We start from the raw sequence: 57,034 nt of genomic DNA on the forward strand, positions 1-57,034 counted from the left end.
CAGCGGTCGTTGCGGGCCACGCACAGGCACGGGGCGAAGTCCCAGTCGATGCCGGTGCCGGAGATCTCCTCGGCGGTCGCACGGCCGATGTCCTCCGTCAGCTGCGGGTCGTTGGCCGCGCCCAGACCGATGTTGTGCGGGAAGATCGTCGCGCCGTGCACGTTGTTGTGCCCGTGCACCGCGTCCACGCCGTAGATCAGCGGGATGCCCAGCGGGGTCGAGGTCGCCGCGCGCTGGTACTCGTCGTACATGTCCGCCCAGGACTCCGCCGTGTTGGGTTCCGGGGCCGAACCGCCGCCGCTGAGCACCGAACCCAGCGACGCGGACGCCGCCGTCCGCGGATCGGCTGCGACCCGCTCGGCCTGGGTCATCTGACCGATCTTGTCCTGCAACGACATCCGCGACAGCAGGTCCTCGACCCGGTCCGGGATCGGTGCCGACGCGTCCTGGTAGGTCGGGGCAGCGGCGGCCACCGTCGGGGTGATCAGCGCCGTGCACGCGAGCGCGGCACCGATCGCCGCCACGCGCATTCGTCTGCTGAAGGTCATGAACGCATCTCCTCCGCGTTGAGAAAACACAAAAGGCATTCGCCGAGACGGCAATCCGAAATGTTTCGGAATTCACCTGCGCGGCGAATGCGACCGAACCGATCCAGTTCGGGGGTGTCGCCGTGAGGTCGGGTTTGTCGCGATTGCCGAACATAGCACCGCGCCAACGAATCCGGCCTCGTTGGCGAGAGTTCGACACCTTTCGTCGGAAAGGCGCACTCGTGTTCACCGAAATGCACGATCGGACGGGAAATGCCACGTGCGCCGGAGTCGAAATCGGCGAACAATTCCGCCGTGACGAACTCGGCCGAGAGGACATCGCGATGAGGCGAACCCGACCCCGGCGCAGCCGCGCCGCACTGCTCGCCGGCGCGCTGCTGCTGGGAACCGCTGCGGGCGTCGCGCCCGGTGGTGCTGCGCCGGTCGTGCAGGTGTGGGAGACCACCGGCGACAAGAGCAAGCTGCTCGAACGCCAGGAGGACGAGGAGTTCGGCTCCGGCGGCACCGCCGAGACGATCATCGACGTCGACCCGGCCACCACCTACCAGACCGTCGACGGGTTCGGGGCCGCCTTCACCGACTCGGCCGCCTCGCTCGTCGCCAACGACCTCGACCAGGGTGCGCGCGACGAGCTGATGAACAACCTTTTCGGCGCCAACGGGATCGGGCTCAGCATGCTCCGGCAACCGCTGGGCGCCAGCGACTTCGCCACCGCCGACTCCGGTGACTACACCTTCGACGACACCTGCTGCGACCTCGGCGACTTCTCGACCGCGCACGACGACGCCTACATCCTGCCGCTGCTGCGGCAGGCCAAGCAGATCAACCCCGATCTGAAGGTGATGGGCACGCCGTGGAGCGCGCCCGCCTGGATGAAGACCAACGACAACGTCGACGGCGGAGAGCTCAAGTCCGAGAACCACGGCGTCTTCGCCGACTACCTCGTGAAGACCGCCCGGGCCTACTCGGACGCGGGCGTGCCGCTGGACTTCCTGAGCGTCCAGAACGAGCCCTACCACCCCGAATCCGGCGACGGTTCCGCCGGATACCCGTCGATGCACATGAGCCCCGAGCAGCAGGCCGCCGTCATCGGCGACGAGATCGGACCGAAGTTCGCCGAATCAGGGCTGGGCACGCAACTGCTGGCGTGGGACCACAACTGGTCGCACCCCGAGTACCCGGGTGCCGTCGTCGACGACCCCGAAGCCGGGCCGCACGTGGCCGGGGCGGCGTTCCACTGCTACGAGGGCGACGTGTCGGGGCAGAGCGAGTTCCAGCAGGCCCACCCCGACAAGGGCGTGTGGCTCACCGAGTGCTCCGGCGGCGACTGGTCGCCCGACTTCGCGCAGAACCTCAAGTGGCAGACGCAGAACCTCGTCATCGGCGGCACCCGCAACGGCGCCAAGGGCGTCGCGCTGTGGAACGTGGCGCTCGACCAGGACCACGGGCCCACCAACGGCGGCTGCTCGGACTGCCGCGGCGTGGTCACCGTCGACACCGGCAGCGGGCAGGTCACCTACAACGAGGAGTACTACGTCCTCGGCCACGTCGCGAAGTTCGTGAAACCCGGTGCGCAGCGGGTGGAGTCGACCAGCAACCCCGGCGGGATCGAGACCGTCGCCTTCCGCAACACGGACGGCTCGATCGCGCTGCTGGCGCTCAACGCCTCGGACTCGGAGCAGACGTTCCAGATCCGCTCCGGAGGGCAGAGCTTCGAGCACTCGCTCCCCGCGGGAGCCGTGACGACCTTCGCGTGGTCCTGACGGGGGCGGGGGAAGTTTTCATGAAAACTTCCCCGTCACGAGAGATCACCGGTCGACGGCGACGACCATGCCTCGGAGCTCGTAGCCGCCGATGGCGTCGTTGAACGACACCCTCGGCGGGGTCTGGAGGCGCACGCCGGGGAGGGCGAACAGGCGGGTCAGGAAGACGTCGGTCTCCTGGATCGCGATGTTGTTGCCGGGGCAGCGGTGCGCGCCGTCGCCGAACGACAGGCCCGGGGCCGTGGCCTCGGTGAGCTCGCGGTGCGGGCAGACCTGCAGCGGCTTGTCGCCGAACGCCGCGGTGTCGGTGTTGGTGCTGGTCACGTCGATGTCGATGACCTCGCCCGTCGGCACCGCGTGCGTCTCGCCGTCCTCACCGGGCAGCTCGATCGGGGCCGTGGCGCGGCGCCGCAGGTTCGACACCACCGGCTCCAGGCGCAGGAACTCGTGCAGGATCGCCAGGCGCTCCGGTTCCTCGGCGTTGACGTAGCGCTCGCGCAGGGCGTCGTCGTCGAACAGGTGCCAGGCCGCCAGGTTCACGAACTCGCGCGTGGTCACCATGCCCGCGGCGGCGACCGTGATGCACTCGCCGAGGATCTCCGCCGACGAGCAGCCGTCGGCCAGGAGGTGCGAGATGAGGTCGTCCTGCGGCTGCTTGCGTCGGGCGCGCACCGCGGGCAGCACGTCCGCGAAGTAGATGCCTCCCCAGTTCACCGCCTGCCGCCACACCCAGTACAGGCCGTGCAGGCTGGTGAAACCGGGCTCGCCGAACTCCTCCGGGAAGAACCTCTCCAGCCGTCCGGCGAGGCCCGGCTTGCTCTCGGTCAGCCCGATCACCGCGCACGCCACGCCGATCGCCAGCTCGAAGCTCAGCTCCGAGAGCACCGCGTTGCCGTGGGTGGTCAGCTTGGCCAGCTGCTCGTCGCTGACCCGCTCCATGATCCCGCGGTAGGACTCGTCGACCTTGCGGGGAGTGAAGTACTTGGCCGTCTGCCTGCGGTGCTCGCGGTGCTCGGGCCCGTCCCGGTAGAGGACGGGGCGGCGGATCTTGGCGGGCATCTTCTCGACGGTCTCCACGCCGAGGCCGGCCTGGACCGTGTCGGTGCTGCGCAGGGCCGCGCGGGCGGCGGCGTGACCGCGAACCCGCCACACGCCGTCGGAGCCCCGGCTCACCGGGCATCCCCCGGTGTCCTGCTCGCGTTCGATCTTGCGCGCGTCGGTGTCGTCGTCGGTCGTCGACATGGTGGGGACCGGTCCTTTCCCGAAGCCGGTGGAGGAACATGATCTTTCCTCACCTTTGGTAGCAGGACCGTGACCGCCCGCGCACCGGGAATCCTGGCTTCGTAGCGGAAACTTCACCGAGCGCAGCAGCCGTTGGGCGGATCGGGCGGTGGGCCGTGCACTGCGCGCTGAGTAACCCAATAGGATGACCGAAACGTCGGACGAGGAGCAGCAACCGTGCAGTCGCAGTTCGGCCCGTACCGGGTGGAGGGCGTCATCGCCCGCGGGGGGATGGGCGAGATCCTGCGCGCCTACGACACCCGCCACGACCGCATCGTCGCGTTGAAGCTGCTCGCCCCGCACCTGGCGGCCGACCGGGAGTTCCGCGAGCGGTTCAAGCGCGAGGCCCACGCCGCAGGCCGCCTCAACGAACCGCACGTCATCCCGATCCACGGCTACGGCGAGATCGACGGCCGCCTCTACCTGGACATGCGGCTGGTCGAGGGCGAGGACCTCGGTGCCCGGCTCAACGCCCACGGCCCGATGCACCCCAACGACGTGGTCCACGTGATCGAGCAGGTCGCCGCGGCGCTGGACGCCGCGCACGCCGCCCGCGTGGTGCACCGCGACGTCAAGCCGTCGAACGTGCTGCTCGGCGCAGGCGGCTTCGCCTACCTCGTGGACTTCGGCATCGCCGCCTCGATCCAGGACGCCACCAGCCGCACCTCCGGCAGCGTCACGATGGGCACCCTGGCCTACATGGCCCCGGAGCGCTTCGGCGACGCGCCCTCCGACCACCGGGTCGACGTCTACTCGCTGGCCTGCGTGCTCTACCAGTGCCTGACCGGCGCCAAGCCCTACGGCGTGACCAGCACCGAAGCGCTGATCTACGCCCACCTCAACCGCGAGCCCCCGAAGCCGTCGGAGTCGATGCCCGGCGTCCCGCCGGAGTTCGACCGCGTCGTGGCCACCGGCATGGCCAAGAACGCCGCCGACCGCTACAACACCGCCGGTGAGCTCGCCGCCGCCGCGCGCCGCGCGCTGCGCACCACCGCGCCCCTGGGCGCCGGGGGAGCCGCTGGATTCGACGACGGGCGGCGCCGATCCCGCTGGCCGATCGCGCTGGCGACCGTGGGCGCGGTGGCCGCGGTCGCCGGAGTCGCCGCCGCCGTGGTGACGCTGCGACCCGAGGCCACCGGCGGCCAGGCCACGCCGCTGCCGGCTCCGGCGCCCACGACGGCCCCGGTGACCAGCGCGCCGCCGACCACCTCGGCCGCGCCGACCACCACACCGGTGGTGATCTCGTCCTCGGTGCAGCCCGCACCTCCGCCGCCCGAGACGTCCCAACCGACGACCTCGCAGGCGCCGTACGAGGCCAGGGTCTGCAAGTCCATCAGCTACAAGGGCGAGAACCGCGGCACCGGCTGCTTCGACGCCGACGGCGACTACATCGCGGCCAAGGACACCAACAAGGACGGGTACTGGATCAAGACCCGCTCCGAGACCGGTTACCACCACACCGCCGAATGCCGCGACACCAGCAGCGAGGGCGACTACGTCAACTGCCGGCTGCAGCTCAAGCCGGACGGCTCGATGCGGATCATGGTGGAGCTCTGGGACGGCAACAAGAAGCTCGCCGACACGCCCTGGACCCGCTTCACCCCCATCAGCAAGTGATTCAGTCCACCAGGCCCGACTGGTAGGCGAAGACCACCAGCTGCGCGCGGTCCCGCGCCGCGAGCTTGACCATCGCGCGGCTGACGTGCGTGCGCGCCGTGGCCGGGCTGACGACCAGGCGCTGCGCGATCTCGTCGTTGCTCAACCCCTCGGCCACCAGCGCCAGCACCTCCCGCTCCCGGTCGGTGAGGGTGTGCAGCTGCGGGTGCGGCTGGTGGGAGCGCGGCGCGAGGGTGACGAACTCGCGCACCAGCTTGCGGGTGGCCGACGGCGCCAGCAGCGCCTCGCCCCCGGCGACCAGCCGGATCGCGCGCAGCAGCTCGACCGGGGTCGTGTCCTTGAGCAGGAAACCGCTGGCACCGGCGCGCAGCGCGCTGAAGACGTACTCGTCGATCTCGAAGGTCGTCAGCACGATCACCTTGGTCCCGGCCAGATCCGGGTCGGCGGTGATCCTGCGCGTCGCCTCCAGGCCGTCCACACCGGACATCCGGATGTCCATCAGCACCACGTCGGGCCGGGTTTCGCGGGCTCTGGCCACGGCTTCGAGCCCGTCGGCGGCCTCGCCGGCGCAGTGCAGGTCGTCCTCGGAGTCCAGCAGCGTGCGCAGACCGATGCGCACCAGGTCCTGGTCGTCGACGATGAGAACGCTGATCACGGCTGCTCTCCGATCGGCAGGCGGGCTCGCACCCGGAAGCGGCCGCCGGACGCGCCGGCGTCGAACTCGCCGCCCAGCGCCTCCACGCGGCGGCGCATCCCCGGGATGCCGAGGCCGTCGCCGCCGGTGGTGGCGGGGGAGGGGTTGGTGACCTCGATGCGGACCTCCTCGGGCGCGTAGTCGACGGTGACCTCCGCTCGTTGCTCGCGGCTGTGCCGCAGCACGTTGGTCAGCGACTCCTGCAGTATCCGGTACCCGGTGAGGTCGACGGCCTTGGGAAGGTCGGGCCGTTCGCCGCGCACGCGCAGCGCGACGTCCACACCGGCCTCCCGGGTGCGGTGGACGAGGTCGTGCACGCGCTCCAGGCCCGGTTCGGGACCTCGGCCGGTGCCGGTGCGGACCATCGCCAACGTCGCGCGCAGCTCGTCGAGGGCGTCGCTGCTGGTGCGGCTGATCGCGTCGAGCGCGATCTCGGCCTGCTCGGGCTTCTTCGGCAGCACGTGCAGCGCCACGTCGGCCTGCATCTTGATCGCCGCGAGCCCGTGCCCGACGACGTCGTGCACCTCCTGGGCGATGCGGAGCCGCTCGTCGTCGACGCGCTGCCGCAGCGCCTCGGCCCGATGACGCGCCACCGCCTCCGACTGCGTGCGCGCCACCAGTCCCGCGGCGAAGGGCACCAGGACCCACGCGGCCGCCGGGACCAGCCCCGTCCAGCCGGGGCCGGTGATCAGCGTGTGCGCCCACATCAGCGCGAGGACGACGCCCGCGGCGATCCCGGCGGTGCGCGGCGGCCGGTGCCGCGCGGCCGAGTACACCGCCACCAGCAGGGCGAGCAGGATCGGCCCGTAGCGGTAGCCGCTGATCAGGTAGCCGGTGACGGCCGCGGCCGCGATCCCGAGCACCACCAGCGGCAGCCGGCGCCGCCAGGCCAGCGCCAGCCCGGCGACCAGCACGAAGGCGATGCCGAGCCCGTCGAGGCCGCGCATCCCGTGCCCGCTCCACCGGCTCGCGGCGACGGTCCCGATCACGCCGACCGCGGTCACCAGCACGGCCAGCCCCACATCACCGACCCGAGGACGCAACGAACCCATGCCCACCAGTCTCGCCCACGCACCCCGCCTTGACGTCGCCTCGACACCGACATCGCGCCTACGCCCTCCGACGTATATGTCAACACGGTTGGTGGCGCCAGTGTTGATTGAAATCAACTCGCCATCACCGAACGGGGGAGTTGCCGGGAGGTTCGGATCGGCATGATCGCGTGGCGTCTTCGGAGCGGCCTCAACGTGGAGGACTCATGTTCGGAAGAGTTGTGAGCGTCGTCGTCGGACTGGCACTGCTGGCCACCGGGTGTTCCGCCGAGCGCGAGTGGGGCGGGGGAGCCTCCCCGGAGGGCGGCGTCGCCAAGATCGGGCTGGTCACCAAGACCGACACCAATCCCTACTTCGTGGACCTGCGAGCGGACGCCGAAGCGGCGGCCTCGGCCCGGGGAGCCGAGTTCATCGCGCTGGCCGGGCAGTTCGACGGGGACAACGACGGCCAGGTCCGCGCGATCGAGAACTTCATCCAGCAGGGCGTGAGCACCATCCTGATCACGCCGAACTCCTCCACCGGCGTCAACGACGCCCTCGCCCGCGCGCGGCAGACCGGCATCCTGGTGATCGCCCTCGACACCGCCACCGAGCCCCCCGACGCGGTCGACGCCACCATCGCCACCGACAACTTCGAAGCCGGACGACTCCAGGGCGCCTACGCCAAGGCCGCCCTCGGCGACCGGCCGCCGAAGGTCCTCATGATCGACGGCACCGCCGGGTCGTCGGTGAGCACGCTGCGGCACCAGGGATTCCTCGCCGGCATGGGCCTCGCCGAGGGCGCCCCGGAGATCCGCGGCACCACCAACGCCAACGGAGACCAGAGCCTCGCCCAGCAGGGCGCCGAGAACCTGCTGGCCCGCAGCAGCGACATCACCGCCGTCCACACCATGAACGAACCGACCGCGCGCGGCGTGCACGCGGCCCTGCAGTCGCGCGGGCTGGCCGGACAGGTCGTGATGGCCTCGATCGACGGCGGCTGCGAAGGCGTCGCCGCCGTCAAGTCCGGTCAGATCCGGGCCACCGTCATGCAGTTCCCCGACAAGATGGCGCAGCTGGGCGTCGACGCCGCCGTCGAGCACGCCCGCACCGGCGCCAAACCCGGTGGGTTCCAGGACACCGGCTCGGTGGTGATCACCGACCAGCCGATGCCCGGCATCCCCAGCCAACCCGTCGCCTGGGGCGAGCAGCACTGCTGGGGCGAGCGGTGACCGCTGCCGTCGAGGAACGCCTCAGCGCCCGCGAGTTCCTGCTGCGGGCACCTGCCGTCGGCCCCGCGCTGGCGCTGCTGCTGGCCGTCGCGGTGTTCTCGCTGACCACCGACACGTTCCTCGATCCCGACAACCTGTCGCTGGTGGTCCAGCAGTCGCTGGTGATCGGCACCCTCGCGCTGGGCCAGACGCTGATCATCCTCACCGGCGGCATCGATCTGGCCAACGCCTCCTCCGCCGTGGTGGCCACGCTGGTGATGGCGCTGCTCGTGCTCGCCGGGACACCTGGCGTGCTCGCCCTGCCTGCCGGCATCGCCACCACCGCTCTGATCGGGCTGGTGATCGGCGCGCTGGTCACCCGGTTCCGGCTGCCGCCGTTCATCGTCACGCTCGGCATGCTCACGATGCTCACCGCCATCGGGAAGCTGCTCGCCGACGGCGAGGCGGTGCCCACCGGCGACGGACTGCTGACCTGGCTGGGCACCCGCCGCTACCTGTTCGGCGGCATCGAGATCACCTACGGCATGACGCTGTGCCTGGTGCTGTACGCGGTGGTCTGGTACGCGCTGACCCGAACCGCTTGGGGCAGGCACGTCTACGCCGTGGGAAACGCGCCGGAAGCGGCGCGGTTGTCGGGCATCAAGGTCGACCGGACGTTGCTGTCGGTCTACCTCACCGCCGGGGTGATCTTCGGGATCGCCGCCTGGCAGGCGCTCGGCCGGGTCCCCAACGCCGATCCGAACGCCTACCAGCTGGGCAACCTCGACTCGATCACCGCGGTCGTGCTCGGCGGCACCAGCCTGTTCGGCGGACGCGGATCGGTGCTGGGCACGTTGATGGGAGCGCTGATCGTGGCGGTGCTGCGCTCCGGGCTCACCCAGCTCGGCGTCGACGCGCTCTACCAGGACGTGGCCACCGGTGCGCTGGTGATCGCCGCGGTGGTCTTCGACCGGCTGGCCAGGAGGCAACGATGAGCACACCGACGCTGTCGGCCACGGGCCTGAGCAAGCACTACGGGCGGGTCACCGCCATCGACGACGCCGAGTTCGAGGTCTTCCCCGGTGAGGTGCTGGCCGTGGTCGGCGACAACGGCGCGGGCAAGACCAGTCTGATCAAAGCGCTGTCCGGGGCGTTGATCCCGGACGCCGGGGAGATCCGGGTCGACGGGGAAGCGGTGCGCTTCCGGAGCCCCCTGGACGCGCGGCGCTGCGGCATCGAGACCGTCCACCAGGACCTGGCGCTGGCCCCGGCGCAGGACATCGCGACCAACATGTTCCTGGGGCGCGAACGCCGCAGGCCCGGGGTGCTGGGCGGGGTGCTGCGCGCGGTCGACCGGGCGCGGATGCGGGACGAGGCGCAGCGGGTGCTCGACGAGCTGGGGATCAAGGTGAAGTCGATCAGCCAGCCGGTGGAGACGCTCTCCGGCGGTCAGCGCCAGGGCGTCGCGGTGGCCCGCGCGGCGGCGTTCGGCAGCAAGGCCGTGATCATGGACGAGCCGACGGCGGCGCTGGGCGTGGCCGAGGCGGGCAAGGTCCTCGAACTCATCGACCGGATCCGCGAGCGAGGGCTTCCGGTCGTGCTGATCAGCCACAACCTGCCGCACGTGTTCGACATCGCCGACCGGATCCACGTGCACCGGCTCGGCAGGCGCGTCGGGCTCGTCTCACCGCGCACCCACGACATGAACCAGGTCGTCGAGCTGATCACCGGAGCGAGGGAGGCAGCGTAGGACGGACTTGCGAGGAGCGAGGTCCCGGGAGCGCGCCGCGGCCTCGACGGCTGAGCTCGTCAACTGTCGACGATGGAGTGGTACTCCGTGAGCTGCGCGACGTAGCCGTCGATCTGCTCGTCGAGCTCGGCGAGCCGGGCGCGCAGCCGTTGCGCTTGCTGCGTCGAGGCGCCGGGGAGCTGCGCCGCGAGGTGCCCGTACTCGGCCAGCACCGCGGGGAGGTTGCTGGTGTCCTGCTGCCTGGGAATTCGCTCCATATGCCGATGGTGCGGCCGAACGCCCGATTCGTCGATTCGATCTACGGCGTGGCTTCGAACCCTGGTCGGGTGATCTCGACGGGATATGCTCAGCCGGAACGACCGACCGGGTGAATCGAACCGGAACGAGGGAGTCCGATGAGCGAAGCGGACGTGGTGGCCCAGGCGCGGAACCTGCTCGAGGTGACGCCGGTGCTCGACGGCCACAACGACCTGCCCTGGGCGTTGCGCCAGCAGGTCCGCTACGACCTCGACCAGCGCGACATCGCCGCCGACCAGACCGGCAGGCTGCACACCGACCTCGCCCGGCTGGACGCCGGCGGCGTCGGCGGCCAGTTCTGGTCGGTCTACGTGCCGACCTCGCTGCAGGGCGACGACGCGGTGAGCGCGACGCTGGAGCAGATCGACTGCGTCAAGGCGCTCGCCGCCCGCTACCCGCACCGGCTGCGCTTGGCCAACACCGCCGACGAGGTCGAGGCCGCCCGCGCCGACGGCAAGATCGCCTCGCTGATGGGCGCCGAGGGCGGGCACTCCATCAACTGCTCGCTGGCGACCCTGCGGGCGTTCTACGACCTGGGCGTGCGCTACCTGACGCTGACCCACAACGACAACACCCCGTGGGCCGACTCGGCCACCGACGAGCCCGCCGCGAACGGCCTGACCCGCTTCGGCGAGGAGGTCGTGCGCGAGATGAACCGGATGGGCATGCTCGTCGACCTCTCGCACGTCGCCGCCGACACCATGCGCGACGCGCTGCGCGTCAGCCGGGCCCCGGTGCTGTTCTCGCACTCCTCCTCGCGCGCGGTGTGCACGCACCCGCGCAACATCCCCGACGACGTGCTCGCCCAGCTGCCCGGCAACGGTGGCGTGGCGATGGCGACGTTCGTGACCAAGTTCGTGCTGCAGGAGTCGGTGGACTGGACCGCCGCCGCGCAGCGCGAGCTGGTCGCCCAGGGCTTCGACGAGCTGGACAGCTCGGAGGCGGCCAAGGAGGTGCTGCGCAAGTTCGAGGAGGCCAACCCGCAGCCGACGGCCACCGCCAAGACCGTGGCCGATCACCTCGACCACATGCGGGAGGTCGCCGGGATCGACCACATCGGCGTCGGCGGCGACTTCGACGGCACGATGTTCCTGCCGGAGGACCTCGACGACGTCTCCGGTTACCCGAACCTCATCGCCGAGCTGTTGGACCGCGGCTGGTCGGAGACCGATCTGGGCAAGCTGACCTGGCACAACGGCGTGCGCGTGCTGCGCGACGCCGAGCGGGTGGCCGCGGAGCTGCAGCGGACCGAGTCGCCGTCGATCGCCACCATCGACGAGCTCGACGCCTGATCCGAGCGGGCTTCGCGCCCGCGGCACCACACCTCCGCTGCGCCGACCCGGTGATCCGGGTCGGCGCAGCGTCGTCTCCTCCGTCGCAGTCGGTAGTCGACTGGTCCAAAGTGGTCAGGTCGTGCCACTCGATCCGGCCACCTGCTGGCGAGTCGGCGCGAGCCCGTTCCCCGGGATGTCCAATATGGAACCGGGGAGAAGGTGCTTGGTCGAACACCGGCGCGAATCACCGTGATTCACGGGTTTGCCAGTGGTTCGCGGGGGTTCCCGGTTCGCCCTGCGCTGCCGCAGGGGCGCTCATACGATGCCGGTTGCGCCTCCTGGCCGGTGGATAGGAGGAGGACCGATGGTCTTGTCGTTGCCGGACGAGACGCTGTCCGGTGAGGATCCCGAACACCCGGAGGGGTCAGGGCGTTCGGGCGAGTTCCCGCGCAGCGCCGCGGTGCTGGCGCGGATGCGTTCCGAGAACTTCCCGGTGGCCTCCCGCGTCCTGCCCCGGGGCGTGCGCAGGCACCTGCACGCGCTCTACGGCTACTTCCGGCTCGTCGACTACGCCGGTGACGAGGCGCCCGGCAACCGCGAGGCGCTGCTGGACTTCCTCGAACACGACCTCGAACGCGCCTACGCGGGTTCCGCGCGGCTGCCGCTCATGCGGGGGCTGCAGGAGACCGTCGCCGAGTGCGCGATCCCGGTGTCCACACTGGCCAAGCTGATCGAGGCCAACCGCCGCGACCAGCACGTCAAGCGCTACGCGGACTTCGCCGAGCTGCTGGACTACTGCGCGCTGTCGGCCAACCCGGTGGGGGAGTCGGTGCTGCACGTGTTCGGCCGCGCCGAGGAGGGGCTGATCGCGCTGTCCGACCGGGTCTGCACCGCCCTGCAGATCCTGGAGCACCTCCAAGATCTCGCCGAGGACCACCGGGCGGGCCGGATCTACGTGCCCGCCGAGGACCTCGCGCGCTACGGCTGCCAGGAGCTCGACCTGGCGGCTCCGCGCGCCTCCACCGCGCTGCGCGGGCTGGTGCGCTTCGAGGTCGAGCGCGCTCGCCGCATGCTGCGGGACGGCAGCGTGCTCGTCGGTGCCCTGTCGGGAACCGCGCGGGTGGCCGTGGCCGGCTACGTCGGTGGAGGGCTGGCCACGGTCGCCGCGTTCGCCGCGGCCGGACACGACCCGCTGGCCGCACCGGTCAGCCCGAGCAGGTCGCGCACCTTCGCCGAGTGGGCGCGACTGCACGCGATGGGAGGGACCCGGTGACGCAACCGACTCGGATCCGCGACGCCTACCTGGAGTGCGAGCGGATCACCCGCGCGCAGGCGCGCAACTTCTCCTACGGCATCCGGCTGCTGCCGGGCCCGAAGCGCCGCGCGCTGTCGGCGGTCTACGCCTTCGCCCGCCGCATCGACGACATCGGTGACGGGGAGCTGCCGCGCGAGGAGAAGCTGCGCGAGCTCAAGCAGTGCCGCGAAGCCGTGCACCAGGCCTCGATCGGCTCGACCGACCCCGTGCTGGCCGCGCTGGGCGACGCCGCGAGCCGGATGCCGCTGCCGCTGGAGGCGTTCGACGAGCTCATCGACGGCTGCGAGGCCGACGTGCGCGGCACGAGCTACGCGACCTTCGACGAGCTGCTGCACTACTGCCGCTGCGTGGCCGGGACGATCGGCAGGTTGTCGCTGGGCGTGTTCGGCACCGACGACCCCAGCACCGCCAGGGAGCGCGCCGACGCGCTCGGGGTGGCGCTGCAGCTGACCAACATCCTGCGCGACGTCCGGGAGGACCAGCTCAACGGGCGGGTCTACCTGCCCGCGGGCGATCTCGCGCACTTCGGCGTCCGGCTGGAGCCGGGTGGCGGTTTCGTCGAGGACACCACCCGCTGGAACCGGCTGGTGCGCTTCCAGGCCGCTCGCGCCGAACGCTGGTACACCGAGGGGTTCCGGCTGCTGCCGATGCTGGACCGGCGCTCGCGCGCCTGCTGCGCGTCGATGGCCGGGATCTACCACGAGCTGCTGGTGCGCATCGCCTCCAACCCGAACGCCGCGATGCGCGAGCGCACGTCGCTGACGGGGTGGCGCAAGGCCGGAGTGGCGGCCCGATCGCTGGCGGGGATGGCACCGTGAGCCGGGGGAGCGTCGTGGTCGTCGGTGGTGGTCTCGCCGGGATCACCGCCGCGCTGGAGTGCCGCGAGCGCGGCTACGCCGTGCAGCTGCTGGAGGCGCGTCCCAGGCTGGGTGGCGCCACCTACTCGTTCGCGCGCGGTGAGCTGCTCGTCGACACCGGCCAGCACGTGCTGCTGCGCTGCTACAGCGCCTACCTCGACCTGCTGCGCAGGATCGGCGCGGCCGACGGGGTGCGGATGCAGCAGCGCTTCGCGGTCCCGGTGCTCAGCCCCGGCGCCGCACCCGCGACGCTGCGGCGCTGGAACCTGCGCGCCCCGGCCCACCTCACCCCGGCGCTGCTGGGCTACCGGAAGCTGACCGTGCTGCAGCGGGCCCGGGTCGCGCGCACCGCGCTCGCGCTGCGCAAGCTCGACCCCGCTGATCCGGAGCTGGACGAGCAGAGCTTCGGGCAGTGGCTGCGGGACCGGGGCGAGACGCCGCGCGCGGTGGACGCGCTGTGGGGCCTGCTGGCGGTGGCCGCGCTCAACGCCGAACCGGAGAACGCCTCGATGGCCTTGGCCGCCAAGGTGTTCCGCACCGGAGTGCTCGACTCGGCGTCCGCCTGCGACATCGGCATCCCGCAGCGCCCGCTGTCGCAGCTGCACGGCGAGGCCGGGCTGCGGGCGCTGACGGCGGCGGGCGCGCAGGTGCGGCTGCGCTGCAAGGTGCGTGCGATCCGGCGCGGCCCCAACGGTTTTCAGATCCCCGTCGACGACCAGGCCGGGCAGGCGGAGCTGTCGGCGGACTCGGTGGTCGTGGCGACGCCGCACCCGGCCGCGGCCGGGCTGCTGGCCGACCTGCCGGTGCGCGGTGCGTGCGACTGGGAGCGGCTGTCGTCGGCACCGATCGTCAACGTCCACGCCCACTTCGACCGCCAGGTCACCGACCTGGAGATGGCCGCCGCGCTGGACTCGCCGGTGCAGTGGGTCTTCGACCGCACCCGCATCTCCGGGGCGCGCACCGGCCAGTACCTGGCGCTGTCGCAGTCGGCGGCCCAGCAGGAGCTCGGGATGCGCACCGAGGACCTGCGCGAGACCTTCCTGCCCGCGCTGCGGGACCTGTTCCCCGCCGCCCGGCAAGCGCAGCTGCTGGACTTCTTCGTCACCCGAGAACCCCACGCCACCTTCCGGCAGGCACCGGGCACCGCGTCGCTGCGGCCAGGGGCCCGCACCAACGTGCCGGGGCTGGTGCTGGCCGGGGCCTGGACCGCGACCGGCTGGCCGGACACCACCGAAGGCGCCGTGCGCAGCGGGATCAGCGCAGCCGAGGTGGTCGAGGACCGGCAGCGATCACCGCAGAGCGTGGAGGTGACGGCATGACCGCAGTCCTGCCCCTGGCGCTGCGCAGCGCCAAGGAATCGGTGGAACCCGCGCTGCGCTCGGCGGTGGCGCGTCTCGACGTCGACACCCGCCGCGTCGCCGAGTACCACTTCGGCTGGAGCGACGCCCAGGGCGCGCCCACCGACGCCGGGGGCAAGGCGCTGCGCCCGGCTCTGGCGCTGGCCGCCAGCGAAATCGCCTGCGGCGACCCGGAATCCGGCGTCGCCGGTGCCGCGGCGGTGGAGCTGGTGCACAACTTCTCGCTGCTGCACGACGACCTGATGGACGGCGACACCTCGCGCAGGCACCGGCCCACCGCCTGGACCGTGTTCGGCTCCTCGCCGGCGATCCTGGCCGGTGACGCGCTGCTGGCGGTCGCACCCGAGGTGCTGCTGGAATCCGCCGCGCCGCACGCCTCGGTGGCGGTGCGGTCGCTGTCGGCGACCACCCGGGTGCTCATCGCCGGGCAGGCCGCCGACCTCGACTTCGAGAGCCGCACCGACGTCGACCTCACCGAGTGCTTGAGCATGGCGCACGACAAGACCGCCGCGCTGCTGGCCTGCGCCTGCTCCATCGGGCCGCTGAGCGCGGGCGCGCCGCGCGGGAAGGTGCGCGCGCTGCACGGCTACGGCACCGAGCTGGGGATGGCGTTCCAGCTCGTCGACGACCTGCTGGGCCTCTGGGGAGACCCGGAGGTCACCGGCAAGCCGGTCCTGTCGGACCTGCGCACCCGCAAGAAGTCGGTCCCGGTGGTGCACGCCCTGACCTCCGGCACCGCAGCGGGCGAGCGGCTATCGGAGCTCTACGAGCAGTCCGAGCCGCTCACCGAGGAGCAGTTGCACGAAGCCGCCGAGATGGTGCGCCGCGCCGGTTCCGAGGACTGGACGCGACGGGAGTGCCGGCGTCGGCTGGAGCGCGCGGAGGCGGCGCTGGAAGCCGGATCGCTGGGCGACACCGCGGCACTGGGAGAGCTCGCCGAATTCATCGTACGGAGGAAGCTTTGACCGATCAGCTGCAACAGTCCGCGCGATCCGCCGCCACGGCGGTGGAGATCCCCAGCCAGGGCGCGGCGCGCGCCGACGCGCGGATGGCCGCGCTGGCCGCCCGGGACCACCTGCTGTCGTTGCAAAGCCCGGAGGGCTGGTGGAAGGGCGAGCTGCAGACCAACGTGACGATGGACGTCGAGGACCTGCTGCTGCGGCAGTTCCTCGGCATCCGGACCGACGCCGAGACCGAGCAGGCGGCCCGCTGGATCCGGTCGCAGCAGCGCGAGGACGGCACCTGGGCGACGTTCCACGGCGGTCCCGGCGACCTGTCGACCACGGTCGAGGCCTACACCGCGCTCAAGCTAGCCGGCGACGACGTCGAGGCCGCGCACATGCGGCTCGCGCGCGAGTGGGTCCTGGCGCACGGCGGGCTGGAGGAGACCCGGGTGTTCACCCGGATCTGGCTGGCGCTGTTCGGCGAGTGGTCCTGGGACGACCTGCCGGCCATGCCGCCCGAGGTGGTGCTGCTGCCGAAGTGGTGCCCGCTCAACGTCTCCGACTGGGCCTGCTGGGCGCGGCAGACCGTGGTGCCGCTGACCGTGGTGTGCACCCTGCGGCCGCGTCGCGACCTGGGCATCACCGTCCGCGAGCTGCGCTCCGGGCGACCGGCCTCGGCGCCGCGCCGCGAGTGGTCCTGGGCCTACGGCTTCCACAGCCTCGACCGCGTCCTGCACCGCTACCACCGGCGGCCGGTGAAGTCGCTGCGGCGGCACGCGATGCTGCGCGCCGCCGAGTGGATCGTGGCCCGCCAGGAGGCCGACGGCTCGTGGGGCGGTATCCAGCCGCCGTGGGTGTACTCGATCCTCGCGCTGCACCTGCTCGGCTACCCGATGAACCACCCGGTGATCGCGAAGGGGCTAGGCGGGCTGGAGCGGTTCCTCATCCGCGAGCAGACCCCGGAGGGCACGGTGCGCAGGCTGGAGGCCTGCCAGTCGCCGGTGTGGGACACGGTGCTGGGCGTGCAGGCGCTGCACGACGCCGGGGTGCCCGGCGATCACCCGTCGCTGCGGCGCGCGGCGGACTTCCTGCTGGCCGAGGAGATCCGGGTCAAGGGCGACTGGGCCGTGCAGCGGCCCGAGCTGCCCGCGGGCGGGGGCTGGGCCTTCGAGTTCGACAACGACGGCTACCCCGACATCGACGACACCGCGGAGGTGCTGCTGGCGCTCAACCGCGTCGACCACCCCGATCCCGACGCGGTGCGCGGTGCGATCGAGCGCGGCTTGCGGTGGCTGCGCGGCATGCGCTCGAAGGACGGCGGCTGGGCCGCCTTCGACGCCGACAACACGCGGCAGCTGGTCCGCAAGCTGCCGTTCTGCGACTTCGGCGAGGTCATCGACCCGCCATCGGCGGACGTCACCGCGCACGTCGTGGAGGCGCTGGCGGTGCTCGGCGAGGACGACGAGGTGCTGCGCGGCGGCGTGAAGTGGTTGCTGGCCAACCAGGAGCGGGACGGGTCGTGGTTCGGGCGGTGGGGCGCCAACCACGTCTACGGCACCGGCGCCGTCGTGCCCGCCCTGGTCGCGGCCGGGGTCGATCACCACCACCGGGCGCTGCGCGACGCCGCGCGGTGGCTGGAGCAGCACCAGAACACCGACGGCGGCTGGGGCGAGGACCTGCGCTCCTACGACGATCCGCAGTGGATCGGGCGCGGCACCTCCACCGCTTCGCAGACCGGCTGGGCGCTGATGGCGCTGCTGGCGATGAACCGGCACGACAGCGACGCCGTGCGCCGCGGCATCGGCTACCTGGCCCGGAGCCAGCGGGCCGACGGCGGCTGGGACGAACCGCAGTTCACCGGGACCGGGTTCCCCGGCGACTTCTACATCAACTACCACCTGTACCGGGTGATCTTCCCGCTGACCGCGCTCGGGCGCTACCTGCGGGACGGGGAGTGAACATGTCGACGAGGATGCTGATCTGCGCCCCGATGCGGCTGGAGGCCAGCGCGCTGCGCTCGGCCGCCGGGAACTCCGCGTCCGGCCAGGAAACCATGCGCACCACCGGGCTCGGGGCCGACTCGGTGACGGTGCGCCGCACCGGCTACGGCCCGAGCCGCAGCGCGCGCAGCGCGGTCCGGCTGCTGGCCGCCGACTTCGACGTCCTGGTGGTGGCCGGGCTCGCCGGTGGGCTGTCGCCCGACGTGCGCAGCGGCGACGTGATCGTCGCCGACGAGCTGCGCGGTCATCGCGAGGTGCTGCGCTGCCAGGCCTCTGATTCGCTGGCCGCCGAACTCGTGCGCAGCGGGTTCCCGGTGCGCTGCGGGCCGATCGTGACCACCGACGCGCTGGTCCACGGCCAGCGCCGCGCGGACCTGGCGGCCACGGGCGCGCTGGCCGTGGACCTGGAGTCGGCGGTGCTGGCGCAGGCCGCCGGGCACCGCCCGCTGGCGGTGGTGCGCGTCGTGGTCGACACCCCGCAGCACCCGCTGCTGCGGCCGGGCACCGTCCGCCGGGCGATGTCCGGGCTGGCGCGGCTGCACGCCGTGGGCTCGTGCCTGCGGCGGTGGGGCCGCCACATCCCGCCGGAAGTGCGCACCACCTGCGAGGAGGCGTTGTAGTCATGGGCATTCCCGTGCGCCAGGCGGTCCGCGTCGGCGCGTACCTGTTGAAGCAGAAGCTGGCGCGGCGCGAGAAGTTCGCGCTCACCCTGGAGCTGGAGCCGCTGTTCGCCTGCAACCTGGCCTGCGCCGGGTGCGGCAAGATCCAGCACCCGGCCAACGTGCTCAAGCAGCGGATGCCGGTCGAGCAGGCGCTGGCCGCGGTCGAGGAGTGCGGCGCCCCGGTGGTCTCGATCGCCGGGGGCGAACCGCTGATGCATCCCGAGATCGACGTGCTGGTGCGGGAGCTGGTCAAGCGCAAGAAGTTCGTCTACCTGTGCACCAACGCGCTGCTGATGCCGCGCAAGATCGACGAGTTCGAGCCCTCGCCGTACTTCTCCTTCGCGGTGCACATCGACGGGTTGGAGGAGCGCCACGACGCCTCGGTGTGCAAGAAGGGCGTGTTCGCGCAGGCCGTGGACAACGTGAAGGACGCGCAGCGGCGCGGTTTCCGGGTGACCACGAACTCCACGTTCTTCACCACCGACACGCCGCAGTCGGTCATCGAGGTGCTGGACTTCCTCAACAACGAGCTCCAGGTCGACAAGATGATGCTCTCGCCGGCCTACGCCTACGACAAGGCGCCGGACCAGGAGCACTTCCTCGGCGTGACCGAGACCCGCGAGCTGTTCAAGAAGGTCTTCGCCGACGGGCGGCGCAAGCGGTGGCGCTTCAACCACTCGCCGCTGTTCCTGGACTTCCTGGAGGGCAAGGTCGACTTCGACTGCACGGCGTGGGCGATCCCGTCGTACTCGCTCTACGGCTGGCAGCGGCCCTGCTACCTGATGGACGACGGCTACGCCCGCACCTACCGCGAGTTGCTGGAGGACACCGACTGGCAGGCGTACGGCCGGGGCAACGATCCGCGCTGCGCCAACTGCATGGCCCACTGCGGCTACGAGCCCACCTCGGTGCTGGCCACCCTCGGCTCGCTGCGAGAGTCGCTGCGCGCCTTGCGGAGCTGACCCGCACAGCGCAGCGTCCTCACCTCCGCTCGAGCACCGTGTGGCCGTGCCGCTGATCGCGGGCAGCGGACAGTTTTAGTCCAAATCACCCATGATCAATATCCGTTTTGCCCGGACAGTTTGGACTAAAACTGTCCACTGAGCGTGCAGGTAACCACCCGCAGCACCGCGGGTTTCATGACCGTTTCGACGACGATCGCGCAACACACACCATAAGGCCTGGCGGCAGGCCGTTGATCAGTACACTCGGGCCCAATGGTCGTGCACCAGGCCGACGTGTGTGCCCGATGCCGACCTTTCGGCGTTGGCTGCGCGCATCAACCATGTACGTCCGCGCGTTCAGCCCGCTGCTCACCCGCTGCGGGCTGAACGCACGGACTCGGGCTACACCGTCTGCGAGGTGTGGGAGCGTTGAGCGGCGTGGGCGGCGATGTCGCGGCCGACCTGGTATCCGAAGACCATCGCGGGGCCGATGTTGGCGCCGTAGCCGGGGTATCCGCCTCCGAAGACGCTGACCGCTGCGGTGCCCACGGCGTAGAGGCCGGGGACCGCATTGCCGGAAGCGGTCCGGACCTCGTTGCGGTCGTTGACGGAGAGCCCGGCGTAGGTGCCCAAATCGCCCATCTGGATCCGCACCGCGTAGTAGGGCGCGGTGTCGATGGGTGCGAGATTCGGGTTGGGTTCGTGCTCCATGTCGCCCTTGAAGTGGTGGAACCAGTTGGAGCCCCGGTCGAACCGGCTGTCGGTGCCCTTGGTCGCGTCGGCGTTGAACTCGGCCAGCGTGCGTTCGAGGTTGTCACCGGGAACGCCGATGCGGTCCGCCAGCTCCTGCACGGAACGGGCTTCGACGAGGTAGCCGACCTTCTTGTAGTACCAGGTGGGCAGCGGCCACGGCTTGGCGTAGCCGATCCCGTACCGGCGCATGGCCTTGCGGTCGCTGATGATCCAGGCGGTCGTGTCCCGTTCGCCGGCGCTGTCGCGGAGCATCTCGACGCCGAAGTCGTGGTAGGAGTACGACTCGTTGGCGAAGCGGTGACCGCGGCGGTTCACCGCGATCAGGCCCGGCAAGCCGAACGCCCTGAGGTGCGGGAAGACGCGTTGCCGGCCGCGCAGGTTCCGCCAGACGGTGACCGGGCCCCACGCAGCGGGTTGGTGGGGTGAGGAGTCGATGACGCCACCGTGGTCCTTGGCGAGGAAGTAACTGTCCCCTTGGTGCCCGACGGTGGGGGTGACGTGGTTGTCGCCGCGAAGATCGTGCCCGAAGTGCCGGCTGCGGAGGGTCTCGCTGCCCGAGAAGCCGCCTGCGGCGATGACCACGCCGCACCGCGCGTGCACGGCGGCGGCGCGGGCGCCGGACAGCACCGCACCGGTGACGGTGCCGTTGTCGTCCTTGAGCACCTCGGTGACGCGCGTGTTCGTCCACATGGGAATGTTCATCTCGCCTGCGCTGGCGATCAGCCGGGTCATCAGCGCGTTGCCGTTGGTGCGCGTGAGCGCCCGCCGCAGCAGGAGGCGTTCCAGCCAGGTCTTGATCAGCCGCCGCTGGACGTAGCCGAATGCGCGCAGGGAGCGGTTGGCCTTGAGGAACGTGGCGATGTCCGGCCCGATCTCGGGCATGTAGCCGAAGACGGTGTAGGTGTAGAGGTACGGCTGCACCCGAAGCCGGTGCTCCTTGAGCATCCGGGCGTCGGCCTTCTTCACCGTCAGCGCGCGACCGGACTTGCGCGCACCCGGCGTGTCCATCTGGTAGTCGGGCGCCATCTCCGGGTAGTGGAACTCGACGCGGGTGTTGTTCTCGAAGAACTCCAGCGCCTCCGGGACGAGGTCCAGGAAGCGGCTCACCGCCGCGGCGTCGTAGGAATCCCCGGCGAGGGCCTTGATGTAGGTCTCGGCCTCCTCGCGGCTGTCGCCTTCGGACAGTCCTTGGCGGTTCCCGGGAACCCACAGCCAACCGCCCGAGATCGCCGTGGTGCCGCCGAGGTGAGGTTCCTTGTCGACGACGAGGACGTCGAGGCCCTGCCTCTTGGCCGCCAGCGCGGCCGAGATCCCGGCGGCCCCGGAACCCACGACCAGGACGTCGCAGTCGATGGTGCTCATGTTCAGCCTTTCGTCGCGCGGTTTTCAGTGGGCGGTGTAGCCGCCGTCGATGACGAGCTCGGTCCCGGTGGTGAACGAGGACTCGTCGGAAGCCAGGTACAGCACGCCGTACGCGATCTCCTCGGGCTCGCCCTGGCGGGCGATGGGATTGCCTGCGACGAGCCGGCGGTAGTACTCCTCGGGGCCGAGCAGGCTCCGCTCGGCGGATGAACTGCTCATCCGGGTGCGCATCGATCCCGGGTGGATGGAGTTCACCCGGATGCCGTGCGGCCCGTAGGTGACGGCGTCGGCCTTGGACAGCAACCGCACGGCCCCTTTGGACGCGTGGTAGAGCGGGACGTTGGAGCCTCCGGTGAGGCCGTGGATCGACGAGAAGTTGATGATGCTGCCGCGTCCGGACCGGATCATGTGCGGCACGACCTGCTTGGTCATCAACCACGTCCCCTTGACGTTGACGCCGAAGACCGCGTCGAACTCGTCCTCCGTGGATTGGTGTGAGGGCGCGGGCCTGCCGAGAATCCCGGCCGCGTTGACCAGGATGTCGGGGCCGCCGAGTGCGGAGACGATCTCGGCCACGACTCGTTCGACCTCGACGGCGTCGGTGAGGTCGAGCTGCCAGTCGCTGACCGAGCCGGATTCCCACGGCTGTGCCGGCGTCGCCCGGTCGAGGTTGGCGACCGTGGCGCCGTGGGCGGCGAGCAGGCGGACGACGGCCGCACCGAGGTCGCCGCTACCGCCGGTCACGATCGCGACCTTGCCCGCGACGCGGCCCACGAGAGGGTCTTTGGTTGGGTTCATGCGCTGATCTCCTGTTGCGTGCTGCGGTGCCGGCTGGTCAAGGTCGACGTCCGGCGGTCAGCCGCAGCGCTTCGCTGACGACGGACCGCGGGTTGGTGTGCGCGATCGGGTGGCCGGTGTAGCCCTCGGCCAGCAGGGCGCGGCCTGCAGCTGAACCGGTGATCTGGTCGAGCTCGGCGAGCTGGCGGTGGCGGTCGAAGTCACCGGTGTCCGGAGCGAGGTGCAGCATCGAGGTCATCCACCAGGAGAAGTGCTGGGCTCGCCAGACCCGCTGCGCGGCGGTGCGGCCGTATCCCTCCAGCAGGTCCGCGTGCCCGGTGCCGAAGAACCTCTCCAGAGCCTGGGCCAGGACCACGGCGTCCGAGATCGCCAGGTTGAGCCCCTTGGCGCCGGTCGGCGGCACCGTGTGCGCGGCGTCACCGGCGAGGAAGAGCCGTCCGTGCTGCATCGGATCGCAGACGTAGCTGCGCATGGGGATGACGCCGCGCTGAAAGATGGTTCCCTCGTTGAGCGGGGAACCGCTTCCCGCCACCCTGGATTGGAGTTCGTCCCAGATCTGGTTGTCGCTCCAGGAATCGGCGTCCTCCGTGGGATCGCACTGGAAGTACATCCGCTGCACGGCGGGGGTGCGCGAACTGATCAGCGCGAACCCGCGAGCGGAGTGGGCGTAGATCAGTTCTTTCGAACTCGGTGGAGCCTCGGCCAGGATCCCGAACCACCCGTGCGGGTAGGCGCGGAAGTGGTCGGTCCGCCGGCTGTCCGGGATGGACCACTTGGCGGTTCCCTGCGCTCCGTCGCAGCCCGCGATGAGATCGCAGTGCAGTTCGGCGGGACGGCCGTCGGCGTCGGTGAAGTGGATGACGGGCTCGGTGCCGGTCACGCCGTGCAGCGACACCTCCGAGGTGCTGAACCGGATGTCGCCGTCGGCGGCGAGCCGGGCGGCGATCAGATCGCGGAGCACCTCGTGCTGCGGGTACAGGTGGACGGACCTGCCCGCCGATGACGCGAGGTCCACGCGGTGCGACTCGCCGCCGAACCGGATCTCGATGCCGTCGTGGCGGGAACCCGTGTCCAGCAACCGGTTTCCGACGCCGGTGGACACCATCACGTCCACGGTCCCCTGTTCCAGGATGCCCGCCCGGATGGTGGCTTCGATGTCCTCCCGCGTTCGGGTCTCGATCACCACGGATTCGATCCCCGCCAGCGAGAGCAGGTGCGAGAGCATCAGTCCGGCCGGACCGGCACCGACGATGCCGACCTGGGTGCGGGCGTGCGTGCGTTGTGCGGTCATGTTGTCCCGTTCTTCTTCAGGGGAGTTCGCGATTCACCGGAGCCGGTGCGGTGAGGCGGGTGCCGACCGTCCGCTCTGGGCAAGAGCGTGCGGTGCGGGAGCGCCGGTGCGGGAGCACCGATGCCATTCAGCGGGAAGGTTTCGGTCCGCGGGTGCGGATCGTCTCCTCGGAAGGAAGCAGCGCACCGAGAGCGCGGGAGATCCCGCGCGCGGTCGCCAGCAGCACCGGTGCGTGCGCCCGGGGGTTCGGGTCGCCGGCGGGGATGACGATGGACAGCGCCGCGACGACTTCGCCGTGCTCGTTGCGGATCGGGGCGGCGAGTCCCGTGGCACCCAGCGTGATCATCTGGCGGGCCACCACGAACCCCTCCTGCCGCACCTGCGCCAGCACGCGCCGGAGCTCGGCGGGGTCGGTGACGGTCTGGTCGGTGTAGCGCGGCAAGGACTGCGCCAGCACTTCCTCCTGCAGCTCGCGCGGGCTGAACGCGAGCAGCACCAGACCGGCCGAGGTGGCGTGGATGGGCAGCCGCCCGGCGATCCGCGCGACGTTGGCGACCGCGTCGCCCCGGGCGGACAGGCGTTCCAGGTACAGCACGTCGGTGCCTTCCAGGATGCCCACCTGGGTGTGCTGCCGGACCACGGCCTGCAGGTCCTCCATGAACGGCATGGCGACCTGGCGCAGGTCCTGCGCCCGGGAGGACCGGGAGGCGACCTCCCAGAGCTGGTGGCCCATCCGCACCCTCCCGTCCTCGGCCCGGTCGAGGGCACCGAGCTCGACCAGCTCGGTGACCAGGCGGTGCGCTGTGGTGACGGGCAGGTCCGCGCGCCGCGCGATCTCCGACACGGTCAGCGTCGGGGAACTCGCGGTGAACGACCGCAGGATCCGCATCGCTCGGGTGAGGACCGACTCACCAGCCGCTGACCTGGCCATGAGCACCATCATCAGTCGACGGTTGCGAGGGCACCAGTCCGTGCGCCCGGCTCACGCGAGCTCCCCGGCGAGTCGGCCCAGCACGGGTACCCACTCCTGGGCGGTCACCTCGGCGACCAGCCCGTGGCGGCGGAACGGGTCGTCCTCGGTGCACGCGACGGCCTCGTCCCGCGAGCTCGCCCTGATCAGCAGCAACGCGCCCGCCGGGTCCTGCGGCCCGAACGGGCCCGAGCACATGTTGATGCCACGGGTGCCGAGGTCGGACAGGAACTCCTTGTGCGCCGGGCGGTGCCGGTCGCGCCCTGCGGTGTCGTCGGTGTAGCGGTAGGTGACGGCGTAGACGGCCATGTTCCAGCGATTCCTTCCTGCGTGCGGGCAACGGGTTACCGGCGGTGCGGCGACTTCCCGAGGTCGTCGAGCGGCACGTCGTGGGTCTCGCGGGCGCTGAGCACCGCCAGGGCCGAGACGACGGCGCAGGCGCTGGCGAACGAGGCCACCGGGATCCACCCCGTTTCGCCACCGCCCTTGATCGCGAAACCGACCGTCGGCGCGAAGCCGGCGAGCAGGAGCCCCACCTGGCTGGAGATCGCGAAGCCCGAGTAGCGCACCCGCGCGGCGAAGGTCTCGGCGAAGAACGCGGGCCACAGCCCGTTCATGCCGGAGTAAGCCAGACCGGCGAAGGCCAGCGCCGTCACGAAGATCAGCGGCACGCTGCCGGTCGAAACGGCCCAGAAGTAGACCCACACGAGAACACCGCACCCCAGCGAGGACGCGATCCACACCGGGCGGCGACCCACCCGGTCGGACAGCGCGGCCGCGGCCGGGACAGCGACCACGGCCAGCGCGTTCGCGAACACCGACGCCCACAGCATCGTCGGCTTGTCCAGACCGACCTCGCGGGAGGTGGCGTAGGCGAGGCCGAAGACCATGAAGATCGTCTGCAGCATCGCGAACAGCGAGGCCACCGCGATCCGGACCACGTCGCGCCACTGGGTGCGGAACAGGGTGGCGAGGGGGAGAGGCGCCAGCTCGTCCTGGGCGGCCTCCGATTCGAAGACCGGCGTCTCGTCCAGGTTGCGGCGCACCGCGTAGGCGATGAGGATCATCACGATGCTCAGCAGGAACGGCATCCGCCAGCCCCAGCTCAGCAGCTGCTCCTCCGGGAGCGCGGCCACCGGGATGAACACGAGGTTGGCCAGCACGATCCCGCCCATCGTGCCCGACATCGTGAAGCTGGTGAAGAACCCGCGGTGCCCTTCCGGGGAGTGCTCCAGCGTCAGCGTGCTCGCACCGGCGGCTTCTCCGCCGGCGGAGAAGCCCTGTCCGAGTCGGACCAGCACGAGCAGGGCCGGGGCGAGCAGGCCCGCCTGCTGGTAGGTCGGCAGCAGCCCGACCGCCAGGCTGGAGGTCCCCATCAGCAGCAGCGTGAAGATCATGATCTTCTTGCGGCCCACCCGGTCCCCGAAGTGCCCGAGCACGACGCCCCCGAGGGGACGTGCCACGTAGCCGGCGCCGAACGTGGCCAGCGCGGCGATCGTGCCGACCGCCGGGTCGTCCGACGGGAAGAACAGCACCGGGAACACCAAGGCCGCTGCGGAACCGTAGATGAAGAAGTCGTAGTACTCGAGCATGCTGCCGAGAAACGCTGCGAGCGCCGCCTTGCGGCCGTCCCGCATCCCGCTCTTCTTCCCGGCCCGCCACCTCGTCGTGGTCGGGGTCATGAATCCCTCCGGATGTCGCACCGAACAAGTTCGCCACATCGCGCGCTGTGAGGGATGAGTCTGCGATTCAGCTGAGCGGGCCAACACACGCATCCCGCTGAATGGCAAAGCTCTTCGAGCTCCATGCCTGGTGCGCCTCGCGTGATGCGCGCGGGCACGCACCAGGGTTGCCGACCCGGGTTGCCCAGGGCTCGTCTCGGCGCGGCGGGTCCCAGGCCGCAACACTGCTCAAGGGGCACATCGATGCGGGATACCTGCACGCCGGACGCACGATTCGAGAGCTCGCCACCGTTATCGGCGTCGATCGGGGCGCACCAACGCCGATGCGCAGGTGCTGGACGCATCAGGCGAACCGGTCCCCGGTCTCTACGCCTGCGGAAATGACGCCAACTCGATCACAGCGTCGGAATACCCGGGGGCCGGCTGCCAGGTAGGAGCGGGCCTGACGTTCGGTTACCTCGCGGCACGCCACGCTGCCCACCGGTAACGGGCAGTGGCAGCACCGCCAAGCCGCTGAGCCGGTGGCAGCTGGCCGCCGCCGAGCGCCTGCCGAGCCTGAAGGCCATCTTCGTCAGCGGCGGGCATTTCGACGAGACCACCTACCACGGCGGCATCATGCGGTTCCTGCCTCGTGCCGCCCGGGAAGGCCGCGGCCGGGACTCCGGCTGGGCCTTCACCGACCGCGTCAAGTCGAGGATGCTGGAGACCTGCACGTCCGAGGAGCTCGGAACGGCGCGTGGCCGAACGACTCGCCGACCCAGGCCGCACAAGATCTACCGCGACGCCCGGCACCCGTCCCGGCTGCTTCTCCCGCACACCGCGTGAGTATTCTGCACAGCAGAATTCGTTGCTCGGGAAGGGTCGAGATGAAGCAGCCTCCGGCGTACGCGATCGCCAGCGTCGATCACGCGTTGCGGCTGGCGACGATCCTGCAGCTCGAAGGCAGCCTCAGCGTCGCCGACGCCGCCGAGCGGCTGGGCGTGGCGCGCTCGACCGCGCACCGGCTGCTCGCGATGCTCGTCTACCGGGACTTCGCGGTCCAGGACGACACCCGGCTCTACCGCGCGGGACCGGTGCTGGAGCTGGCCTCGCACTCGCAATCGGCGGTGTCCCGGTTGCGGCAGGTGGCGCTGCCGCACCTGCGGGGCCTCGTCGACGCGCTGGGTGAGACGGTCAACCTGACCGTGCGCACCGGCGGCACAGCCCGGTTCATCGCCTGCGTCGAGTGCGACCAGGCGCTCCGGGTCGGTTCGCGCGAGGGCATGGTCTTCCCCGCGCACGAGACCACCGCGGGCCTGCTGCTGCTCGCCGACCTCACCGACGCCGAGCTCGACTCCCTGCACGCCGACGCCGAGGCCCCCGCGATGGACGAGCTGCACCGGGAGCTGGCGAAGGTGCGCCGCAACGGGTTCGCGCTCAACCAGGGCCGATCGGAGCGCGGAGTCGTGGCCGTCGGAGTCCCCGTGCGCTCCGCCGACGGCACGGCGATCGCGGGCGTGTCGGTGTCGATGCCCAGCGTGCGCTACGACCGGCGGCGCCTGCGCCCGATCGTCGCGATCCTGTCCGCGGCCGCGGCCGCGTTGCAGCACGACCTCGACGGCTGATTCTGCACACCAGAACTCCCTTCACCTCGGCGCGCACCGGCCGCAGGCTGGGATGCGCTGTTCGGTGGTCACCCGCTGCGCTCGGCGGACCATCGGCGGCTGGCCCGCACGGGTTCGAGCGAAGAGGAGTCAGACCAGTGCAGTTCTACCTCGACGGCTACAAGCCCGGAGACCCGTTCGTCGACGAGCCGCACCCGTCGGTGGCCGAACGCCCGGAAGGGCTGCCGGAGGAAGCCGACGTCGTGATCATCGGCTGCGGCCCGGCCGGACTGGTACTGGCCGCTCAGCTCGCCCGGTTCCCGCAGCTGCGCACGGTGATCGTGGACCGGCGGGACGGGCCGCTGGAGGTCGGTCAGGCCGACGGCGTCGCCTGCCGGACCGTGGAGATGTTCGAGGCGTTCGGGTTGGCCGACCAGCTCGTCCACGAGGGCTACCAGGTCAACGAGGTGACCTTCTGGCGACCGGACCCCGAGCGCAGCGGCTCGATCGTGCGCACCGGGCGCATCGACGACGTCGAGGAGGGCATCTCCGAGATGCCCCACATGATCGTCAACCAGGCCCGGATGCTGGCCTACCTGCGCGAGAACATGCTGTGCTCGGCGTCGCGCGCGGAACCGCACTACGGCCTGCACGCCACCGACGTCCGGGTCGGGACCGGCGAGCACCCGGTGACGGTAACTCTGCAGCACGTCGAGAACTTCGAGCCGACCGGTGAGACCTCGACGATCCGCGCGAAGTACGTGGTCGGCTGCGACGGGTCGCGCAGCGGCACCCGCGAGGCCATCGGACTGCGCCTGGAAGGCGATGCGACCAACAGCTCGTGGGGCGTGCTGGACGTCCTGGCGGTCACCGACTTCCCGGACATCCGGCTGAAGTCGGCGATCCACTCCGAGCACGGCAGCATCCTGATCATCCCGCGCGAGGGCGGTTATCTGGTGCGGCTCTACATCGAGCTCGACAACGACCGCGACGCCGAGATGCTGCGCGACCGCAGCGCCACCCCGGAGAAGCTGACCGCGGTGGCCAACCGCATCCTGCACCCGTACTCGATCGACGTGAAGCACGTCGGCTGGTGGGCGGTCTACGAGATCGGGCAGCGCCTCTGCTCCCGCTTCGACGACGCCGACGACGAGCGCGGACCCCGGGTGTTCATCGCGGGCGACGCCTGCCACACCCACAGCGCCAAAGCCGGCCAGGGCATGAACGTCTCGATGGCCGACGCCTGGAACCTCGGGTGGAAGCTCGGCACCGTGCTCAACGGCACCGCGCGACCCGAGCTGCTGCGCACCTACTCCGAAGAGCGGCAGACGGTCGCCCAGCAGCTCATCGACTTCGACCGCGAGTTCGCGGCCCTGTTCAGCGCCCGCTCCGACGAGGACGGCGGCCCGGACCCGGAGCGCTTCCAGGACTACTTCCGCCGGCAGGGCCGGTTCACCGCCGGAGTCGCCGTCCAGTACGAACCCTCACTGCTCACCGCGACGCCAGAGCACCAGCACTTGGCGAGGGGCTTCCCGCTGGGAATGCGGTTCCACTCGGCCCCGGTGATCCGGCTGGCCGACGCAAAACCCGTGCATCTCGGGCACGCGGCGAGGGCCGACGGCGCATGGCGCCTCTACGCCTTCGCCGACCGAGCGCACCCCGGCAGCTCCCACTCCAGGCTGCGCGACCTGGCCGCTTTCCTGGAGCCGACCATCGCGCGGTTCACCCCACCCGGTGCCGACCCCGACTCGGTGATCGACGTCCGGGCGGTGCTCCAGCAGGGACATCGCGACATCACCGTCGAAGACCTGCCGCCGATCTTCCTGCCCCACAAGGGAGCATTTGACCTCGTCGACTACGAGAAGGCCTTCTGCGCCGACCCGACCAGCGACATCTTCGATCTGCGGGGCCTGGACCGGGATCGCGGAGCGCTCGTGGTGGTGCGGCCGGATCAGCACGTCGCCCACGTCCTCCCGCTCGGATTCCACGACGAGCTCGCCGATTTCCTCCGCAACGTGTTGGTGGAGTGCGGACCGAGACCAACGCCCTGGACACCTACGACCTCGAGTTCTGGCTAACTCAGCAGGACGCTGCGCGAGGCACGGGCTCCGCTTGATGCCGACCGGAGTCGAATTGCTCCACCTGTCGGAGTCCGCCGCCGGACCGGCTTGGCACCCTGGTCTGCATCGGGCCGCGGATCACCTGGAGCGATCCCGACGACGGCCGGATGTTCCGCAGCGGATTCTTCCTCTACCTGCCCGTCACCGCCCCGCACCGTGCGATCGGGGACGGCTGCGGGGCCGGAGTTTCGGCCCCGCAGCAGGTTGGGGTTGGTTCAGCGCAGGAACGCGCCGACGACACCGGAATCGACGGGCACGTGCAGTCCGGTGGTGCGAGTCAGTTCGCCCCCGGTGAGGGCGAACACCGCGGCGGCGATGTGCTCGGGCAGCACTTCGCGCTTGAGCAGGGTGCGCTGCGCGTAGAACGCACCGAGGTCCTCCTCGGCGACGCCGTACACGGCGGCGCGCTGTGCGCCCCAGCCTCCGGCGAAGATGCCCGAGCCGCGCACCACGCCGTCGGGGTTGACGCCGTTGACCCGGATTCCGTGCTCGCCCAGTTCGGCGGCCAGCAGCCGCACCTGGTGGGCCTGGTCGGCCTTGGTCGCGCCGTAGGCGACGTTGTTCGGGCCCGCGAACACCGAGTTCTTCGAGGAGATGTAGACGATGTCACCGCCCATCGTCTGGTCGATCATGGCGCGCACGGCCGCCTGGGAGACCAGGAACGAGCCCTTGGCCATGACGTCGTGCTGGAGGTCCCAGTCCTGCTCGGTGGTGTCCAGCAGCGGCTTGGAGATCGACAGGCCCGCGTTGTTGACCACCAGGTCGATCCCGCCGAAGGCCAACGCGGTCGCGTCCACAGCGGACTGCACCGCGTCCCGGTCGGTGACGTTGGCGGTGACCGCGATCGCCTTGTCGCTGCCGCCGATTCCGGCCGCGACCTCGGCTGCGGCGTCGGCGTTGAGGTCGGCCACCGCCACGCAGGCACCCTCGGCGGCGAGCCGCTCGGCGATGGCCCTGCCGATGCCCGAGCCCGCGCCGGTCACCAGCGCGATGCGCCCGGCCAGCGGCTTGGGCGCGGGCATGCGCCGCAGCTTCGCTTCTTCCAGCGCCCAGTATTCGATGCGGAACTTCTCGCTTTCGGGGATCGGCGCGTAGGTGGACAGCGCTTCAGCGCCGCGCATGACGTTGATGGCGTTGACGTAGAACTCGCCGGCGACGCGCGCGGTCTGCTTGTCCTTGCCGAAGGAGAACATGCCCACACCCGGAACGAGCACGATCGCGGGGTCCGCTCCGCGCATCGGCGGGCTGTCCGGGGTGGCGTGCCGCTCGTAGTAGGCGGCGTAGTCCTGCCGGTACTCGGTGTGCAGTTCCTTGAGCCTCGCCACGACGTCGGCCAGCGGCGCGGTGGCGGGCAGGTCCACCACCAGTGGCCGGACCTTGGTGCGCAGGAAGTGGTCCGGGCACGAGGTGCCGAGAGCGGCGAGTTCGCCGAGCTTCTCGCGGGAGAGGAACTCCAGCACCGCCTCCTCGTCGTTGTAGTGCCCGATCTGGTGCTGGTCGGTCGAGGCCAAGCCGCGGACGACCGGGGCCAGCGCGGCGGCCCGGGCGTGCCGCTCGGTTTCCGGCAACGGTTCGTGGCCGGCCACGACCGCGCCGAAGGGCTCCGGTTCGCCGTGCTCAGCGATGTGGGCCGCTGCGGTGTCGATGATCCAGCGGGAGTTCTTCTCGGCCTCCTCGGAGGTCTCACCCCACGCGGTGATCCCGTGACCGCCCAGGATGCAGCCCTTGGCCTGCGGGTTCGCCGCCTTGATCGCGGCGATGTCCAGGCCGAGCTGGAAACCGGGACGACGCCAGGGCACCCAGACCACCTGGTCGCCGAAGATCGTCGCGGTGAGCGCTGCACCGTCAGCGGCGGTGGCGATCGCGATGCCGCTGTCGGGGTGCAGGTGGTCGACATGTCGGGCGTCGACGAGACCGTGCATGGCGGTGTCGATCGACGGCGCGGCCCCGCCCTTGCCGTGCAGGCAGTAGTCGAACGCGGCGACCATCTCGTCCTCGCGCTCAACACCGGGGTAGACGTCGCAAAGGGCGCGCATCCGGTCCAGGCGCAGCACCGCGAGCCCGCTCTCGGTCAAGGTGCCGAGATCGCCCCCGGAACCCTTCACCCACAGCAGCTCGACCTCCCGGCCGGTGACCGGGTCGATCGCAGCGCCTTTGGTGGAGGTGTTGCCTCCCGCGTAGTTGGTGGTCGTGGGATCGGCACCCAACCGGTGCGACCGCGCCAGCAGATCTTCGACAGCGGTGTGCTCAGACACTCGAGAACTCCTCGGAGTAATGGGAAATGCGTGTTTTCAAGGCGTTTCGATCGCCCGCGAACGGTTGAGCTCGCGAACCCGGCCGAAGTGCGCCCGGCGGTGCTCGTAGCGCTCGTGCAGCTCGGCGTCGGGGGTGAACTCGTGCTCGATGTCGGCCGCGAACTGCTTGAGCTCGCCGACGTCGTGAACGCCGATGGCCAGACCGGCGAGGTAGGAGGCGCCCTGCGCTGCCCCGTGGCCGCCCCGAGGGCGGAGCACGGGGACGCCGAGGGCATCGGCTTTGATCTGCAGCCACGCCGTCGACGCCGAACCGCCGCCGGTGCTGAGCAACCGGTCCACGGCGAACCCGCGGGCACGCAGCTCCGCGACGTCATCGGCCAGCGCCAGGGCGTTGCCTTCGAGCACGCTGAGCATGAGCTCGACACCGTCGGCGGAGAGATCGATGCCGTCGATGATCCCCCGGGCGCGCGGGTTCCAGGTGGGCGTGCGCTCGCCGGCGAAGCTGGGCACGGTCGTCAGCCGCGAGGGGCGGGAGCGGGCCAGCAACGCGTTGGAGTCCCGCAGGTCCTGCCCGGCGATGCGGTTGACCCAGTCCACCGTCGCTCCGGCGGTCACCTGGGCCGTGATGAGCAGGTCCACGCCGGGAACGCAGTGCCGCTCGTGGATGAAGCCCGGAACGTGCGTGCCCGCGGGAACGGCCAGCATGGTGGCGCTGGAGAACCCGGTCATCTCCACCAGCGGCCCACCGACGTCGACGATCCCGGCTTCCAGGGCCGATCCGACCGAGTCGACCCCGCCGGCGACGACCGGAGCGCCTGCGGGGATCCCGGTCTCCGCTGCGGCCTGGTCGGTCACGGTGCCGATCACGTCGGTCGTGGCCACGATCGGCGGCAGCAGTTCGACGCCCAGCCCGCGCCCGAACAGCCGTTCGTCGAACGCGTTCGCCGACTCGTCGAAGCTCTGCATCAGCGACGCCGAGGAGTCGTCGAGGGCGGCGCGGCCGGTCAGGCGGCCGGTGATGTAGCCGTTGGCCGAGACGACGTGGGCGGCGCGCGCGGCGACCTCCGGCCGGTTGCGCAGCAGCCACGGCAGCTTGGCGGTGCCGAAGAACGGGTCCGGCCCGTTGCGGTGGCCGGGCGCGATCTGCTCGATCTCGGCGGCCTCGGCGACGGCCTGCCGGTCCAGCCAGGTCAGGGCCGCGCCGACCTCCCGGCCGCGGTCGTCCACCGGTACCAGGGTCGGCGACTGGCTGGTCACCGCCACGGCCAGCACCCGGGCGTCCGCCACGACCTCACCGGCGACGGAGGTGATCGCACTCCACCAGCTGCCGGAGTCCTGGTCGGAACCGCGCCCGTCGGAGTCGACCTGGGTGTCGTAGCGCGCCGTCGCCGACCGCACCAGGCGGCCTTCGCGGTCGGTTGCCACGACCTTGACGCCGCTGGTGCCGACGTCGATGCCGAGCAGGATCTCGGCTCGCTCCGATGCCATCACGCCCCCGCCTTCGGTCCGACCGGGTGCAGCGCCGGCTGCGCGTCGAGGTGGCGGCGCAGCTCTTCGGCCACCCCGGCGGCGGCCCGCCGCGCGGTCTCCCGGCTGGCGCCCGCGACGTGCGGGGCCAGCACCACGTTGGCTCCTCGATCGGCCAGGTCCAGCAGGCGCAAGGACATGTCGACAGGTTCGGTCGGGAACACGTCGACCGCCACTCCGCCCAGGTGGCCTGCGGCGAGCGCGTCGGCGAGGGCGGCGTAGTCCACGAGTCCGCCGCGCGCGGCGTTGACGACGATCGCGCCGGGGCGCATCAGCGCGATCCGCTTGGCGTTGACCACTTGCTCGGTCTCCGGGGTCAGCCGGGCGTGCACCGACAGCACGTCGCTGGTCGAGAACAGCTCGTCCAGGTCGGTGCAGCGCCGGGCCTCCGGCGCGGCCCCGTCGGGCAGGTACGGGTCGTAGACGACGACGTCGGCGCCCATCGCGGCCACGCTGCGGGCCAGGTGCTGGCCGACGGCCCCGGCGCCCAGCAGGCCGACGGTGGATCCCGCGATCTCGCGCCCCACCTCGTCGTGGCGGTAGAAGTCCCCGCGCCACTCCCGGCGCAGCAGGCTCCCGTGCAGGATCGGCAACCTCCGCAGCGCGCCCAGCAGCAGCGCCAGCGTCATCTCGGCGGTGGCGATGCTGTTGCGCCCCGGCACGTTGACCACCCGCACGCCCCGCGCCGCGGCGGCGTCCAGGTTGATGTTGACCGGCCCGCCGCGACCCACTCCGACGAACTCCAGCTCCGGCACCGCTTCCAGGACCCGCTCGGTGACCGGCGCCAGCTGGGTGACCAGCCCGCGATGCCCGCGCAATGCCGCGATCAGCTCGTCCTCGCTGCCCGAGGCCTCGTCGACTTCGCCGACGGCGCCGAACGGTTCGTCCGGCCACCGCAGTTCCAGCTCCGCGACGGTGGCCCGGGGGCCGAGGCGGTCGGCGATCTCGTCGCGGAAGACCCCGGGCTGGATGAATCGATCTCCGGCTGCGAGGACGGAGAAGGGTGGACGGGAGGGCATGGGGGTCCTTTCTTCAGGAGCGGCTCCGAGTGGTGGTGCCGGGAAGGGTGGGGAAGGGGTCATACGATGCAGAGCGTGAACAGTCTGGCGATGGAGGAACGCATCGAGTGGCTGCGCGCCGAGCTCCGCTCGACCGGCTCGGTCTCCCTCGGCGACGCCGCCGAGGCGCTCGGGGTGAGCGAGATGACCGTCCGCCGGGACCTCCGGCAGCTGGAGAACGAGGGCGTCGCCCGCCGGGTCCGCGGCGGGGCCCGCCACTCCGAGCCGGCGAGCTTCCAGCGGCGCGACAGCTCGCGCGCGGCCGAGAAGCGGCTCATCGCCGAGAAGTTGCTGCCGCTGGTGCCTGCGCAGGGCCTGATCGTGCTGGATTCTTCGACGACGATGTACCGGCTGGCGGCGCTGATCCCCTCGGCCGAGGCGTTGACCGTGCTGACCAACAGCATCCAGACCTTCCAGGTGCTGCAAGGTCGGCCGGGGGTGACCGCGGAGCTCACCGGCGGCCGGTTCGACGAGCGCAGCGACTCCCTGATCGGACCGCTGGCAGCGGCCACCGTCGAGCGGCTCACACCCGACGTGTTCTTCGCGTCCACCGGCGGCATCGACGGTGATAGTTGCTTCGAGTCGACTGTCGAGGAGGCGGCGCTGAAGAAGGCCTGCGCCCGGGTCTCGCACCGCACGGTGATCGGCGCGGACACCGCCAAGCTGGATGCGCGGGACCGGGCTGCCTCCGTCGAGTTGGAGACCGTGGCCGCGCTGTGCACCGAGGTCGAACCGGACGATCCGCAGCTGGCGGAGTACCGCAAGCGGGTCCGCCAGCTGCTGTGAGCGGTGGTGCTCATGCCGCCGACACGCTCGCGGACTGCCGGACCTCGGTGTCGGCCAAGGCGTTCTGGTCCACCTTCAGGCGGAAGCTGAGGGCGAAGCCCACCAGGTAGGTCGCGGCCAGCGCCAGCACGGTCCCGGTCGTGCCGATGCGCTCCCACAGCACGGTGACCAGCAGCGATCCCACGAACTGCGAAGCACCGGCGGAGAGGTTGAGCAGCGCCACCGCCTGGCCGCGGCGAGCCGGCTCCAGCGCAGGCATCAGCGCGGACAGTGGCACGTAGGCGGCGATGGCGATGCCGAACAGGACCACGGCCCCGGCCGTCAACAGGGCGTTGGGCCCGGCCAGCACCGGCGTGAAGTACAGCAGCAGCGTCGCGGCGAACATGCCGAGGCTGCCGAACCACCGGATCGTCCGCACCCATCCGATCCGGTCGCCGATCACGCCCCACATCAGGTTGGTGAACACGGTGACCAGGTAGACCAGGCTCCACAGCTGCAACCAGCGTTCCTGGCTGAAGCCGATGTCGCGGGTGAACACGATCGGCAGCATGACGATGAAGCCGTAGAGCGCGAGCTGGTTGATGATCCGCTGGATCATGCCGTGGGCGAGCTGGACGTTCTCGAAGGGCATCTTGACGGTCTCGACGATCGTCGCGCCGAGGCCGCGCAGCGTGCGCTCACCGGAGTTCGAGGGGCCGCGGCCCCGCACCAGGAAGGTCGCCATCGCACCGCCGACGGCGATGAACGCGATCGCGCTCCACAGGGTGGTCACCGTGCCGATCCACGGGATCGTCAGGCTCGGCAGGTAGGAACCGAAAACGCCGACGCCCAGCGAGTACGAGCACCAGAACCAGCCCATCGCCGAGGACATCCGGTTCTGCGGGGCCGCGTAGGAGATCCACACGACGAACCCGAAGACGAACATCGGGTAGGCCACTGCGCGGATCGAGTACATCACCAGCATCAGCGGGTAGTTGTGCTGCATCACGCCGAAGGCGAGGAAGCCGGCGTGGAACACGATCCAGCCGATGGTGGCGATGGCCATCACCCGGCGCGGGCCGATGTACTCGGCCAGGATGCCGGAGACGAACGCGGCGATCGCGACGACCAGCCCGTACACCGTGAGCAGGGTGCCGGCTTGCGAGGTGCTGAAACCGGCCTCGGTGACGAGGTAGTCGGAGAGGAAGGCCTGCTCGAGGCCGTCCCCGGTCATGAAGAAGGCGATGGCGACGTAGCCCCACAGCAGTGCTGGGGACATGCCGAGGAACGAGCGGGATGCCGACGGCGGTGTCGGGGTCATGCGGTGGCTCCTTCTGGAGGTACGGGCCGGGCGTTGTCACGCCGTGGAACACTCTGACACATCTTGTTAGAAGTTGTTAAGAGATGTTCGCAATGATTTTTTGGCCCTCGACACAGCGCAGAGCCCTGACATGGCCCGAGGCTTGTTCGACCGCCACCGTCCCCGGGAAGCGGGGGCTTGCGGACGGTCGAGGGGGCGCGTCGGTTGGTTCAGCGGATGTTGCGCTGCAGACCTGGTTGATGGGTAATCACCCACAGGTGTGAGGCATTCGTCCCCTGGTGACCCACTCCGAGCGCTGGTATTCGTCATGGCCTGACAACGTGCGCGTGGAGGGCGGAGGTCGTGATGAGCACACCTGTGGAGCATCCGCTTGAGGGGCTGTACCAGGTCCGTGACGTGCTCGAAGCCGCGGTCGCCGGGGTCCAGCGGCAGGAGCCGGAACGGGTCGGCGACCAGCTGGGGTGCTACGCCGCGGTGAACACCTCGATCCTCTACGAGTTTCGAGCTCTGGCCGACCTGCTTCGCGAGAAGATCTCGGACTCGAAGCGCCCGGCGGTACGCGTGGCCCACGAGGAGCTCGGCGACGTCGTGGACTTGTTCGACGTGATCATTGCTTATGTCGACCGGCACCAGCCAACGATCAACGAGCTCCGGCACCAGGACATGCGGGAGGCCGGTGGATGACGCTGTGGATCGGGAGCGCTGTGGATCGGGAGCGCTGGGGGCGATGGAGCTGAGGTCGGACCACGGCATGCGGGTGAGAAGGGGGCTTCTGCAGGTGACGTGCGTGGCAGTGCGCCTCGGCTCCGAGAGAGCCGAACGGCTCGCCGCGGACAACGTCGACGTCGCGGTGGTGCGCGCACCGACTGTCAAGCCCTTCGACGCCGAGACGGTGCTCCGCGAGATCGACACGGACCGCTTCGCCCTCACCCCGGAGAACCACGCGGTGAGAGGTGGGTTGTTCGAAACCGTTGCCTCGCACATCGTTCGAGCCGGCGTCGGTCGGCACGTCACCCCGATCGGTCTGCCCGACCGGTTCCTCGACGCCGGAGCTCTGCCCGCGCTGCTCGACGGTCTGTCCACGGACTCCGTCGTGCAGACCGCGCTCGATTCCCTCTGAGAAGATCCCCATGGCATCAGTTCGGGCGTGCGGGCAGTTCTCAGGACGCCCGGGGGCCGCGGTCTCCGCGCTTCTCGATGCGGTTGATGATGGCGTGCGCGGGGATCAGCAGTAGCCAGCAGGCCGGAGCCCACCTGGGCGACAGCAGCGCCAACGGCATGGACACGACGAAGCCGACGATCGTCACCGCCGATGGCCCGTAGGCAGGCAGCGCCTGCTTCCCGGCGCGGAAGGTCCCGGTGCGGCGGGCGAGGGCGACGATGACCAGCTGCAGCGCGCAGATCATCGAGACGCTGGCCGCGTAGCCGATCACGGCCACCGGTTCGTCGCCGTAGTCGGCCAGCAGCGACGAGGGGAACGGCAGCAGCGCCACGAACCCCAGCAGCACCACGTTCACCCAGGCGACCGCGGGTTCGACCCGCCGAATGTCGCCGAACAGCTCGCGGTGCCCCAACCACAGCACGCCGATCACGAGGAACGCGATCGCATAACCGGTCAGGCCGGGGGCGAGTCCGCGCAGCGCGTCGTGCAGGCCTCGAGTGTCCAGCCCTTCCGGCACGCGGATGTCGAGCGCGAGCAGAGTGGCCGCGATCGCGAAAACACCATCGGAGAGGGCGAGCACCCGACCGTCCTGCCCCCAGTCGTCGTCCTCCTCAACCGTCACGCACCGAGACTGACGCACACCGCGCCGTCGAGCAGGGCGAGATCCGCACTCGTCCCCGACGCAGATCTCGCCCTGCTCACCGGGTGGCAAGGGACGCCGTCGGGGGAGGGACGGTCGTGCCGCTCCGGCGGCAGCACAGTGATGTTGCCGGTGACTGGAACAGGAACTCCGGTGCAGACCCCGCATTCTCTCTCGGTGACAACGGCGACTCTTCCCAGCAGTGGCATGGCGATGAACAGGCGCTGAGGTCGGTGTCCCGCTGTCCCTTCGGAGGCCAGCCTGGGGCACCGGGCGGGACATGGGCGATCAGCCCTCTGATCTGGGCCAATACGCCTTCGGGACACGTGGTGCTGGTGTCCCGACGTGTCCCCGAACCGGCGCGGGGGTGCTTGGTGGCGCGTCAACTCGTCGAGAACTTCAGCCGCATGTCCCGGCATGGTGATCGTGCACCGCGTTGTTCTTGGGTGATCGACATACGACCAGCCGCGTTACGTCCTATTAAGGCGATTTCTTCAGTGGGGAATGAAATCAAGGAGTCCAACCCGACTTCCAGCTTGGGGGAGTGGAGGTGCACGGCTGCAGGTGGGGCCGTGTTGACGTCCAAACGGGTGATGGCTTCGGATTTGATCTCGAAGGCTCTTGTCATTGCTTACGGTCATCGGGGCACGTGAGGTGTGGAGGTACACGGGTCGTATGGCGGACGGGTTTCGGGTCGATCTGGACGCGCTGACCAGGGCGTCGGATGGCGTGCGGGACACTGTTGAGGCGATGGCCAGGAAGAAGGTCGCGGACATCGATTGTCCTGCGGATGCCTTCGGTCACGACCGGTTGAGCGGTGTGGTTCGTGAGTTCTGCGATCGCTGGGATGTGGGCGTGGCCAACTTGAGCGACGACGGGGCCGAGATCGCGAGCAGGTTGTCCCATTCCGTTGAGGTCTACCGGCGAACGGACGAGGCGGCGCGAGCTCACCTTCACGGGCTCTTGGTGCGTCCAGGTGGCGAAGACCCGGCGGCGGAGTGATGGCGGAGCTGGGAGCGACCACCGACCCCAGGGCGTTGGTACCGGGCTATCCCGATTCCGTGCACGGGACCGCTGCGTCGATGAAGGCCTACGGGGATGCACTGCACGAGGCGGGCTCAGGGCTCAAGCGGATCGAGACCTCTGAGGGCTGGTCGGGTGAAGCGGCTGATCAGTTCAGGGATGCGTTCGACGGCGAGCCAACGCGTTGGTTGGAGGCTGGCGACTGCTTTCACGATGCTGCTGAATCGCTGAGCCGGTACAGCGAAACGCTGAGGTGGGCGCAAGGAGAAGCGAGCCGAGCGATCACGCTGTGGAACGAAGGCGAGGCCGAAACCAGCTACGCCCAGAAGCAGCATGCGCGTGAAGTCGAACGTGCTGAGCGCGACGCGCCACCGGGCTCGGGTCCGGTCGTGGTTCCGTTCCACGATCCTGGTGAGGCGAAACGGCAACAGGCGCGCGAACTCCTCGCCCGGGCACGCTCCCAGCTTGCTTCAGCAGGGGATCAGGCCGCCGACGTGGTCGGGCGAGCCGGGGATCGGGCTCCCGATCGGAGCTGGTTGGAGCAAGCTGCGGACGCGGTGGGCGATGCAGCCGGCGCCGTGGTGAATGCGGTCGCGTCGTTCGGCAACGCAGCGGTCCAGCATCCCGGGATGCTGGCAGGTTTGGTTGGCGGTGCAGCGCTGACCGCGGTGAGCGCTGCGGGAGAGACCGCCGGCGCAGTCCTCGACGTGACCGGTGCTGGCGCGGTTGCCGGCGTGCCCCTTGGTGCTGTCTCGACGGCAGGCATCGCGACCGGTGTTGGGATGATGGGCGTCGCGATGGCCGGGATGAGCTCGGAAGCAGCAGGAGACGACGAAGTCGAGGTCGTCGACATCGACGACGCGGCCGAGGTCGAGGAAACGACCCAGGACAAGGCTGATCTGTCCGCTTCGGACCGACGTTCCGTGGAGTCCTACGAACGTCTGGTCAAAGAGCACGAGGAGAAGCTGGACGCGTACAAGCGCGATCCGGAAGCGTTCGACAACAAGGGTATTCTCGAGAAAGCTCCGAACGACGAGGTGCGCCAGCGAATCATCGATGGTCGCGTCAGGCATCTGGAGAACGAGATTCGGACCTTCCGAGACAACATCGACAAGATCTACAAGGGTGCACGATGAGCGACGACGAATCCGTGGTGTCGGTTGAGGTCCTGCGCCAGGTGATGAACAGGGCCCTGGACAACCTGCAGGCCCAGGTCGGCGAGCGGGTGGAACTCGACAACGACTTCTTCTGGTCCGTGCCGCCGGAGCTCACCTACGACGTCTACACGCAGCCGCAGCCGGACCAGTTGACCGTCGGGCAGCTCTCGGAGTCTTGGAGCAACCTCGCGCGGCTGAACGAAGCCGGCAATGAGGTCCCGCCGTATGCGTTGGTATGGCTGGCCGACGTTCTCAAAGCTCTCGGGCACCAGGCCCGTTAGTGCCGCGATCGTCGTCCTCGGTTTAACGGCACTGCGGTCTCGGCCGGGATCGAATGAAGCAGGTCTGGGGAAATTCGAATACAGCGATTCTAGGGAGTGATGGGACTCCCCAGGGTTTTGGTTGACACTCTGATCTGCCCCAGAGATCGAGATCTTCACCTACATCGAAATTTTCTACAACGGCCAGCGACGAAGCTCCCGCGCGTCGCGCGAGTGAGGGGGTGAAGTCGAGCAGCTGCAGGCAAAACCGGCGTACCTGCGCAACAGGAGGAAGCTGGAGCTCTTTGACGCCCGCCGCCCTCACGAGTCCGTCGCCCACGGCCTGGGCCCGGCTCCACTGCTTCAACTCGATCAGGATGTAAGACGGTTCGCCCGATTCCGGGTGGCAGCCGCACAGAAATGCGTCCACCCTCTTCGGGCTGTAGGGCAACTTGTGCTCGAGCAGGACCTCGACGTGGCCGATTCCGGCGTCGAGGTCGTAGCTCAGGAGCGCGGTCGTGCCGGAGGCAGGCTGCACGTAGGTGATGTCGTCGCGACTGTGGACCCACTCATCGAGGATAGCGAGGTTCAGTCATCTGCTGGTGCCATACCGGTGGTTTTTCAGGTGCGGAAGGCGCGGGTGACCCCGTCGGTGATCTGATCGAGCTGCGCGTCGGTCATGGCGGTTGACAGGGCTAGTAGGCCGTTGGTGCCGGCGAGTACTCCTGCGTGGTACAGCTTCCACCACAATTCGGTTGGGTTCGGCGTGGTTAGTCGCAGCAGCGAGCCAGAGCCGCGCACTGGCACGTCGGCTTTGAGCAGACGTGCCCGGACCGCGTCTCCGCGTTGGTTGAGCTCGGTGATCTCCGTGGCACCGAAGAGCTGGAGGGCGGTGAGTCCGGCTGCCATCGTCACCGGGTTGGCGCTGAAGGTGCCGCCCCACGAGACCGCCCCCGGGGCGGTGGGGGCGAAGGGGGAGAGCACCTCGGCGCTGCCGCCGATGGCGCCGACGGGGAAGCCGCCGCCGATGACCTTGCCGACGGACACGAGATCGGGCTGGATGTCGTAGTCGGTGTGCAGGCCGCCTTCGCGCAGCCGGAAGGTGATGACTTCGTCGACCGCGAGCAGAGTGGCGTGTTGCCGGGTGAGGTTGCGGAGCGCGGTCACGTACTCGGGGTCGGCGGGGATGAGACCGGCGCGGTTGGGCATCAGGTCGATGAGCACGGCCGCGACGCGGGCGCCGTGCTCGTGCAAGGCCTTTTCGACAGCGGCGAGGTCGTTCTGGGGCAGCACGAGCACTGATTCGGACACCGATTTGGCGAGGCCGGGCGCTTCGGGGGGCACGAGGGCGTCGCCGGTGCCGTGGTAGCTGCCGTCGAACCGGATGATGAGGTCGCGTCCGGTGTAGGCGCGCGCGGCGCGCAGCAGCATGAGGACGGCTTCGCTACCGGAGTTGCAGAAGCGCCATTGCTCGATTCCGGTGCGGTCGCGCAGATGTTCGGCGAGCGCGACCTCCGACGCGGTGGGCAGGCCGAACGCGGTGCCCGACCGGGCGGCTTCGATCGCAGTTTCGAGGACTTCGGCGCGGGCGTGCCCGTGGATCAGCGAGGTGTAGTTGTTGTTGCAGTCGATCACGCGGTGGCCGGTGTCGTCGGTGATCAGCGCGCCGTTGCCGCGCACCGCGTATGGCGGGTGGGGTGGGACGAACAGGGTGGTCCGGGTGTTGCCGCCGGGTAGTACCCGCTGGGCTCGGTCGGGGATGCTCATGACGCACTCTCCACCGTCGTCGTGGTGCCGAGGTCGCGCAGTTCGCCGCCGCGCGTTTCGCGGGTGAGCAGCGCCGTGACCAGAACCAAGGCGATTGCGGCGCACACGTAGGCCACGACGAGCGTGGTCGAGTGGGATACCTGCAGCAGTGCGACGGCGATGGTGGGTGCGAGGCTGCCGCCGACGATGCCGGACAGCTGGTATCCGAGGGAAGCGCCGCTGTAGCGGTGCTGGGTGTCGAACAGTTCGCAGATCCACGATGCCTGCACGCCGTACATCGCGGAGTGGAACAGCAGGCCGCCGAGCACCGCGAGCACGATCAGCCCGGTGCTCTTGGTGTCGACGAGCGGGAAGAACACGAACATCCACACGAATGCGCCGGCCGCGCCGAAGACGGTGACCTTCCTGCGGCCGTAGCGGTCGCTCAGCGCGGCGAACGCCGGGTAGGTGAACAGCTGCATCCCGGCGCCGATCAGCGTAGCCAGCAGTCCGACGTTGCGGGGCAGTCCGAGCGTGGTGGTGACGTAGGTGAGCAGGAACGTGACGAGCAGGTAGTAGACGATGTCGGCGCCCGCGCGGATGCCGATCACCCGCAGCACGTCGATGGGCTGGGTCCGGAGCAGGGTGAGGATCGGTGCCCGCGTGCCGCGGTCGCGCTCCTTGGTCTCGGTGAAGGCGGGGGTCTCCGCGACCTGGCGCCGGATGTAGATGCCGATCGCGACGACCACGACCGACAGCAGGAACGGCACCCGCCAGCCCCACTGCACGAACGCTTCGCGGGACAGGACGCTGGACATCAGGTACAGCACGGCGGTGCTGACCAGTGTGCCGATCGGGACGCCGACCTGGACGAAGCTGGTGAGGAAGCCGCGGCGCGCGGCGGGAGCGCGTTCGGCGATCATCAGGGCACCGCCCGCCCATTCGCCGCCGAGGGCGAAACCCTGAGCCAAGCGGATGATGATCAGCAGGATCGGCGCGGCGATCCCGATGGTCGCGTAGGTCGGGATCAGTCCGATCGCGACGGTCGAGGCGCCCATCAGCGATACGGTGAACAGCAGCACTTTCTTGCGGCCGAACCGGTCGCCGTAGTGCCCCGCCAGCACCCCGCCGATGGGCCGGGCGATGAAGCCGATCGCGAACGTCAGGAAAGACAGCAGGGTGCCGGTCAGCGGGTCGAAGGAGGGGAAAAAGACCTCGTTGAAGACGAGCGCTGCGGCGGAGCCGTAGAGGAAGAAGTCGTACCACTCCAGCGAAGTCCCGACGAGGGACCCGAGGATGGCTCTGCGGAGCGGGGTGTCCGCCTTCGCGGTGGTTTCGGACATGGCTGTGCTCCCAAGGGGAAGAAGGGGATCAGGCGGTGTGCGCGTAGACGCGGGCGGCCGTCTCGGGGTCGAGGTAACCGCGCTCGACGTCGTCGGCGACGGCATCGGATGCGCGTTCGGCGGCCAGGCCGTATCCGCCGCCGCCGGGGGTGCGCAGGCAGACGACGTCCCCGGCGCGGAGTGAGACGTTCTCGCCCTTGCTGATCATCGGCAGCGTCACCCGCTCGCCGCCGATGCGGAACCACGGCGACGACGTCTGCCCCGGTGTCCCGCCGGCGCGGCCGACCGGGGCGGTCTTGGCCTGGTCGCCCAGCAAGCTGGCCTGGCCCTCGGCGGCGGTGAACTCGAACTCGAAGTGCACACCGAACCCGCCGCGCTGCCGGCCGTGCCCGGCGGACCCGTCGCGCAGGCCGTACTTGCGGAACCGCAGCGGATAGCGTTGTTCGAGGGTTTCGATCGACTGGACGCGGCCGATGCTCATCAGGGAGCACCCGTTGGACAGCCCGTCGCCGGTGGCGTGGCCGCCGTAGCCGCCGCCGAGGAACACGTACAGCACGAACGGGGTGCCGTCGGACTGGACACCGCCGATGGACAGGTTGTTCACGGTGGCCGAGGACCCGGCGGGCACGCGGTCGGGTGCGGCTTCGGCGAGCGCGCCCATCACGGCGGTGATGATGCGCTGGCTGGTCTCGGCCGCGCAGCCCGCGACCGGCCGGGGTGGTTTGGCGTTGAGGAAGACGGTGTCGGGGATGACGAACGTGATGGGCTCGAAGATGCCCGAGTTGATGGGGATGTCGGGGAACAGGTGCTTGATGGCGACGATGCTGCTCGACACGGTGGCGGCGTAGACGGAGTTCATCGGGCCCTGGCACGGCGCGGAGGAGCCGCTGAAATCGATGGTCAACTCCTCACCGGCGACGGTGATCTCCGCGGCGACCCGCAGGATCTCGTCGGTGATGCCGTCGTTGTCCATCTCCTCGACGAAGTGGTAGGTGCCGTCGGGAATCTCCGCGATGTGCGACCGCATCTGCTGCGCCGACCGCTCGCGCAGCGACTCGACCACACCGCTGACGAGCTCGGGCCCGTACTCGTCGAGCAGTTCGGTGAGCCGGGCCTCGCCGGCGCGCAGCGCTGTGGCCTGTGCGTCGATGTCGCCGAGCACGTCGTCGGGCAGCCGGGAGTTGGTCTGCAGGATCGCGAGGATGTCGGCGTTGAGCTCGTCGTTGCTGAACAGCTTCACCGGTGGCAGGCGCAGGCCCTCTTGGTAGCAGTCGGTCGCAGCGGCACCGAAACCACCGGGCACCCGCCCGCCGAGGTCGGGCCAGTGCCCGGTGTTGGCCAGGTAGGCGAACAGCTCGCCGCGGTAGAAGAACGGCCGCACCATCTTGGTGTCCATGATGTGGGTGCCACCGGCGAACGGGTCGTTGACGATGAACGTGTCGCCCTGGCGCACATCGCCGGTGCCGGAGATGACGCTGGCGACGGTGTACTGCATCGTGCCCACGAAGATCGGCAGCCCGCGGCTGCCCTGGACGATCATGCTGCCGTCGGTCGCGGAGTAGATGCCATCGGCGCGGTCCCACGCATCGGAGATCACCGGCGAGAACGCCATGCGTTCGAATACGGTGTCCATCTCATCCGCGATCTGCTCCAGGCGACCGCGGATGACGGCGATGGACAGCGGGTCGAGCTCGGTCATGAGGTCACCTTCACGATGAGGCTGCCGTTCTCGTGAACGGTCGCGGACGTGGCCGGGGGGAGAACGATCGTGGTGTCGCGCTGCTCCACGATCAACGGGCCGTGCAAGGTCTGGCCGGGTGTCAGGGCTTCGCGTCGCAGCACGGGTGCCGTGTGCGGGCCGTCGGCGAACACGACGGTGCGTTCACCGTTCGGCGGGTGCTCGGCAGTGGCGGTCGCGAGTTGCTCGACCGGTTCGCGCTTGACCGTCACCACCGTGCGGAGGCTGATGAGCCGGATCGTCCCGGAGGGGTTGCGGCCGTGGTAGATGGCCCCGTACTCGCGCTGGAACTCCTCGGCGAGCCGGGCCGGCGTCCAGCCGTCGCGTTCAGCGCCGAGCGGGACGCGGATCGAGTAGAGCTGCTTGCTGAAGCTCATCTCGGCGATGTGTTCCACCGCGATGTCCTGGTCGCCGTACCCATCGGCCTCCAGGGTTTTGCGGCCCAGTTCCGCTTGGTCGCTCAGGACGCGTTCGACGTCGCCGGGGGTCGTTTCGTCCACATCGGACCCCACAGCGGTGACGTAGTCGTACTTGACGTCGGCGATGAGGCACCCGTAAGCCGACAGCGCGCCTGGGTGCGGCGGTACGAGAACGGTCGTGGCACCGACCGCGCTCGCTAACTCGGCGACGTGCATCGGCCCGGCGCCACCAAAACCGACGAGAGCGAATTCACGCGGATCGTGTCCTTTGTCGACGCTGACCATGCGGATCGCGTTGGCCATCTTCTCGTTGGCGAACCGCACGATGGCGAGCGCGGCCGCGGTGACGTCGAGTCCGAGCGGCTCGGCGACGTGGGTGCGGATGGCCTCGATGGCGGCCTCGCGGTCGAGCGAGAAGCCGTCTTGCGTGCCCAGCTGCTGCTCGGCGGCGATCCGGCCGAGGACGATGTTCGCGTCGGTGACCGTGGGCCGGTTACCCCCGCGTCCGTAGCAGGCGGGACCGGGGTCCGATCCCGCGCTTTCCGGCCCCACCTGGAGAATTCCGGCACGGTCGACCGAGGCGATGGAGCCACCGCCGGCTCCGATGGTGGTGATGTCGATCATCGGCGTTTTGATCGGGACGCCGTAGTCGATGGTGGTCTCCGCCGTCACCGCGGGCTGCCCGTCCGGGATCAGTGCGACGTCGAAGCTGGTGCCGCCCATGTCGCAGGAGATCACGTCCTGCAGCCCCGCGGCCTCGCCGAACGCCGCTGCGGCGACGGTGCCCGCTGCCGGTCCGGACAGCAGCGTGCGCACGGCGAGCTCCCCGCCGCGGCGGGCCGGGATCAGACCGCCGTTGGACTGCATCACCTGCACGTCCCGAGCGAAACCCTGCTCCGCCAACTGGTCCTGCACCGCGTCGAGGTAGCGCGACATCGGGGCGCGGACGAACGCGTTGACCGCCGTGGTGGTGGCGCGCTCGAACTCACCCGGTTCCGGGCACACCTGGTAGGAGGCGGTCACCTCGACGCCCGGCAACAGCCTCCGGAGCTCGTGGGCCAGGGTGCGTTCGTGATCGTCGTTGACGTAGCTGTTGAGCAGGCAGACGGCCACGCTCTCCGCACCGGACTCCCGCAATGCGGCGGCCACCTGCGCCACCGAGTCGGAGGAGAGCGGGGTGAGCACGTCGCCTCGCGCGTCGATCCGTTCGTCCACCTCGAACGACAGGCTGCGCGGCACGAGCGGCCGGTAGGTTCCCGTCAGTCCGTAGGTGGTGGGCCGGTCGCGCCGGCGCAGCTCCAGCACGTCGCGGAATCCGCGGGTGGTGACCAGCGCGGTCCGCGATCCCTTGCGCTCCAGCACCGCGTTGGTCGCCACGGTCGTCCCGTGCACGACCGCATCGAGGTCGGCGAACGGCACGTCGAACTGCGCCAGGCCCGTCAGCAGGCCGTCAGCCTGTCGCCCCGGGGTGGAGAACACCTTCGCCAGGCGCAGTTCTCCGGTACCAGTGTGATGCAGCAGCACGTCGGTGAACGTGCCACCGACGTCGATTCCGGCAACGATCTCCATGAAACGTGCTTCCTCGTCTCTCGTCGGCCGGGTCAGCGCCGGCTGGCCAGAAGTTCGGTCATCTTGCGCGCCGCCTCGGCCAGCGGCTCGATCCAGTCGTCCGCGCGGAACCGACTGCTGGGCCCGGCCACGCTCAGCGCGGCCACGTAGTGCCCGCTCGCGTCGGCGACCCCGGTGGCGACGCCTGCAATCCCTTCGGCGTACTCCTCGTCGTTGAGGGCGTAGCCCTTGTCGCGTACCTCCGGGAACATCGCGCGCAGCGCGGTCTTGGTGCGAACGCTGTGCACGGTCACGTAGGGCAGCGCTTCGGTGGGGTAGAGGCTGTCGAGCTGCTCGTCGGTCATGTGAGCGAGCAGGAATTTCCCGGACGCGCACGAGATCAGCGGCATCCGCGTGCCGACTCCGATCTCGGCGCGCAGCACGTGCTTGGTCTCGAACCGCTGGACCATGATCGCGTCGCGATTGCGCGGTACCGCGAGGGAAACCGCCTCACCGGACAAGTCGGCGAGCGCCCGCATCGGCGTCAGCAGGTCGCCACCGAATCGTGCCGCGTCCGGCACCGCCGAGCCCACCTCGAACGCCGTCAGCCCGACGCGGTACCGGCTGTCGGCCGCACGGTCGGCGAATCCCTGCTCCAGCAATGTGGCCAGCAGCAGGTGCGCCTTGCTCTTGCTCATCTCCAGTGACCGCGCGACGTCCGTGATGCCCAGGCCGTCCGGGTTGTCGGCCAGGAGGCGAAGCACCTGCAGTGCCGCTGCCACGGTGCTGGAAGTTCGAGATGTGTTTGACATATACAAACACCTTTCGTAAGATCCAAACGGATATTAGGAAGCGCGCGGGGCCTGGTCAAGGCCCCGCGCATTTCGGTCGTGTAAGCAGATGCGGCCGAACAAGGCACAGCCAGACGTATCGACGCGTTGGCAGATGCGGACGGGCACGCCGTCCCTCGCCGAGCGGCGCGGTCGTGTCGGAGCAGTCAAGTCCTCTTGGGCGACCTTGCCGGGACCACGCGGGATACCGTCAGATTCATGTGGGTTGGAGGCGCGGTGCCACGAAACGCACTAGTGCGAGGTATGGGGCGGTGGATCCTTTTACTGCGCCGGTTAGGCTAGGGGCGACCTGGGAAAATGGGCTTGAGCATGCCGGCGACTTCCGACTTGACTGGGGCCAAGCGATCTAAAATCGAGATCCAGGCAAGCGGGAATGAGTAGAGGGTTTCCGCAGGTCATTGCCTGCGGAAACCCTCTTTTGGATTACTTCCGGAGGTCAAGCGCGCCGCTCGTGGGCTCCTTGACTTCGGGTGACTGGTCGCTTGGTGTCTTCCGGATGGAATCGCTTTGGGCGGGTTTTTGTCGGTTTGGTTGCTCGAATGTGTCCAGCTTGGCGGCCTCTTGGTGTCGAGAATTTCCAGAGTGAATTCGGGTGTCGGTTAGTGGCTGGTGTTGGTGGCGAGTGGGTGGGGTTCGCCGGTGAGGGTGGCGAGTGCGGTGGCGATTTCAGTCATGCCGACGCGGGTGTAGGTGGTGGTGGTTCCGGTGTTGCTGTTGGTAGTGGTGTGGCCTGCGTAGGCGCGGGCGATGGCGTAGCCGTGGTTGCGTTCGATCCAGGTGAGGGTGGTGTGGCGGAGCCAGTGGGTGCTGACGCCTTGGGTGTGGACCCAGGGCAGGTGTGTGCCGATGCGGGTCCAGAGGTGGTCGTAGCGGCGTCTGGTGATGGGTGTGCCGTTGCGGTAGCGCAGGATCTGGTCGGTGGGTTGGGTGGCGCCGCGGTGTTGTGCGTGGTCGCGGAGGTGGGTCATGAGGGTGGGGGAGACGGGCTGCCAGCGGATGGTCTCGCCTTTTTCGTGGAGGCGGATGAGGCATTGGTCGAGGTCGAGGTCGCGGAGGGTGAGGGCGAGTGCTCCGCCGCGGCGGCAGGCGGTTTCGATGTGCAGGCGCAGGATGAGAGTCCGGCCTCCCGATCAAGGCACCGGTCATCGACATGATCGAGATCGGTGCCGGTGGTGGTTCGATCGCGTCGATCGACGAGGTCGGCCTGCTCCGGGTCGGGCCTCGCTCCGCAGGCTCGGATCCGGGCCCCGCGTGCTACGGCAAGGGCGGCACCGAACCGACCGTCACCGACGCCAACCTCCTGCTCGGCTATTACGACCCGGAGTTCTTCCTCGGCGGGCAGATGGCGCTGGACAAGGCCGCGGCCGAAGAGGCAGTGTCCACGGTGGCCGGACCGCTCGGTCTTGCGCCGGAGGAAGCCGCGTGGGGCGTCCACAAGGTCGTGGTGGAGAGCATGGCCGGCGCGGCCCGAGTGCATCTCGTGGAGAAGGGGAAGGATCCGCGTCGGCACGCGATGGTCGGTTTCGGTGGGGCGGGCCCAGCGCATGCCGTCGGAGTTGCCAGGGCGCTCGGCGTCCGCGAGGTGATCGTGCCGCCCGCGTCCGGCGCGGCGTCGGCTGTCGGATTCCTCGCCGCACCGCTCTCGTTCGAGCAAGTGCGCTCGATGCCGGTCCGGATGGTGGACGGCTTCGACGCCGCTGCGGTCAACGCAGTGCTGGGTGACCTGGAAGAGCAGGGTCGCGCCAAGCTCGCCGAAGCCGGTGTTCCGGACGGCGTCGTGCGGGTCGAACGCACCGCCGACATGCGCTTGATCGGACAGCTGCACGAAATTTCGGTACCGCTGCCCGATGGCGTCATCGACGCCGGCAGCCTCGGCCGGATCCGCGATGCCTTCGCCGATACCTACAAGGCGCGCTACACCTCGCTCTACGAAGGCGCTGAGATCGAGGCGATCAGCTTCCGCGTCACCAGCTTCGGGCCCACTCCGTCGGTGTCGCTGACCAGCAGCGCGGCGGCAGCGGAATCCGTTCCCAGCAAGAAGGGCACGAGGAATGCCTACTTCAATTCCGGCTGGGTGGAGGTCGACGTCCACGATCGGTACGCGCTCGTCGCCGGTGACCGCATCGACGGCCCGGCGATCATCGAGGAGCGTGAGTCGACCACCGTGATTCCCCCTGGCGACAGCGTGCTCGTCGACCCCGCGCTGAACCTGCGCATCGAGGTCGCCGCCCCGGAGGAGGCTTCGGCAGTCGTCACCGCCGACACCCGCACGAGGAAGCGGTCAAGGTGATCGAGGACGATCCGATCGCCCTGGAGATCATGTGGAGTCGACTGGTCAACGTGGTCGAGGAGATGTGGGAGACGGTGTGCCGCACCGCGTTCTCCCTCGTGGTGTCCGAGGCGCAGGACTTCGCTTGCGAGCTTCTCGATCCGACCGGTGAGACGCTCGCGCACTCGCCACGCGCGATGCCGGTGTTCAACCTGACCTTGCCCAGGGCCGTCAAGGCGCTGCTGGCCAAGTACCCGCCCGAGACGCTGCAGCCCGGCGATGTCCTGATCACCAACGATCCCTGGCTGTGCGCCGGTCACCTGTTCGACATCGCGCTGGTCACCCCGGTCTTCCACGAGGGAAAGCTGATCGGGCTGATGGGAACGGTCGGGCACGTGGCCGACATCGGTGGCACCAAGGATTACCTGCACCCGCGCGAGATCTTCGAGGAAGGGCTGCAGATCCCGCCGATGAAGCTGTACTCGGCGGGTGAGCCGGACGAGTCGCTGTTCACGTTGCTGGGTGAGAACGTCCGCAACCCGAGCCAGGTGATCGGTGACATCCACTCCTTCGTAGCGGCCAACGCACTGGGCTCTACCCGGTTGCTTTCCTTCGTGCGGGAATACGGCATGCACGACCTGCGGGCGCTGGCGTCTGTGGTCACGAAGCGTTCCGAGGACGCGATGCGTGCGGCCATCCGCGAGTTGCCGGACGGCGTCTACACCTCCGAGATCGAGAACAATCCGCTCGGCGAGGTGATGCGATACCCGGTCAAGGTCACGGTGGACGGCGATGCGATCGCCATCGACTTCGACGGTGCCCCCGCACAGCTCCCGCAGGGCGGCATCAACTGCACGATGAACTACACGGCCGCGCACGCAACCTACCCGCTCAAGTGCATGCTCACCCCGAACGTCCGCGGGAACGCGGGATGCTACCGACCTTTCGAAGTGTCCGCTCCCGAGGGATCGATCCTGAACGCCAATCGGCCCGCGTCGGTGAACCTGCGCACCCGCACCGGCTGGTACATCGCTCCGAACCTGTTCAAGGCGCTGGCGAAAGCCGCACCTGAGGAGGTGCAGTCCTTCACCGGGCTCCCGTTGGCCGCGACCGTCTACGGCGCCGACGCGAACGGTGGCACCTACTCCGACATGTTCTTCGTCGGGGGCGGACAGGGCGCGTCGAGCAAGGCAGATGGGAAATCCGGATTGCTGTACCCCACCTCGGCCGCGAACACGTCCATCGAGCTGTTCGAGACGCGCGTTCCGGTTCTCATACTGGAGAAGACCTTCGTCGAGGACTCCGGCGGAGCCGGAGAGCACCGCGGCGGACTCGGTACCCGCTTCGCACTGCGCAAGCGCCACGACGACGGGCTGCCCATGCACGTCTCCGTCTACCCGGAAGGGGTCAAGTCCACTACCCCGGGCCTCTTCGGGGGACTGGCGGGAAGCGGCGCGCGCGGAGTGGTGCGTGATCCGAGCGGATCGATCCTGCACGACTGCGGAAGCGGCGAGCTGGTGCAGATCTCGAGCACCGAGGAGATCATCGAGATGCAGGTCAGCGGCGGCGCCGGGTACGGCGACCCGTCCGCTCGGAGCCGGAACGATGTCGAGCGGGACTTGAGCGAGGGCATCATCTCCGAGCAGTCGCGCCTCAGCGATTACCGCCTGGCCGAGGAGGACTGATGCCCGAAGAGCAGACCATCTCCGCCAGAACCAGGCAGCAGCATCCACGGGCGCTCGCTCCCGCCAACCTCGCGTTGACGGTGGTCGTCAGTGTTTTCGGGGCCATCATCGGATTGCAGCTCCTGGTCAACCTCGGGATCTCGGCGAACACTTCGCTGATCGGCGCGCTCGTCGCAATGGTGCTGGCCAGGGTGCCGATGTCGCTGTTCGCGAGCTACCGCTCCATCCATTCGCAGAACCTCGTGCAGAGCGCGATCTCGTCGGCCACCTTCGGCGCGGCCAACGGCCTACTGTTGCCGATCGGCATTCCGTGGGCGATGGGACGGCCGGACCTCGTAGTGCCGATGTTCTGCGGTGTCGCGGCAGCCATGATCGTCGATGCCCTCATGCTCTACCGGCTTTTCGACACCAAGATCTTCCCAGCTGCGGGGGCGTGGCCGCCGGGAATCGCAGCGGGCGAGGCGATCCGGGCAGGCGACAAGGGCGGACGCCGTGCCGGCCTGCTCGGAATCGGTGTCGTGGTCGGTGCGGCCGGCAGTGCGCTTGGCATCCCGATGTCGGCCTTCGGTGTGGCGTTCATCGGCAACATCGTCGCCATGATCATGTTCGGCATCGGGTTGCTCTTGCGGCAGTACCAGACGCAGCTGTTCAGCGGGGATTTCTTCGCCACCACAATTCCGGAGGACAATCTCGCCGAGGCGTACGTGCCGCACGGTTTCATGATCGGCGCGGGGTTGGTCGCCCTCGTGCAGGTCGGCGTTCAGTTAGCGCGCAAGAACAGCGAGGAAGGCGGAACGACCCGGTCCGACGCGGACATGCGGAGAACCCTCGGCCTCGGCCCGGCCGCGTACGTGCTGATCGCGGTGTTCCTCGCACTGATCTGCGGCGTGTGGACGGACATGTCGGCCGGGATGCTGGTCGCCTTCGTGATCTACGCCGGTCTCGCGGCTCTGGTGCATGAGCTGATCGTCGGGCTCGCCGCCATGCACGCCGGTTGGTTCCCGGCGTTCGCCGTCGCACTCATCACGCTCATCATCGGCATGATCATCGGGTTTCCGCTGGAAGCCCTCGTCGTGCTGGTCGCGTTCTCGGCCGCGACCGGACCGGCCTTCGCGGACATGGGGTACGACCTCAAGGCTGGCTTCATCCTGCGCGGACATGGCGCGGACCCGGATTTCGAGCTGGCCGGACGTCGACAGCAACTGATCTCGGCCATGATCGCGTTCGGTATCGCTATCGCCGTTGTGCTCGTGATGTGGGAGTCGTACTTCTCCCGCGACCTGCTACCGCCCGTTGACCGGGTGTTCGCCGCCACCATGCACGGCGGGATCTCACCCCACGTCGCGATGTCACTGGCCATGTGGGCGGTACCCGGTGCGATCGTCCAGCTCGTCGGTGGTTCCAAACGGCAGGCAGGAATCCTGCTGGCCACCGGTCTTCTGGTCAGCCAGCCTTCAGCCGGCTGGGCGGTACTGGCCGGGATCGTGATCCGCTTCGTCTGGCTGCGGCTGCGCAGTGAGAAGGCCCGTTCGGAGATGGAGGTCGTCGCCGGCGGGGTGATCGCAGGTGACGCCCTGTTCAGCTTCGGCGAATCGACCCTCAAGAGCCTCACAGCGAAGAGCTGACAGCACACTCGCGACCGCCGCGATCGGGTGGTTGTTCAGCGGGAGTGAGCGTCGGGCAGCTCTCGGAATCCTGGAGCAACCTCGCCCCGCTGAACGAAGCCGACCGTGACATACCGACGTATGTGTTGGTATGTCACGGCGACGTCCTCAAAGCGCATTCCGGCGGGCGACCCCCGACTGCCGCCCGCCCAGCACCGACCCGGCAGGACCTCGTTGTCCCGCCAGTCGCACGTGCCCGTTATTGCAGGTCAGCAGGCATGTGCGACGTGAATGGTCTGTGTCGCGGGGTGGCTAAGTCAAGCTTGCGGCGGGAAGTAGCAGTCACTGTGTCCGTTTGCTCGCGACTGTTCGGGGCCCAGGTCGGTCAGGGGAGCAGACGCCGCAGTCCTCCTCCGTGGCTTGGTGCCGGCTTGAGATCCCCACACCCCGGGCGCCGAAAGGGCTGCCCGGCCCGTTCGCCCGGTGTCCCGCTACGACTGACCGCTAGGAGTCGTGATCTCTTGGCGTCACGTCGATCCAGGCGTCGTCGTATACCGGGCACCGCATCTTCAACCACACCACGTTCTGGCGTGCCTCTTCTTCGGTGTCGAACCCGATGAGGGCCTGCCGCTCCCCGAAAACCAGGTAGGTGAGGAGCCACTTCGGCGGAATCAGTTCGAGGATGATCTCGTACGGTGGGATGGGAAGCCAGTCCGAATGCCCGGCCTGCCACCGTCCGACGATGTCGGCCATCGACTCCCCTTAGCTGCGGTCAGGCCATCACCAGTATCCGACACGCGGTTCGTGTTCGGTCGGGCCTTTCGACCCTGATTTGCGGCGGAAGTGCTTCTGCTCTTGGGGGCATGGCTTCCTGCCCGACCTTGAGGGCGCCCTTCTTCTGGAGAGCTGGGGCGGGTAGAGAGCTCCGGCAGCGGGGCGGGGGTGTCGATGGCGTCTGGGCGGCTCGTGGGTTCGCCGCTACCGCACTCGTACGAACCTCGTGCACGGCGCCGACAGCGAGAGCGTCTACGGGCGTCGCACGTGGTGGTGCTTTCGGCCGGTTCGCGCGTCGGATCAGCGGTTCACGACTACCGCGCCGTACCCGGTCGCAGCGAACTCGTCCACGAACACCCGGTGCACCTCACGTGCCCGTTGTGCGGTGTGGCAGCGCCGGACGCGTTTCGCGATCGTGGCGCCCGGCTCGGTGACCGTCGTTTCGTATTCGTCGCCACAGATCCGTTCGGTGATGAACACCCACGTCTGCGCGTCGAACGTCACTTCGGTGCGCCACATGCGTGGATGCTAACGCGTTGCCGAGATCGCCTTCGACAGATCGACGTGGTCCTGCCATCGCTGATTGACGCCGAGTTCGCCACCCGCCAGGTCGCTGTTCGGTAATCGCGCACGCAGGAAGCTGCAGACCTCGAAGAAGCACTGCGGAGCAGTTTCGATCAAGTCCGCCAGGCGAGCACCGCGGGTGCGTCACGGCTGCATCGATGCGCAGGCCGGCATTCGAACAGATGTAGGCGAGCGGACGGCTGTTAGCTTCGAGGTACGTCTCGTTTGAGATCGGCTTTCGCTGACCGAACCGAGACGGACGGCGTTCGGAAAGGTCCCGGAGCCTGGCCGGGCCCTTCTCGTGAGGGGGACGGCCAAGGCCAGGGCTCGGGGTCGTCCCGGTGCCCCGGCCTTCGTTTCGGCCGTGAAGGCACCAAGAAGGTTGTTGGTCCGCGAGGCGCTGGTGCCAGCCCCGCGGCGCGCAACCGAGAGTTCCTCAACGCCGAGCCATTTTCGCGTCAGGGCCATGCCGTTCGACTTGGCGGAAGCGGCGGGCCTTGAATCCGCGGTGTCTCGATGCATGCTTTTGGCGCTGAAGATCGCCAGATCGTTAGTGCTCGGCTTCTCGGTGACCACTGATTCGGCGGGACTTTCTGCCCTTCGATGACTGGGCGCTCGTGTTCTGGTCAGCTGAGGGAGTTGAGACCGACAACTCCGGGGTAGTGGAGCGAGGTCATCCGTTTGGGTTGATGACGCGTTCGGCGGCGCGTCGTCAACTGCTGGGGTGAGCCGCGAACACCAGACTCGCGCGGGCCCGTCCCGTTGGCTCTGTTGGAGATGTTCTCTGCCATGCCCCTGCAAATTGCCCCTCCTATCGAACAAAGCAGCAGTTCACGTGGGTGGAAGAGCGTCCTGGTCATGGCAGCGGTGGCCCTGCCGTGGTTCATCTGGAGCTGGGTCGCTCTGGGGTCGGCGATCCCGGATACGCTGGTGATCAAGCTCTTCGCCGGGTGGGGGATGTGGAACTTCACCAATGGTTGGCAGCTCTACCTCGGCCTGTATCCGTTCTTCACAATCGTTTCCGCCGTCATGCCGGTTTTGGGTTTGATGGGGTTGCTGGCCTGGGTTCCCGCACGAGTGCGCGCTGGTCGCACAGCATCAGCGGTGGCTCGGTTGGACGCCTTCGCCGGGCTCGCGGCCGGCGGCGTGGCGTACTACATCGCCTACACGCAACTCGGGGTATCGCCCTACCACTGGTACTACGCCCCGACGATCACGGC

General features: G+C 69.5%; 51 protein-coding genes (2 of these 51 cut by a window edge). 27 read left to right on the top strand and 24 right to left on the bottom strand.

Translation table 11 applies throughout. The features are described from left to right. Positions 1-548 carry the start of a glycoside hydrolase family 3 protein gene (locus QFW96_RS12900; RefSeq protein WP_281455844.1) on the bottom strand. 1,276 nt of this gene lie to the left of the window's left edge, so only the first 548 of its 1,824 coding nucleotides appear in the window; it begins with the start codon at positions 546-548; the stop codon falls past the left edge of the window. Positions 549-871: 323 nt separating this feature from the next. Here QFW96_RS12900 and QFW96_RS12905 point away from each other — a divergent pair, with 323 nt between their 5' ends. After that, positions 872-2,311, top strand: a complete 1,440-nt coding sequence (locus QFW96_RS12905; protein ID WP_281455845.1) for a glycoside hydrolase family 30 protein — start codon at positions 872-874, stop codon at positions 2,309-2,311. A gap of 45 nt (positions 2,312-2,356) precedes the next feature. Here QFW96_RS12905 and QFW96_RS12910 read toward each other — a convergent pair whose 3' ends face one another. Next, complete coding sequence (locus QFW96_RS12910) at positions 2,357-3,553, bottom strand: cytochrome P450 (protein WP_281455846.1); 1,197 nt, start codon at positions 3,551-3,553, stop codon at positions 2,357-2,359. A gap of 216 nt (positions 3,554-3,769) precedes the next feature. On the opposite strand from QFW96_RS12910, the gene QFW96_RS12915 reads away from it, so the two are divergent. Further along, complete coding sequence (locus QFW96_RS12915) at positions 3,770-5,209, top strand: serine/threonine-protein kinase (RefSeq protein WP_281455847.1); 1,440 nt, start codon at positions 3,770-3,772, stop codon at positions 5,207-5,209. Between the two features lies 1 nt (position 5,210). Here QFW96_RS12915 and QFW96_RS12920 read toward each other — a convergent pair whose 3' ends face one another. Beyond that, the gene (locus QFW96_RS12920) at positions 5,211-5,864 is read right to left on the bottom strand and encodes a response regulator transcription factor (protein ID WP_281455848.1); all 654 of its coding nucleotides are present in this window, start codon (positions 5,862-5,864) and stop codon (positions 5,211-5,213) included. Next, positions 5,861-6,955: a sensor histidine kinase gene (locus tag QFW96_RS12925; protein ID WP_281455849.1), complete on the bottom strand. Its 1,095-nt coding sequence runs from the start codon at positions 6,953-6,955 to the stop codon at positions 5,861-5,863. The genes QFW96_RS12920 and QFW96_RS12925 overlap by 4 nt, the downstream gene beginning before the upstream one ends. A gap of 206 nt (positions 6,956-7,161) precedes the next feature. On the opposite strand from QFW96_RS12925, the gene QFW96_RS12930 reads away from it, so the two are divergent. From QFW96_RS12930 to QFW96_RS12940, 3 genes are read left to right on the top strand one after another with little or no spacing between them, the layout of a single operon-like run. Further along, positions 7,162-8,166, top strand: coding sequence for a substrate-binding domain-containing protein (locus QFW96_RS12930; RefSeq protein ID WP_281455850.1), 1,005 nt, complete (start codon positions 7,162-7,164; stop codon positions 8,164-8,166). Then, entirely contained in the window at positions 8,163-9,140 is a 978-nt protein-coding gene (locus QFW96_RS12935) for an ABC transporter permease (protein WP_281455851.1), read from the top strand. Before QFW96_RS12930 ends, QFW96_RS12935 begins: the two co-directional genes overlap by 4 nt. After that, positions 9,137-9,895, top strand: a complete 759-nt coding sequence (locus tag QFW96_RS12940) for an ATP-binding cassette domain-containing protein (RefSeq protein WP_281455852.1) — start codon at positions 9,137-9,139, stop codon at positions 9,893-9,895. Before QFW96_RS12935 ends, QFW96_RS12940 begins: the two co-directional genes overlap by 4 nt. 59 nt (positions 9,896-9,954) lie before the next feature. Here the strand turns inward: QFW96_RS12940 and QFW96_RS12945 are convergent, their stop codons facing one another. Then, positions 9,955-10,152 carry a hypothetical protein gene (locus QFW96_RS12945; protein ID WP_281455853.1) on the bottom strand — a complete coding sequence of 66 codons (198 nt, stop codon included), beginning with the start codon at positions 10,150-10,152 and terminating at the stop codon, positions 9,955-9,957. Positions 10,153-10,290: 138 nt separating this feature from the next. Here QFW96_RS12945 and QFW96_RS12950 point away from each other — a divergent pair, with 138 nt between their 5' ends. From QFW96_RS12950 to hpnH, 8 genes are all read left to right on the top strand, one after another. Then, positions 10,291-11,484 carry a dipeptidase gene (locus QFW96_RS12950; protein WP_281455854.1) on the top strand — a complete coding sequence of 398 codons (1,194 nt, stop codon included), beginning with the start codon at positions 10,291-10,293 and terminating at the stop codon, positions 11,482-11,484. A gap of 346 nt (positions 11,485-11,830) precedes the next feature. Then, positions 11,831-12,739, top strand: a complete 909-nt coding sequence (hpnC, locus tag QFW96_RS12955; protein ID WP_281455855.1) for a squalene synthase HpnC — start codon at positions 11,831-11,833, stop codon at positions 12,737-12,739. After that, positions 12,736-13,599 carry a presqualene diphosphate synthase HpnD gene (gene hpnD, locus QFW96_RS12960; RefSeq protein WP_281455856.1) on the top strand — a complete coding sequence of 288 codons (864 nt, stop codon included), beginning with the start codon at positions 12,736-12,738 and terminating at the stop codon, positions 13,597-13,599. The genes hpnC and hpnD overlap by 4 nt, the downstream gene beginning before the upstream one ends. After that, a complete protein-coding gene (gene hpnE, locus QFW96_RS12965) occupies positions 13,596-14,957 on the top strand; it encodes a hydroxysqualene dehydroxylase HpnE (protein WP_281455857.1) in 1,362 nt (453 codons plus the stop codon). Before hpnD ends, hpnE begins: the two co-directional genes overlap by 4 nt. Continuing rightward, the gene (locus QFW96_RS12970) at positions 14,954-15,961 is read left to right on the top strand and encodes a polyprenyl synthetase family protein (protein ID WP_281455858.1); all 1,008 of its coding nucleotides are present in this window, start codon (positions 14,954-14,956) and stop codon (positions 15,959-15,961) included. The genes hpnE and QFW96_RS12970 overlap by 4 nt, the downstream gene beginning before the upstream one ends. Further along, complete coding sequence (gene shc, locus QFW96_RS12975) at positions 15,958-17,898, top strand: squalene--hopene cyclase (RefSeq protein ID WP_425524752.1); 1,941 nt, start codon at positions 15,958-15,960, stop codon at positions 17,896-17,898. Before QFW96_RS12970 ends, shc begins: the two co-directional genes overlap by 4 nt. Before the next feature lie 2 nt (positions 17,899-17,900). Further along, positions 17,901-18,560: a 5'-methylthioadenosine/S-adenosylhomocysteine nucleosidase family protein gene (locus QFW96_RS12980; protein ID WP_281455859.1), complete on the top strand. Its 660-nt coding sequence runs from the start codon at positions 17,901-17,903 to the stop codon at positions 18,558-18,560. Positions 18,561-18,562: 2 nt separating this feature from the next. Then, positions 18,563-19,564: an adenosyl-hopene transferase HpnH gene (gene hpnH, locus QFW96_RS12985; protein WP_281455860.1), complete on the top strand. Its 1,002-nt coding sequence runs from the start codon at positions 18,563-18,565 to the stop codon at positions 19,562-19,564. A gap of 384 nt (positions 19,565-19,948) precedes the next feature. On the opposite strand, the gene chcC2 is transcribed toward hpnH, so the two are convergent. From chcC2 to QFW96_RS13015, 6 genes are all read right to left on the bottom strand, one after another. Continuing rightward, positions 19,949-21,661 (bottom strand): 4-oxocyclohex-2-ene-1-carboxylate 5-dehydrogenase, encoded by a 1,713-nt coding sequence (chcC2, locus tag QFW96_RS12990; protein ID WP_281455861.1) that lies wholly within the window; start codon positions 21,659-21,661, stop codon positions 19,949-19,951. Positions 21,662-21,685: 24 nt separating this feature from the next. Then, positions 21,686-22,459, bottom strand: coding sequence for an SDR family NAD(P)-dependent oxidoreductase (locus QFW96_RS12995; protein WP_281455862.1), 774 nt, complete (start codon positions 22,457-22,459; stop codon positions 21,686-21,688). A gap of 37 nt (positions 22,460-22,496) precedes the next feature. Continuing rightward, positions 22,497-23,750: a 4-hydroxybenzoate 3-monooxygenase gene (locus tag QFW96_RS13000; RefSeq protein ID WP_281455863.1), complete on the bottom strand. Its 1,254-nt coding sequence runs from the start codon at positions 23,748-23,750 to the stop codon at positions 22,497-22,499. Positions 23,751-23,877: 127 nt separating this feature from the next. Then, positions 23,878-24,681: an IclR family transcriptional regulator gene (locus tag QFW96_RS13005; protein ID WP_281455864.1), complete on the bottom strand. Its 804-nt coding sequence runs from the start codon at positions 24,679-24,681 to the stop codon at positions 23,878-23,880. A gap of 51 nt (positions 24,682-24,732) precedes the next feature. Further along, positions 24,733-25,029, bottom strand: a complete 297-nt coding sequence (locus tag QFW96_RS13010; RefSeq protein ID WP_281455865.1) for a YciI family protein — start codon at positions 25,027-25,029, stop codon at positions 24,733-24,735. Between the two features lie 35 nt (positions 25,030-25,064). Next, positions 25,065-26,402, bottom strand: coding sequence for an MFS transporter (locus tag QFW96_RS13015; protein WP_281455866.1), 1,338 nt, complete (start codon positions 26,400-26,402; stop codon positions 25,065-25,067). A gap of 250 nt (positions 26,403-26,652) precedes the next feature. Here QFW96_RS13015 and QFW96_RS30215 point away from each other — a divergent pair, with 250 nt between their 5' ends. From QFW96_RS30215 to QFW96_RS13030, 4 genes are all read left to right on the top strand, one after another. Beyond that, positions 26,653-26,889 carry an FAD-binding protein gene (locus QFW96_RS30215; RefSeq protein WP_425524754.1) on the top strand — a complete coding sequence of 79 codons (237 nt, stop codon included), beginning with the start codon at positions 26,653-26,655 and terminating at the stop codon, positions 26,887-26,889. 128 nt (positions 26,890-27,017) lie between these two features. Then, positions 27,018-27,227: a hypothetical protein gene (locus tag QFW96_RS13020; RefSeq protein ID WP_281455867.1), complete on the top strand. Its 210-nt coding sequence runs from the start codon at positions 27,018-27,020 to the stop codon at positions 27,225-27,227. 41 nt (positions 27,228-27,268) lie between these two features. Further along, complete coding sequence (locus tag QFW96_RS13025) at positions 27,269-28,006, top strand: IclR family transcriptional regulator (protein WP_281455868.1); 738 nt, start codon at positions 27,269-27,271, stop codon at positions 28,004-28,006. Positions 28,007-28,143: 137 nt separating this feature from the next. After that, positions 28,144-30,063 carry an FAD-dependent monooxygenase gene (locus QFW96_RS13030; protein ID WP_281455869.1) on the top strand — a complete coding sequence of 640 codons (1,920 nt, stop codon included), beginning with the start codon at positions 28,144-28,146 and terminating at the stop codon, positions 30,061-30,063. A gap of 257 nt (positions 30,064-30,320) precedes the next feature. Here QFW96_RS13030 and QFW96_RS13035 read toward each other — a convergent pair whose 3' ends face one another. The 3 genes from QFW96_RS13035 to QFW96_RS13045 are packed head-to-tail and all read right to left on the bottom strand — an operon-like array spanning position 30,321 to position 34,906. Further along, the gene (locus QFW96_RS13035; protein ID WP_281455870.1) at positions 30,321-32,360 is read right to left on the bottom strand and encodes a bifunctional aldolase/short-chain dehydrogenase; all 2,040 of its coding nucleotides are present in this window, start codon (positions 32,358-32,360) and stop codon (positions 30,321-30,323) included. A 36-nt stretch (positions 32,361-32,396) separates the two neighbouring features. Beyond that, positions 32,397-33,848 (bottom strand): xylulokinase, encoded by a 1,452-nt coding sequence (locus QFW96_RS13040; RefSeq protein WP_281455871.1) that lies wholly within the window; start codon positions 33,846-33,848, stop codon positions 32,397-32,399. Continuing rightward, positions 33,848-34,906, bottom strand: coding sequence for an NAD(P)-dependent oxidoreductase (locus QFW96_RS13045; RefSeq protein WP_281455872.1), 1,059 nt, complete (start codon positions 34,904-34,906; stop codon positions 33,848-33,850). Before QFW96_RS13045 ends, QFW96_RS13040 begins: the two co-directional genes overlap by 1 nt. Before the next feature lie 75 nt (positions 34,907-34,981). On the opposite strand from QFW96_RS13045, the gene QFW96_RS13050 reads away from it, so the two are divergent. Beyond that, positions 34,982-35,731 (top strand): DeoR/GlpR family DNA-binding transcription regulator, encoded by a 750-nt coding sequence (locus QFW96_RS13050; RefSeq protein ID WP_281455873.1) that lies wholly within the window; start codon positions 34,982-34,984, stop codon positions 35,729-35,731. 10 nt (positions 35,732-35,741) lie between these two features. Here QFW96_RS13050 and QFW96_RS13055 read toward each other — a convergent pair whose 3' ends face one another. Beyond that, positions 35,742-37,031 (bottom strand): MFS transporter, encoded by a 1,290-nt coding sequence (locus tag QFW96_RS13055; protein ID WP_281455874.1) that lies wholly within the window; start codon positions 37,029-37,031, stop codon positions 35,742-35,744. Between the two features lie 345 nt (positions 37,032-37,376). Between QFW96_RS13055 and QFW96_RS13060 the strand changes: the two genes are divergently transcribed. Then, a complete protein-coding gene (locus tag QFW96_RS13060) occupies positions 37,377-37,715 on the top strand; it encodes a hypothetical protein (protein WP_281455875.1) in 339 nt (112 codons plus the stop codon). Positions 37,716-37,818: 103 nt separating this feature from the next. After that, positions 37,819-38,151 (top strand): transketolase C-terminal domain-containing protein, encoded by a 333-nt coding sequence (locus QFW96_RS13065; RefSeq protein ID WP_281455876.1) that lies wholly within the window; start codon positions 37,819-37,821, stop codon positions 38,149-38,151. Between the two features lie 40 nt (positions 38,152-38,191). Here QFW96_RS13065 and QFW96_RS13070 read toward each other — a convergent pair whose 3' ends face one another. Then, complete coding sequence (locus QFW96_RS13070) at positions 38,192-38,815, bottom strand: TMEM175 family protein (RefSeq protein ID WP_281455877.1); 624 nt, start codon at positions 38,813-38,815, stop codon at positions 38,192-38,194. A 693-nt stretch (positions 38,816-39,508) separates the two neighbouring features. On the opposite strand from QFW96_RS13070, the gene QFW96_RS13075 reads away from it, so the two are divergent. Genes QFW96_RS13075 through QFW96_RS13085 form a run of 3 tightly spaced genes read left to right on the top strand, consistent with a single transcriptional unit; the run spans position 39,509 to position 41,294 of the window. Then, positions 39,509-39,835: a hypothetical protein gene (locus QFW96_RS13075; RefSeq protein WP_281455878.1), complete on the top strand. Its 327-nt coding sequence runs from the start codon at positions 39,509-39,511 to the stop codon at positions 39,833-39,835. Next, on the top strand, positions 39,835-40,992 hold the full coding sequence (locus tag QFW96_RS13080) for a putative T7SS-secreted protein (protein WP_281455879.1): 1,158 nt from the start codon (positions 39,835-39,837) through the stop codon (positions 40,990-40,992). Before QFW96_RS13075 ends, QFW96_RS13080 begins: the two co-directional genes overlap by 1 nt. Beyond that, a complete protein-coding gene (locus QFW96_RS13085; RefSeq protein ID WP_281455880.1) occupies positions 40,989-41,294 on the top strand; it encodes a hypothetical protein in 306 nt (101 codons plus the stop codon). Before QFW96_RS13080 ends, QFW96_RS13085 begins: the two co-directional genes overlap by 4 nt. A gap of 600 nt (positions 41,295-41,894) precedes the next feature. Here QFW96_RS13085 and QFW96_RS13090 read toward each other — a convergent pair. From QFW96_RS13090 to QFW96_RS13115, 6 genes are all read right to left on the bottom strand, one after another. Next, entirely contained in the window at positions 41,895-43,040 is a 1,146-nt protein-coding gene (locus tag QFW96_RS13090; protein ID WP_281455881.1) for an aspartate aminotransferase family protein, read from the bottom strand. Beyond that, positions 43,037-44,362 carry an MFS transporter gene (locus tag QFW96_RS13095; RefSeq protein ID WP_281455882.1) on the bottom strand — a complete coding sequence of 442 codons (1,326 nt, stop codon included), beginning with the start codon at positions 44,360-44,362 and terminating at the stop codon, positions 43,037-43,039. Before QFW96_RS13095 ends, QFW96_RS13090 begins: the two co-directional genes overlap by 4 nt. 28 nt (positions 44,363-44,390) lie before the next feature. Further along, positions 44,391-46,061: a hydantoinase B/oxoprolinase family protein gene (locus QFW96_RS13100; RefSeq protein WP_281455883.1), complete on the bottom strand. Its 1,671-nt coding sequence runs from the start codon at positions 46,059-46,061 to the stop codon at positions 44,391-44,393. Continuing rightward, entirely contained in the window at positions 46,058-48,088 is a 2,031-nt protein-coding gene (locus QFW96_RS13105) for a hydantoinase/oxoprolinase family protein (RefSeq protein ID WP_281455884.1), read from the bottom strand. The genes QFW96_RS13100 and QFW96_RS13105 overlap by 4 nt, the downstream gene beginning before the upstream one ends. 32 nt (positions 48,089-48,120) lie before the next feature. Beyond that, the gene (locus tag QFW96_RS13110) at positions 48,121-48,849 is read right to left on the bottom strand and encodes an IclR family transcriptional regulator (protein WP_281455885.1); all 729 of its coding nucleotides are present in this window, start codon (positions 48,847-48,849) and stop codon (positions 48,121-48,123) included. A gap of 668 nt (positions 48,850-49,517) precedes the next feature. Next, complete coding sequence (locus QFW96_RS13115; protein ID WP_343231380.1) at positions 49,518-50,030, bottom strand: tyrosine-type recombinase/integrase; 513 nt, start codon at positions 50,028-50,030, stop codon at positions 49,518-49,520. Positions 50,031-50,068: 38 nt separating this feature from the next. Here QFW96_RS13115 and QFW96_RS13120 point away from each other — a divergent pair, with 38 nt between their 5' ends. Genes QFW96_RS13120 through QFW96_RS13130 form a run of 3 tightly spaced genes read left to right on the top strand, consistent with a single transcriptional unit; the run spans position 50,069 to position 54,497 of the window. Next, positions 50,069-51,208, top strand: coding sequence for a hydantoinase/oxoprolinase family protein (locus QFW96_RS13120; protein ID WP_343231376.1), 1,140 nt, complete (start codon positions 50,069-50,071; stop codon positions 51,206-51,208). Continuing rightward, complete coding sequence (locus tag QFW96_RS13125) at positions 51,205-52,872, top strand: hydantoinase B/oxoprolinase family protein (RefSeq protein WP_281455886.1); 1,668 nt, start codon at positions 51,205-51,207, stop codon at positions 52,870-52,872. The genes QFW96_RS13120 and QFW96_RS13125 overlap by 4 nt, the downstream gene beginning before the upstream one ends. Beyond that, the gene (locus QFW96_RS13130) at positions 52,872-54,497 is read left to right on the top strand and encodes an OPT/YSL family transporter (RefSeq protein WP_281455887.1); all 1,626 of its coding nucleotides are present in this window, start codon (positions 52,872-52,874) and stop codon (positions 54,495-54,497) included. Before QFW96_RS13125 ends, QFW96_RS13130 begins: the two co-directional genes overlap by 1 nt. 483 nt (positions 54,498-54,980) lie before the next feature. Here the strand turns inward: QFW96_RS13130 and QFW96_RS13135 are convergent, their stop codons facing one another. Beyond that, positions 54,981-55,229, bottom strand: a complete 249-nt coding sequence (locus QFW96_RS13135; RefSeq protein ID WP_281455888.1) for a hypothetical protein — start codon at positions 55,227-55,229, stop codon at positions 54,981-54,983. A gap of 321 nt (positions 55,230-55,550) precedes the next feature. After that, positions 55,551-55,769 (bottom strand): hypothetical protein, encoded by a 219-nt coding sequence (locus tag QFW96_RS13140; RefSeq protein ID WP_281455889.1) that lies wholly within the window; start codon positions 55,767-55,769, stop codon positions 55,551-55,553. Positions 55,770-56,672: 903 nt separating this feature from the next. On the opposite strand from QFW96_RS13140, the gene QFW96_RS13145 reads away from it, so the two are divergent. Next, on the top strand, positions 56,673-57,034 hold the 5' portion of the coding sequence (locus tag QFW96_RS13145) for a hypothetical protein (protein WP_281455890.1). The gene runs 547 nt beyond the window's last position; the window shows 362 of its 909 coding nt (coding positions 1-362); it begins with the start codon at positions 56,673-56,675; its stop codon lies off the right edge, out of view.

Origin of the sequence: Saccharopolyspora ipomoeae (assembly GCF_029952525.1) — a bacterium.
Classification (GTDB): Bacteria; Actinomycetota; Actinomycetes; order Mycobacteriales; family Pseudonocardiaceae; genus Saccharopolyspora; species Saccharopolyspora ipomoeae.

What these genes read in the sequence shown, in the direction of transcription:
- QFW96_RS12970 (WP_281455858.1), top strand. Translation starts at nt 14,954, where the DNA reads ATGACCGCAGTCCTGCCCCTGGCGCTGCGCAGCGCCAAGGAATCGGTG.
- QFW96_RS13130 (WP_281455887.1), top strand. Translation starts at nt 52,872, where the DNA reads ATGCCCGAAGAGCAGACCATCTCCGCCAGAACCAGGCAGCAGCATCCA.
- QFW96_RS13045 (WP_281455872.1), bottom strand. Translation starts at nt 34,906, where the DNA reads ATGCCCTCCCGTCCACCCTTCTCCGTCCTCGCAGCCGGAGATCGATTC.
- QFW96_RS13015 (WP_281455866.1), bottom strand. Translation starts at nt 26,402, where the DNA reads ATGACCCCGACCACGACGAGGTGGCGGGCCGGGAAGAAGAGCGGGATG.
- QFW96_RS13060 (WP_281455875.1), top strand. Translation starts at nt 37,377, where the DNA reads ATGAGCACACCTGTGGAGCATCCGCTTGAGGGGCTGTACCAGGTCCGT.
- QFW96_RS13000 (WP_281455863.1), bottom strand. Translation starts at nt 23,750, where the DNA reads ATGACCGCACAACGCACGCACGCCCGCACCCAGGTCGGCATCGTCGGT.
- QFW96_RS12945 (WP_281455853.1), bottom strand. Translation starts at nt 10,152, where the DNA reads ATGGAGCGAATTCCCAGGCAGCAGGACACCAGCAACCTCCCCGCGGTG.
- QFW96_RS13095 (WP_281455882.1), bottom strand. Translation starts at nt 44,362, where the DNA reads ATGTCCGAAACCACCGCGAAGGCGGACACCCCGCTCCGCAGAGCCATC.
- QFW96_RS13140 (WP_281455889.1), bottom strand. Translation starts at nt 55,769, where the DNA reads ATGTGGCGCACCGAAGTGACGTTCGACGCGCAGACGTGGGTGTTCATC.
- QFW96_RS12930 (WP_281455850.1), top strand. Translation starts at nt 7,162, where the DNA reads ATGTTCGGAAGAGTTGTGAGCGTCGTCGTCGGACTGGCACTGCTGGCC.
- QFW96_RS13090 (WP_281455881.1), bottom strand. Translation starts at nt 43,040, where the DNA reads ATGAGCATCCCCGACCGAGCCCAGCGGGTACTACCCGGCGGCAACACC.
- QFW96_RS13020 (WP_281455867.1), top strand. Translation starts at nt 27,018, where the DNA reads ATGCGGTTCCTGCCTCGTGCCGCCCGGGAAGGCCGCGGCCGGGACTCC.
- QFW96_RS12910 (WP_281455846.1), bottom strand. Translation starts at nt 3,553, where the DNA reads ATGTCGACGACCGACGACGACACCGACGCGCGCAAGATCGAACGCGAG.
- QFW96_RS13105 (WP_281455884.1), bottom strand. Translation starts at nt 48,088, where the DNA reads ATGGAGATCGTTGCCGGAATCGACGTCGGTGGCACGTTCACCGACGTG.
- hpnC (WP_281455855.1), top strand. Translation starts at nt 11,831, where the DNA reads ATGGTCTTGTCGTTGCCGGACGAGACGCTGTCCGGTGAGGATCCCGAA.
- QFW96_RS13075 (WP_281455878.1), top strand. Translation starts at nt 39,509, where the DNA reads ATGGCGGACGGGTTTCGGGTCGATCTGGACGCGCTGACCAGGGCGTCG.
- QFW96_RS13025 (WP_281455868.1), top strand. Translation starts at nt 27,269, where the DNA reads ATGAAGCAGCCTCCGGCGTACGCGATCGCCAGCGTCGATCACGCGTTG.
- QFW96_RS13010 (WP_281455865.1), bottom strand. Translation starts at nt 25,029, where the DNA reads ATGGCCGTCTACGCCGTCACCTACCGCTACACCGACGACACCGCAGGG.
- QFW96_RS13100 (WP_281455883.1), bottom strand. Translation starts at nt 46,061, where the DNA reads ATGACCGAGCTCGACCCGCTGTCCATCGCCGTCATCCGCGGTCGCCTG.
- QFW96_RS13085 (WP_281455880.1), top strand. Translation starts at nt 40,989, where the DNA reads ATGAGCGACGACGAATCCGTGGTGTCGGTTGAGGTCCTGCGCCAGGTG.
- QFW96_RS13005 (WP_281455864.1), bottom strand. Translation starts at nt 24,681, where the DNA reads ATGGCCAGGTCAGCGGCTGGTGAGTCGGTCCTCACCCGAGCGATGCGG.
- QFW96_RS12980 (WP_281455859.1), top strand. Translation starts at nt 17,901, where the DNA reads ATGTCGACGAGGATGCTGATCTGCGCCCCGATGCGGCTGGAGGCCAGC.
- QFW96_RS12925 (WP_281455849.1), bottom strand. Translation starts at nt 6,955, where the DNA reads ATGGGTTCGTTGCGTCCTCGGGTCGGTGATGTGGGGCTGGCCGTGCTG.
- hpnH (WP_281455860.1), top strand. Translation starts at nt 18,563, where the DNA reads ATGGGCATTCCCGTGCGCCAGGCGGTCCGCGTCGGCGCGTACCTGTTG.
- QFW96_RS13120 (WP_343231376.1), top strand. Translation starts at nt 50,069, where the DNA reads ATGATCGAGATCGGTGCCGGTGGTGGTTCGATCGCGTCGATCGACGAG.
- QFW96_RS13135 (WP_281455888.1), bottom strand. Translation starts at nt 55,229, where the DNA reads ATGGCCGACATCGTCGGACGGTGGCAGGCCGGGCATTCGGACTGGCTT.
- QFW96_RS13080 (WP_281455879.1), top strand. Translation starts at nt 39,835, where the DNA reads ATGGCGGAGCTGGGAGCGACCACCGACCCCAGGGCGTTGGTACCGGGC.
- QFW96_RS12940 (WP_281455852.1), top strand. Translation starts at nt 9,137, where the DNA reads ATGAGCACACCGACGCTGTCGGCCACGGGCCTGAGCAAGCACTACGGG.
- chcC2 (WP_281455861.1), bottom strand. Translation starts at nt 21,661, where the DNA reads ATGAGCACCATCGACTGCGACGTCCTGGTCGTGGGTTCCGGGGCCGCC.
- QFW96_RS12905 (WP_281455845.1), top strand. Translation starts at nt 872, where the DNA reads ATGAGGCGAACCCGACCCCGGCGCAGCCGCGCCGCACTGCTCGCCGGC.
- QFW96_RS13040 (WP_281455871.1), bottom strand. Translation starts at nt 33,848, where the DNA reads ATGGCATCGGAGCGAGCCGAGATCCTGCTCGGCATCGACGTCGGCACC.
- QFW96_RS12950 (WP_281455854.1), top strand. Translation starts at nt 10,291, where the DNA reads ATGAGCGAAGCGGACGTGGTGGCCCAGGCGCGGAACCTGCTCGAGGTG.
- QFW96_RS13055 (WP_281455874.1), bottom strand. Translation starts at nt 37,031, where the DNA reads ATGACCCCGACACCGCCGTCGGCATCCCGCTCGTTCCTCGGCATGTCC.
- QFW96_RS12995 (WP_281455862.1), bottom strand. Translation starts at nt 22,459, where the DNA reads ATGAACCCAACCAAAGACCCTCTCGTGGGCCGCGTCGCGGGCAAGGTC.